64 protein-coding genes (2 of these 64 cut by a window edge) are annotated in these 53,422 nt (G+C 61.3%); 29 read left to right on the forward strand and 35 right to left on the reverse strand.

Annotation, left to right across the window (positions count from 1 at the left end):
* The 7 genes from LJF34_RS05270 to LJF34_RS05300 form a co-directional block, all read left to right on the forward strand.
* Positions 1-947 carry the 3' portion of an ABC transporter permease gene (locus LJF34_RS05270; protein WP_231183736.1) on the forward strand. 40 nt of this gene lie to the left of the window's left edge, so only the last 947 of its 987 coding nucleotides appear in the window; the start codon falls outside the window, past its left edge; the stop codon is at positions 945-947.
* Positions 948-950: 3 nt separating this feature from the next.
* Positions 951-1,907, forward strand: a complete 957-nt coding sequence (locus LJF34_RS05275; RefSeq protein WP_231183737.1) for an ABC transporter permease — start codon at positions 951-953, stop codon at positions 1,905-1,907.
* 3 nt (positions 1,908-1,910) lie between these two features.
* On the forward strand, positions 1,911-3,059 hold the full coding sequence (locus LJF34_RS05280) for an ABC transporter ATP-binding protein (RefSeq protein ID WP_231183738.1): 1,149 nt from the start codon (positions 1,911-1,913) through the stop codon (positions 3,057-3,059).
* On the forward strand, positions 3,032-4,399 hold the full coding sequence (locus tag LJF34_RS05285; protein WP_231183739.1) for an ABC transporter ATP-binding protein: 1,368 nt from the start codon (positions 3,032-3,034) through the stop codon (positions 4,397-4,399). Before LJF34_RS05280 ends, LJF34_RS05285 begins: the two co-directional genes overlap by 28 nt.
* A 79-nt stretch (positions 4,400-4,478) precedes the next feature.
* Entirely contained in the window at positions 4,479-4,970 is a 492-nt protein-coding gene (locus LJF34_RS05290; protein ID WP_231183740.1) for an LEA type 2 family protein, read from the forward strand.
* Entirely contained in the window at positions 4,970-5,455 is a 486-nt protein-coding gene (locus LJF34_RS05295; RefSeq protein ID WP_231183741.1) for a hypothetical protein, read from the forward strand. The genes LJF34_RS05290 and LJF34_RS05295 overlap by 1 nt, the downstream gene beginning before the upstream one ends.
* Before the next feature lie 40 nt (positions 5,456-5,495).
* Complete coding sequence (locus tag LJF34_RS05300; protein WP_231183742.1) at positions 5,496-5,753, forward strand: hypothetical protein; 258 nt, start codon at positions 5,496-5,498, stop codon at positions 5,751-5,753.
* On the opposite strand, the gene LJF34_RS05305 is transcribed toward LJF34_RS05300, so the two are convergent.
* The 6 genes from LJF34_RS05305 to LJF34_RS05330 all read right to left on the reverse strand — a co-directional run bounded on the left by LJF34_RS05305 (position 5,750) and on the right by LJF34_RS05330 (position 8,495).
* Positions 5,750-5,962 (reverse strand): hypothetical protein, encoded by a 213-nt coding sequence (locus LJF34_RS05305; RefSeq protein ID WP_231183743.1) that lies wholly within the window; start codon positions 5,960-5,962, stop codon positions 5,750-5,752. The genes LJF34_RS05300 and LJF34_RS05305 overlap by 4 nt on opposite strands.
* A 7-nt stretch (positions 5,963-5,969) precedes the next feature.
* On the reverse strand, positions 5,970-6,497 hold the full coding sequence (locus LJF34_RS05310) for a hypothetical protein (RefSeq protein WP_231183745.1): 528 nt from the start codon (positions 6,495-6,497) through the stop codon (positions 5,970-5,972).
* A gap of 3 nt (positions 6,498-6,500) precedes the next feature.
* Positions 6,501-6,752: a hypothetical protein gene (locus LJF34_RS05315; protein WP_231183747.1), complete on the reverse strand. Its 252-nt coding sequence runs from the start codon at positions 6,750-6,752 to the stop codon at positions 6,501-6,503.
* Positions 6,753-6,796: 44 nt separating this feature from the next.
* On the reverse strand, positions 6,797-7,138 hold the full coding sequence (locus LJF34_RS05320) for a hypothetical protein (RefSeq protein WP_231183749.1): 342 nt from the start codon (positions 7,136-7,138) through the stop codon (positions 6,797-6,799).
* 1 nt (position 7,139) lies between these two features.
* Positions 7,140-7,706, reverse strand: a complete 567-nt coding sequence (gene hpt, locus LJF34_RS05325) for a hypoxanthine/guanine phosphoribosyltransferase (RefSeq protein WP_231183750.1) — start codon at positions 7,704-7,706, stop codon at positions 7,140-7,142.
* A gap of 384 nt (positions 7,707-8,090) precedes the next feature.
* The gene (locus tag LJF34_RS05330) at positions 8,091-8,495 is read right to left on the reverse strand and encodes a type IV pilin N-terminal domain-containing protein (protein WP_231183751.1); all 405 of its coding nucleotides are present in this window, start codon (positions 8,493-8,495) and stop codon (positions 8,091-8,093) included.
* A 503-nt stretch (positions 8,496-8,998) separates the two neighbouring features.
* On the opposite strand from LJF34_RS05330, the gene mbhE reads away from it, so the two are divergent.
* The 7 genes from mbhE to mnhG are packed head-to-tail and all read left to right on the forward strand — an operon-like array spanning position 8,999 to position 14,961.
* A complete protein-coding gene (gene mbhE / locus LJF34_RS05335; protein WP_255665911.1) occupies positions 8,999-11,374 on the forward strand; it encodes a hydrogen gas-evolving membrane-bound hydrogenase subunit E in 2,376 nt (791 codons plus the stop codon).
* Entirely contained in the window at positions 11,371-11,832 is a 462-nt protein-coding gene (locus LJF34_RS05340) for an MnhB domain-containing protein (RefSeq protein WP_231183753.1), read from the forward strand. Before mbhE ends, LJF34_RS05340 begins: the two co-directional genes overlap by 4 nt.
* On the forward strand, positions 11,829-12,185 hold the full coding sequence (locus LJF34_RS05345; RefSeq protein ID WP_231183754.1) for an NADH-quinone oxidoreductase subunit K: 357 nt from the start codon (positions 11,829-11,831) through the stop codon (positions 12,183-12,185). The genes LJF34_RS05340 and LJF34_RS05345 overlap by 4 nt, the downstream gene beginning before the upstream one ends.
* Positions 12,182-13,777, forward strand: coding sequence for a proton-conducting transporter membrane subunit (locus LJF34_RS05350; protein ID WP_231183755.1), 1,596 nt, complete (start codon positions 12,182-12,184; stop codon positions 13,775-13,777). The genes LJF34_RS05345 and LJF34_RS05350 overlap by 4 nt, the downstream gene beginning before the upstream one ends.
* Positions 13,774-14,364: a Na+/H+ antiporter subunit E gene (locus tag LJF34_RS05355; RefSeq protein WP_231183756.1), complete on the forward strand. Its 591-nt coding sequence runs from the start codon at positions 13,774-13,776 to the stop codon at positions 14,362-14,364. Before LJF34_RS05350 ends, LJF34_RS05355 begins: the two co-directional genes overlap by 4 nt.
* Before the next feature lie 7 nt (positions 14,365-14,371).
* The gene (locus LJF34_RS05360; RefSeq protein WP_231185040.1) at positions 14,372-14,641 is read left to right on the forward strand and encodes a monovalent cation/H+ antiporter complex subunit F; all 270 of its coding nucleotides are present in this window, start codon (positions 14,372-14,374) and stop codon (positions 14,639-14,641) included.
* On the forward strand, positions 14,638-14,961 hold the full coding sequence (gene mnhG / locus LJF34_RS05365; protein ID WP_231183757.1) for a monovalent cation/H(+) antiporter subunit G: 324 nt from the start codon (positions 14,638-14,640) through the stop codon (positions 14,959-14,961). The genes LJF34_RS05360 and mnhG overlap by 4 nt, the downstream gene beginning before the upstream one ends.
* Before the next feature lie 274 nt (positions 14,962-15,235).
* Here the strand turns inward: mnhG and LJF34_RS05370 are convergent, their stop codons facing one another.
* Genes LJF34_RS05370 through LJF34_RS05380 form a run of 3 tightly spaced genes read right to left on the reverse strand, consistent with a single transcriptional unit; the run spans position 15,236 to position 18,651 of the window.
* Complete coding sequence (locus LJF34_RS05370) at positions 15,236-15,514, reverse strand: hypothetical protein (protein ID WP_231183758.1); 279 nt, start codon at positions 15,512-15,514, stop codon at positions 15,236-15,238.
* A 14-nt stretch (positions 15,515-15,528) separates the two neighbouring features.
* Positions 15,529-16,695, reverse strand: a complete 1,167-nt coding sequence (gene coaBC / locus LJF34_RS05375) for a bifunctional phosphopantothenoylcysteine decarboxylase/phosphopantothenate--cysteine ligase CoaBC (RefSeq protein ID WP_231183759.1) — start codon at positions 16,693-16,695, stop codon at positions 15,529-15,531.
* A gap of 33 nt (positions 16,696-16,728) precedes the next feature.
* Complete coding sequence (locus LJF34_RS05380; RefSeq protein WP_231183760.1) at positions 16,729-18,651, reverse strand: ABC transporter ATP-binding protein; 1,923 nt, start codon at positions 18,649-18,651, stop codon at positions 16,729-16,731.
* A 94-nt stretch (positions 18,652-18,745) separates the two neighbouring features.
* On the opposite strand from LJF34_RS05380, the gene sugE reads away from it, so the two are divergent.
* A complete protein-coding gene (sugE, locus tag LJF34_RS05385) occupies positions 18,746-19,069 on the forward strand; it encodes a quaternary ammonium compound efflux SMR transporter SugE (protein ID WP_231183761.1) in 324 nt (107 codons plus the stop codon).
* 464 nt (positions 19,070-19,533) lie between these two features.
* On the opposite strand, the gene LJF34_RS05390 is transcribed toward sugE, so the two are convergent.
* The gene (locus LJF34_RS05390) at positions 19,534-20,292 is read right to left on the reverse strand and encodes an NAD(P)/FAD-dependent oxidoreductase (RefSeq protein WP_231183762.1); all 759 of its coding nucleotides are present in this window, start codon (positions 20,290-20,292) and stop codon (positions 19,534-19,536) included.
* 102 nt (positions 20,293-20,394) lie between these two features.
* On the opposite strand from LJF34_RS05390, the gene LJF34_RS05395 reads away from it, so the two are divergent.
* Positions 20,395-20,925 carry an SRPBCC family protein gene (locus tag LJF34_RS05395; protein WP_231183763.1) on the forward strand — a complete coding sequence of 177 codons (531 nt, stop codon included), beginning with the start codon at positions 20,395-20,397 and terminating at the stop codon, positions 20,923-20,925.
* Between the two features lie 37 nt (positions 20,926-20,962).
* Here the strand turns inward: LJF34_RS05395 and LJF34_RS05400 are convergent, their stop codons facing one another.
* The 4 genes from LJF34_RS05400 to LJF34_RS05415 all read right to left on the reverse strand — a co-directional run bounded on the left by LJF34_RS05400 (position 20,963) and on the right by LJF34_RS05415 (position 25,026).
* Positions 20,963-21,679, reverse strand: coding sequence for a GNAT family N-acetyltransferase (locus LJF34_RS05400; protein WP_231183764.1), 717 nt, complete (start codon positions 21,677-21,679; stop codon positions 20,963-20,965).
* Positions 21,680-21,782: 103 nt separating this feature from the next.
* The gene (locus tag LJF34_RS05405) at positions 21,783-23,129 is read right to left on the reverse strand and encodes an alkaline phosphatase family protein (protein ID WP_231183766.1); all 1,347 of its coding nucleotides are present in this window, start codon (positions 23,127-23,129) and stop codon (positions 21,783-21,785) included.
* Between the two features lie 66 nt (positions 23,130-23,195).
* Positions 23,196-24,308, reverse strand: coding sequence for a bifunctional oligoribonuclease/PAP phosphatase NrnA (locus LJF34_RS05410; RefSeq protein WP_231183768.1), 1,113 nt, complete (start codon positions 24,306-24,308; stop codon positions 23,196-23,198).
* 184 nt (positions 24,309-24,492) lie between these two features.
* Positions 24,493-25,026, reverse strand: coding sequence for an inorganic diphosphatase (locus LJF34_RS05415; RefSeq protein ID WP_231183770.1), 534 nt, complete (start codon positions 25,024-25,026; stop codon positions 24,493-24,495).
* A gap of 213 nt (positions 25,027-25,239) precedes the next feature.
* On the opposite strand from LJF34_RS05415, the gene LJF34_RS05420 reads away from it, so the two are divergent.
* The gene (locus tag LJF34_RS05420) at positions 25,240-25,596 is read left to right on the forward strand and encodes a PadR family transcriptional regulator (RefSeq protein WP_231183772.1); all 357 of its coding nucleotides are present in this window, start codon (positions 25,240-25,242) and stop codon (positions 25,594-25,596) included.
* On the opposite strand, the gene LJF34_RS05425 is transcribed toward LJF34_RS05420, so the two are convergent.
* On the reverse strand, positions 25,577-26,134 hold the full coding sequence (locus LJF34_RS05425) for a rnhA operon protein (RefSeq protein ID WP_231183774.1): 558 nt from the start codon (positions 26,132-26,134) through the stop codon (positions 25,577-25,579). The genes LJF34_RS05420 and LJF34_RS05425 overlap by 20 nt on opposite strands.
* Entirely contained in the window at positions 26,127-26,720 is a 594-nt protein-coding gene (rnhA, locus tag LJF34_RS05430) for a ribonuclease HI (RefSeq protein ID WP_231183775.1), read from the reverse strand. The genes LJF34_RS05425 and rnhA overlap by 8 nt, the downstream gene beginning before the upstream one ends.
* A gap of 128 nt (positions 26,721-26,848) precedes the next feature.
* Here rnhA and LJF34_RS05435 point away from each other — a divergent pair, with 128 nt between their 5' ends.
* Both LJF34_RS05435 and nreA read left to right on the forward strand, forming a co-directional pair.
* Positions 26,849-27,814 (forward strand): transcription initiation factor IIB, encoded by a 966-nt coding sequence (locus LJF34_RS05435; RefSeq protein WP_231183776.1) that lies wholly within the window; start codon positions 26,849-26,851, stop codon positions 27,812-27,814.
* A 111-nt stretch (positions 27,815-27,925) separates the two neighbouring features.
* A complete protein-coding gene (nreA, locus tag LJF34_RS05440) occupies positions 27,926-29,185 on the forward strand; it encodes a DNA repair protein NreA (RefSeq protein ID WP_231183777.1) in 1,260 nt (419 codons plus the stop codon).
* 1 nt (position 29,186) lies between these two features.
* On the opposite strand, the gene corA is transcribed toward nreA, so the two are convergent.
* Genes corA through LJF34_RS05475 form a run of 7 tightly spaced genes read right to left on the reverse strand, consistent with a single transcriptional unit; the run spans position 29,187 to position 33,924 of the window.
* The gene (corA, locus tag LJF34_RS05445; RefSeq protein WP_231183778.1) at positions 29,187-30,167 is read right to left on the reverse strand and encodes a magnesium/cobalt transporter CorA; all 981 of its coding nucleotides are present in this window, start codon (positions 30,165-30,167) and stop codon (positions 29,187-29,189) included.
* Positions 30,164-30,334, reverse strand: a complete 171-nt coding sequence (locus LJF34_RS05450) for a hypothetical protein (protein ID WP_231183779.1) — start codon at positions 30,332-30,334, stop codon at positions 30,164-30,166. The genes corA and LJF34_RS05450 overlap by 4 nt, the downstream gene beginning before the upstream one ends.
* Positions 30,335-30,374: 40 nt before the next feature.
* Complete coding sequence (locus LJF34_RS05455; RefSeq protein ID WP_231183780.1) at positions 30,375-31,010, reverse strand: DUF6517 family protein; 636 nt, start codon at positions 31,008-31,010, stop codon at positions 30,375-30,377.
* A 41-nt stretch (positions 31,011-31,051) separates the two neighbouring features.
* Positions 31,052-32,539, reverse strand: coding sequence for a cysteine--tRNA ligase (cysS, locus tag LJF34_RS05460; RefSeq protein WP_231183781.1), 1,488 nt, complete (start codon positions 32,537-32,539; stop codon positions 31,052-31,054).
* Between the two features lie 55 nt (positions 32,540-32,594).
* Complete coding sequence (locus tag LJF34_RS05465) at positions 32,595-33,098, reverse strand: hypothetical protein (protein ID WP_231183782.1); 504 nt, start codon at positions 33,096-33,098, stop codon at positions 32,595-32,597.
* A gap of 39 nt (positions 33,099-33,137) precedes the next feature.
* Positions 33,138-33,689 carry a hypothetical protein gene (locus tag LJF34_RS05470; RefSeq protein WP_231183784.1) on the reverse strand — a complete coding sequence of 184 codons (552 nt, stop codon included), beginning with the start codon at positions 33,687-33,689 and terminating at the stop codon, positions 33,138-33,140.
* 49 nt (positions 33,690-33,738) lie between these two features.
* Positions 33,739-33,924, reverse strand: coding sequence for a methytransferase partner Trm112 (locus tag LJF34_RS05475; RefSeq protein ID WP_231183785.1), 186 nt, complete (start codon positions 33,922-33,924; stop codon positions 33,739-33,741).
* Between the two features lie 101 nt (positions 33,925-34,025).
* Between LJF34_RS05475 and LJF34_RS05480 the strand changes: the two genes are divergently transcribed.
* Positions 34,026-34,442, forward strand: coding sequence for an EamA family transporter (locus tag LJF34_RS05480; RefSeq protein ID WP_231183786.1), 417 nt, complete (start codon positions 34,026-34,028; stop codon positions 34,440-34,442).
* A gap of 54 nt (positions 34,443-34,496) precedes the next feature.
* On the opposite strand, the gene LJF34_RS05485 is transcribed toward LJF34_RS05480, so the two are convergent.
* Positions 34,497-35,900 (reverse strand): adenylosuccinate synthase, encoded by a 1,404-nt coding sequence (locus LJF34_RS05485; protein WP_231183787.1) that lies wholly within the window; start codon positions 35,898-35,900, stop codon positions 34,497-34,499.
* Between the two features lie 233 nt (positions 35,901-36,133).
* On the opposite strand from LJF34_RS05485, the gene LJF34_RS05490 reads away from it, so the two are divergent.
* Complete coding sequence (locus tag LJF34_RS05490) at positions 36,134-36,439, forward strand: hypothetical protein (RefSeq protein WP_231183788.1); 306 nt, start codon at positions 36,134-36,136, stop codon at positions 36,437-36,439.
* Here LJF34_RS05490 and LJF34_RS05495 read toward each other — a convergent pair.
* The 4 genes from LJF34_RS05495 to LJF34_RS05510 all read right to left on the reverse strand — a co-directional run bounded on the left by LJF34_RS05495 (position 36,436) and on the right by LJF34_RS05510 (position 39,571).
* Entirely contained in the window at positions 36,436-38,376 is a 1,941-nt protein-coding gene (locus LJF34_RS05495; protein ID WP_231183789.1) for a hypothetical protein, read from the reverse strand. The genes LJF34_RS05490 and LJF34_RS05495 overlap by 4 nt on opposite strands.
* Positions 38,377-38,539: 163 nt before the next feature.
* Positions 38,540-38,818, reverse strand: coding sequence for a UPF0058 family protein (locus LJF34_RS05500; protein ID WP_231183790.1), 279 nt, complete (start codon positions 38,816-38,818; stop codon positions 38,540-38,542).
* 69 nt (positions 38,819-38,887) lie between these two features.
* On the reverse strand, positions 38,888-39,103 hold the full coding sequence (locus LJF34_RS05505) for a ribbon-helix-helix domain-containing protein (protein WP_231183791.1): 216 nt from the start codon (positions 39,101-39,103) through the stop codon (positions 38,888-38,890).
* Positions 39,104-39,280: 177 nt separating this feature from the next.
* Complete coding sequence (locus LJF34_RS05510) at positions 39,281-39,571, reverse strand: hypothetical protein (RefSeq protein WP_231183792.1); 291 nt, start codon at positions 39,569-39,571, stop codon at positions 39,281-39,283.
* Positions 39,572-39,734: 163 nt separating this feature from the next.
* Here LJF34_RS05510 and LJF34_RS05515 point away from each other — a divergent pair, with 163 nt between their 5' ends.
* From LJF34_RS05515 to menD, 3 genes are read left to right on the forward strand one after another with little or no spacing between them, the layout of a single operon-like run.
* Positions 39,735-40,331, forward strand: a complete 597-nt coding sequence (locus tag LJF34_RS05515) for a sulfite oxidase-like oxidoreductase (RefSeq protein ID WP_231183793.1) — start codon at positions 39,735-39,737, stop codon at positions 40,329-40,331.
* A 33-nt stretch (positions 40,332-40,364) separates the two neighbouring features.
* Entirely contained in the window at positions 40,365-41,693 is a 1,329-nt protein-coding gene (locus LJF34_RS05520) for an isochorismate synthase (RefSeq protein ID WP_231183794.1), read from the forward strand.
* A complete protein-coding gene (gene menD, locus LJF34_RS05525; protein WP_231183795.1) occupies positions 41,690-43,444 on the forward strand; it encodes a 2-succinyl-5-enolpyruvyl-6-hydroxy-3-cyclohexene-1-carboxylic-acid synthase in 1,755 nt (584 codons plus the stop codon). The genes LJF34_RS05520 and menD overlap by 4 nt, the downstream gene beginning before the upstream one ends.
* 4 nt (positions 43,445-43,448) lie before the next feature.
* Here the strand turns inward: menD and LJF34_RS05530 are convergent, their stop codons facing one another.
* The 5 genes from LJF34_RS05530 to LJF34_RS05550 all read right to left on the reverse strand — a co-directional run bounded on the left by LJF34_RS05530 (position 43,449) and on the right by LJF34_RS05550 (position 47,064).
* Positions 43,449-43,688, reverse strand: a complete 240-nt coding sequence (locus LJF34_RS05530; RefSeq protein WP_231183796.1) for a hypothetical protein — start codon at positions 43,686-43,688, stop codon at positions 43,449-43,451.
* 38 nt (positions 43,689-43,726) lie between these two features.
* The gene (locus LJF34_RS05535; RefSeq protein ID WP_231183797.1) at positions 43,727-44,968 is read right to left on the reverse strand and encodes a tripartite tricarboxylate transporter permease; all 1,242 of its coding nucleotides are present in this window, start codon (positions 44,966-44,968) and stop codon (positions 43,727-43,729) included.
* A 91-nt stretch (positions 44,969-45,059) separates the two neighbouring features.
* Positions 45,060-45,386, reverse strand: coding sequence for a 50S ribosomal protein P1 (gene rpl12p / locus LJF34_RS05540; protein WP_231183798.1), 327 nt, complete (start codon positions 45,384-45,386; stop codon positions 45,060-45,062).
* A 6-nt stretch (positions 45,387-45,392) separates the two neighbouring features.
* Positions 45,393-46,424 carry a 50S ribosomal protein L10 gene (locus LJF34_RS05545; RefSeq protein WP_231183799.1) on the reverse strand — a complete coding sequence of 344 codons (1,032 nt, stop codon included), beginning with the start codon at positions 46,422-46,424 and terminating at the stop codon, positions 45,393-45,395.
* A 1-nt stretch (position 46,425) separates the two neighbouring features.
* Entirely contained in the window at positions 46,426-47,064 is a 639-nt protein-coding gene (locus LJF34_RS05550) for a 50S ribosomal protein L1 (protein ID WP_231183800.1), read from the reverse strand.
* Between the two features lie 181 nt (positions 47,065-47,245).
* Here LJF34_RS05550 and LJF34_RS05555 point away from each other — a divergent pair, with 181 nt between their 5' ends.
* Complete coding sequence (locus LJF34_RS05555) at positions 47,246-47,965, forward strand: hypothetical protein (protein WP_231183802.1); 720 nt, start codon at positions 47,246-47,248, stop codon at positions 47,963-47,965.
* A gap of 16 nt (positions 47,966-47,981) precedes the next feature.
* Here the strand turns inward: LJF34_RS05555 and LJF34_RS05560 are convergent, their stop codons facing one another.
* Together LJF34_RS05560 and LJF34_RS05565 are read right to left on the reverse strand one after the other, a co-directional pair.
* Positions 47,982-48,458, reverse strand: coding sequence for a 50S ribosomal protein L11 (locus LJF34_RS05560; protein WP_007978598.1), 477 nt, complete (start codon positions 48,456-48,458; stop codon positions 47,982-47,984).
* A gap of 143 nt (positions 48,459-48,601) precedes the next feature.
* Positions 48,602-48,805 (reverse strand): hypothetical protein, encoded by a 204-nt coding sequence (locus LJF34_RS05565; protein ID WP_231183803.1) that lies wholly within the window; start codon positions 48,803-48,805, stop codon positions 48,602-48,604.
* 113 nt (positions 48,806-48,918) lie between these two features.
* Between LJF34_RS05565 and LJF34_RS05570 the strand changes: the two genes are divergently transcribed.
* The 4 genes from LJF34_RS05570 to LJF34_RS05585 form a co-directional block, all read left to right on the forward strand.
* Positions 48,919-50,028, forward strand: a complete 1,110-nt coding sequence (locus LJF34_RS05570) for a GTP-binding protein (protein ID WP_231183805.1) — start codon at positions 48,919-48,921, stop codon at positions 50,026-50,028.
* Complete coding sequence (locus LJF34_RS05575; RefSeq protein WP_231183807.1) at positions 50,025-50,474, forward strand: TIGR04206 family protein; 450 nt, start codon at positions 50,025-50,027, stop codon at positions 50,472-50,474. The genes LJF34_RS05570 and LJF34_RS05575 overlap by 4 nt, the downstream gene beginning before the upstream one ends.
* A 102-nt stretch (positions 50,475-50,576) precedes the next feature.
* Entirely contained in the window at positions 50,577-51,341 is a 765-nt protein-coding gene (locus tag LJF34_RS05580) for a VOC family protein (RefSeq protein WP_231183809.1), read from the forward strand.
* 480 nt (positions 51,342-51,821) lie between these two features.
* Positions 51,822-53,422: the 5' portion of a BGTF surface domain-containing protein gene (locus LJF34_RS05585; RefSeq protein ID WP_231183810.1), read on the forward strand. 418 nt of this gene lie beyond the right edge of the window; only the first 1,601 of its 2,019 coding nucleotides appear in the window; the start codon lies at positions 51,822-51,824; its stop codon lies off the right edge, out of view.

Here is a 53,422-nt window from a genome sequence, read left to right on the forward strand (position 1 = left end):
TCGTCTCCTATCTGACGTTACTGGTCATAATGACGATTCTGTTCGTGCTCATTCGGAGCATGCCCGGATCGTTCATCTCGCAGATGATAACGCCGGAGATGAAGCCGGCACAGATCGCACGGCTTCGGGAGCAGTGGGGACTCAACGAACCGCTGTGGCGTCAGTACGTGGACTTCATGATAAACTATCAGACCGGAAACTTCGGTCGGTCGCCGACGAAGCAGGTCCCCGTCTGGGACATCATCGTTCGTCGGTTCCCGCGGACTATCATCCTGTTCGGTGCCGGATTCGTCATCGCGTACACGGTCGGCCCGCTCGTCGGCATGTATCTGGGCTGGTGGCGAGGAACGAACAAGGACAAGTTCATCTACACGTCGGGACTCACGATGTACTCCATGCCCGCGTTCTGGATCGCGTGGCTCTTCATCTGGCTGTTCGACTACAAGCTGAAGTTGCTGAAGAGCGCGTACATGGTCGACCAGTTCGGGGTACAAGATTGGACGCCACTAGTGGCGATGGGCAGCATCTTACACCACATCGCACTTCCGCTGTTCAGCATCGCGTTCGTCGGGTGGGTCGGGTCGATGCTCGTCATGCGACCGTCGATGAACAACGTCACCGGGGAAGATTACGTCTTCCTCGCGCGAGCGAAGGGTCTCAGCGAACGGACCGTGATGATGAAACACGCGGCCCGGAACGCGCTGATTCCGGTCGCGACGCAGGCCATCGTCGGCCTCGCGTTCCTCGTGGACGGGAGCGTCATTATCGAGCGAGTGTTCAGTTGGCCCGGTATCGGGGATATGCTGGTCAGTGCGGTCTTCGATCAGGACTATCCGATCACGCAAGCGGCGTTCTTCCTGCTCGCCGTCATGATAATCACGATGCGTCTCCTCACGGACGTCGTCTACACCTTCCTCGACCCGCGGATCAAGTTTGGGGGTGAGTAACCAATGTCAACACAATCGGAAAGCACATCCACGACGAACACGCTCAAGGAACGATGGGAACCGCGAATCGAACGCTTCAAACGGGGATGGAGCCGGTACACCCACCACAAGATGGGTGTCATTGGGCTCTTCATCCTCGTCGTTTACGTCCTCTGGGCGCTGTTTCCGTCGGTGTTCGCGCCGCACAACCCTTCCTGGCGTCTCTTCGTCGGAAACGACCCGTACGCCCGCTTGACGCTCCAGCAGAGCCAACAGTTCCCTCACCCACCCGCGTTCGGCGACCCGGCCTTCATTCCGTTCGGGACGAACGGCAAGGGCCAAGGGGTATTCACCCTCCTGGTGTACGCTGCGAAAGACGCACTCTACATCGGGTTTGCGGCCGGAATCCTCTCCAGCCTCGTTGGGGTTCCGCTCGGCCTCATCAGTGGATTTTACGGGAACACGTGGATCGACGAGACGATCCAACGCATCGTGGACGTGATGTACGGGATGCCGTTCCTTCCGTTCCTCATCGTTCTCGTCTCGATCCGGGGTGTCAGCCAGACGAACATCATCCTCGGTATCGCGATCACGTCGTGGCTCAACAACTGTATCCTCATCCGGGGGGAGACGTTGTCGCTCAAGGAACGGGCGTACGTCGAGTCGGCACGGGTCGCGGGTGCGAGCGACACGCGAATCGTGTTCCGGCACATCCTGCCGAACGTCATTCCGCTCGCGTTCGTGTTCCTCGCACAGGACGCGGCGGGCGCGATCATCGCACAGGCATCGCTCGCGTACCTCGGTCTGGGCGACTTCACGAACAACTCGTGGGGAATCATGATTCAGAACATCAAATCCGAAAGTTACGTCTTCGAAGCACCGTGGTGGCTCATCCCGCCGGGACTGGCGATCACGTCCATCGCGGCGGCGTTCTACTTCATCGGCTTCTCGGTTGAGGACCTCGCAAACCCACAGGAGTAAACCATGTCACTACTAGAAGTAAACGATCTCAGTGTTCGTTACGACGCCGGGGACAAGCAAGTTCACGCCGTCGATGGCGTCAGTTTCAACGTCGAACACGGCGAGACGTACGGTCTCGTCGGTGAATCGGGCTGTGGAAAGACCACGTTGGCAAAGTCGCTCATTCACTTACTCGACTCGAACGGGTACGTCGAAAGCGGCAAGATTTGGTTCGATGGAACCCTCCCCGAGTGGGAAGACGAACGCGGGAACGCACGTCGCGAGATAATCGACGACGACCGATATCCGGTTCGTGCGGACGGGATGACGGACCTCGCACAGTTGGACAACCAACAGATTCGGGACATACGGTGGCGAAACATCGCGCTGATTCCGCAGAGTGCGATGAACGCGCTCAATCCGGTGTACAAGGTCGGCGACCAAATCGTCGAAGCCATCTTGCGCCACGAACCGAACACGCCGCCGGAAGAGGCCCACGACCGTGCGCGCGACCTCATCGAACGGGTCGGAATCGACCCCGACCGCGCCGACGACTACGCTCACCAGTACAGCGGCGGGATGAAACAGCGTGCAGTCATCGCGATGGCGATGGCGTGTAACCCGGACATGCTCATCGCGGACGAACCGACGACGGCACTGGACGTCATTATCCAGGACCGCATCCTGGAGGAGTTAGAAGAGCTCCAAGAGGAGTTCAACGTCGCTATTCTCGTCGTCAGTCACGACATCAGCGTCATGGCCGAGATATGTGACCAACTCGCGGTCATGTACGGTGGAAAAATGATGGAGAGCGGTCCGATGCAGGACGTTCTCGTCGATTCCGCGAACCCGTACACGCTCGGCTTGAAGAACTCGTTCCCGACGGTCGAGGAGGTGGACCAAAACCTCATCTCGATACCCGGGACGCCGCCGACGCTACTCGATCCCAGCGATGGATGTCGCTTCGCTCCTCGGTGTCCGTTCGTCGTGGACGAATGCCATTCGGTACACCCACCGATGTACGACACGGAGCAGGCGGAAACGGGAAAACGAACCGAGGCGAGTTCACCGCACGTCCACCGGTCGGCGTGCTATCGCGTCAACGAACTCGAAACGATGCGCACCGAGGCGCGTAAGGAGGAAAAATGGCAACAAACAACGCAGACTCACTAGTAGAGATACGGAACGTCTCGAAGTTGTTCGACCTGTCGCAGAGCGCCATCGACCAACTACTCGGTCGAGAAGCACAGCCAGTCCGGGCCGTCCAGAACGTCGATTTGACCATCAATCGGGGCGATATCATGGGTATCGCCGGCGAATCGGGCTGTGGGAAGACCACGCTCGGAAAGTTGCTGGTCAAGCTGTACGAACCGACGGAGGGGAGAATCATGTTCGACGGACGGGACATGTCCGAGCTGCTGCGCGAGGACCAACGGGAGTTCCGCGAGCGGGTCCAAATGATCTTTCAGGACCCGTTCGAGAGTCTGAACCCTCGAATGACGGTGTTCCAGTCGGTCGTCGAACCACTCAAAATAAACGACATCGGGGACGGCTACCAAGACCGTCGTGAACGGGTCGTTCAGGTGTTGAACGACGTCGGGCTCGCCCCTGCGGAGGCCTACCTGAACGAGTTCCCGAAGGAACTATCCGGTGGCGAGCGCCAACGCGTCGCCATCGCGCGTGCGCTGGTCGTCAACCCCGACTTCATCGTCTGCGACGAACCCGTGTCGATGCTCGACGTGTCGATTCGTGCGGGCGTGTTGAACCTGATGAAGGAGTTACAGGACGAGTACGGGTTGACCTACGTGTTCATCAGCCACGACCTCTCGCTGATTCGCTACATGTGCGACCGTACCGCCATCATGTATCTCGGGAGCATCGTCGAGCAAGGGCCGACGGATGACGTGGTCAATAACCCGAAACATCCCTACACGGAAGCGCTGTTCGACGCGGTACCGGAAATCGAACCCGGCGCGCAACGCCGACGAGCGAACGTGACCGGCGAAGTGCCGAACCCGAGAAACCCACCGTCCGGGTGCCGGTTCCACCCCCGATGTGCCAAGATAATTCCTCCGGAGGATTGGAGCGGGAGCCAGGACGCGTTCCGCCGAGGATGCAATTTCAAACGGCGCGTTCAGACCGACGACATTCCAGTGGAAGAGATCGCAGAGGAGTACGCAGAGCAGCGGAGGGCGGTCGATGCCGTTCTCGAAACGGGTCTCTCGCTGGAGCTGCCCGATGAACACCAAATCGCCGGCGACGGAAGGGGAACGGTCGACATCGATTCGCTCGATCTGCCGAGACAGGCCGAAAACGCCCTTCGGTCGGCCACGCGTGACCTCTTGGAAGGAAACGAGGAGGACGCGATGGAACAACTCGACCGAATGTTCAACTCGATCTGTGAGCGCCAGTCCCCGGAACTCCGTCAGTCCGGCGACCAAGTAACGGCGTGTCACCTCTACGGTTCGTCCGTCGCGAACAGGGAAACGATTGCGCCGGACGCTTCGGACTGAGCACCACGATCGGCTCGCCGCTCTTTTTTGTGAAAAAGGAAACTCTTACGGTAATGACACGCATAGACAATGTCATTGAATGCCAGGTTCGACCGCTCGCTCCGTCCTCCGTCCAGAACGGCCGCTCCTCGTCGCCGCAATCGTCGTTACGGCGCTCGTCACCGCGTGGTTGTTCGTTCCGACCATGCAGGGACACGTTGCGATGATGAACGTCGGTTCCGTCGACGTGACGACTTCGAATTCGGCCGTGACCGACGGCGGTGAGTATCTCACGACGACGCTTTCCATTCGTAATCCGACTGGACGGGATATCGTGTTCTACAGCGGGTTGATACACGTGTACGATGGCGAAACGCAGTTATCGGACGGGACGACGACGCCGTTCGGTGAGACGACGGTTCCCGCGAGGGAGACGGTGACGTTACGGGTCGAAATCGACCTCAACCCTGACCGGGTTTCCCGGACGAAACGTGCGGTACGCTCGGGGTCCGCGTCGTTCTCGGGGAGTCTGCGCGGTAGAATCGGGCGGGAAGGCATACACGTTCCCCTACATGCGGGAGGGTCGAACTGATGGCTGAAACGGAGACGAACAGAAACACGAACTCCGAGATGAAAACGAACGGGTGGACGAGCGACCGCCGTCAGGAAAGCGTCCATCGCCGACGGTTTGCGCTCATCGTAAAAGGAGCGGTGGTCGGCCTCATCGGCGGAATGGCGGCGTTTACGTACAACCTGTCGGAGCTGATGGTGGTTTCGATAGATCCGACGTACGTACTCGTCCCGCTCGCTCTCGCGGGCGTGTTTGCCCATCTCGTGGCGTACGATTTGCACGAGAGCATCCGTGTCGGACTCGTCGGGTTCTTCGTCGGCTGTGTCGCCTTGGTTCTGGCGTGGGTCGCACCGCTCTGGATTCTCCCGTACACGTCCGGTGCCCGTGACATCCTGATTCCGAAACTGACCGGAACGGCCATCGTCGCCGCCATCATCGTCCACGGGGCGGTGTATCTCGGCGCGTATCTCTCCACGCTGCTAGTGAGCGCATACGTGTCGGGCTAAAACCGGGAGGGTTTTGGTTCGCCCACCGGTACCCTCGTTCGTGTCGAAAGACGTACCAACCCGGGAGCGGTCGGTTCGTGAGCGCGGAACCTTCGCAAAGCACGGCGATGACCCGACGCTGGCTAGTTATCTCTCGTCGCTGTTTTTCGTCCTCTCGGTGCCAGCACTCATCGTGCTGACCTACGGTGGATATTGGTACGGGTTCTATTCCTACAGCGCCATCGTTCCGGTGTTTGCGGGGCTGCTCGTCGCTTCGATTACGCTCGTCTTCGCCATCATGCACGTCCTCACGCGTTAGAACGTGCTGTTGCGAAGCGTCATGTAGAACATGACGACCATCGCCGAGACGAGGAGGACGAACTCCAACCGAGTCGCCGACCGCTGGCTCGAAACCACGAACAGGACGAGACTCGCCCCCCCGAGGAGCGCGACGACGAGGAACAACAGCAACGAGAAGTTAGCCTCGTCGCTCACCCAGTAGAATAACCGGTTTCCGAGGTCGTCCATGGTGTTGTTAGAAGCGCAACCCCTCGTAAACGCACTCGACCGGTTCGAGGACGAGTTGGAGCGCGAGCGTATAGGTCGTCAGCGCGAGTTTCGAGTCGGCGGTAAATGCCGACCCCTCGTCGCGCCATTCGGCGACGCTGGCAGCGAACCTGACGTGTGAATCGTGAATCGTCATGAGCCACTTCGTTGGCAGTTCATCGGGAGACCCCTTATGCGTCACCCGAAAGAGATATTTGAACGTAACATCTTCTCGGCCGCTGATGTCCTCTCCAGCCTGTAGTTCGGGTAGCTGTGGGGTTCCGAACAACTGGATGAGACGGTACAGCGGAACGCCGATGTTGTCGGTTTCGGCCGCGTTGGGGTCGTTGCCGAGGTAGGCGACGACGTTCAAGTCCTCCCGTTCCCGAACGTTGTCCTCGACGAGTACGTCGCCATCGTTCCTTCGCTCCTCGATTTCCTCCCGCCGGACGGGTTCGACGAGAACGTCCTGGAGTTCCTCGAAATCGGGGGCGTCAGGGTGATTTCGAACATCCATACGTCAGTACGCGAAGTAGTGGAATCCCTTCCAGCCACCGTAGCCGACCGCGATGACGGCGATGCCGGTCACGATTACGACGAGCGATTCGCCGTGGGTCATCGTATCGTTCATCTGCGGGATTAACTTAAAGTACAGCGACAGCCCGAACAGGAGGAAAATGTAGCCGATAGCCGCTCCAAGCAGGGCAACGATTATCGATAGCAGCCCGATCGGACCGCGAAGCGATTTCGGGACGCTAGTCTTCAACGCCATGCTTTGTGCTAATGGGGCACAAGCATAAACGTTCTGCAACGAGTTCACTCGCTTTTATCCCGTTTTCGTTCGCGAGATTCGAGGTTCTCCATGCTCTCGTCCGATAGCGGGGACATCCGCTGATCGAACTCCTCGCCCGAATCGTCGGGCCTTGCCGCCGCTTCCCGTCCCGCAAAGTACGAGTTGAGGAACATCTCGTGGTGTTCCCGAAGGGTGTATCCGACCCAGATGAGCGCGAGACCCGGCAGTAACCGGAGGACGAACGCAGGTGACGTCACCCCGTACGTGCTCACCACGACCGATCCGTGGATGGCGTCACCGACGAGGAGCGCTCCGATTACGAGCGTGGTCGTCGAGGCCATCGACAGGAACTGGCGGGAGAACATCTTACCCGTCGCCGTGTTCGTCGATGATGACGACTTCCCCGTCCTGTACGTCCACGTTGATGAGCGTCTTCACCCGATAGTCGGTGTCGTCCAACTCGTTCGCGCCCACCTTCTTGATGACGGCACACACGTCCACCACGTCCGCGCCGATGTATTCGAGCGCCTGCGTGACGGCCTTCATCGTCCCGCCCGTGCTCAACACGTCGTCCAACAGCAGCACGCGGTCGCCCTCGTCCACGTTGTTGATGAACATCTCGTTCTCCGAATAGCCCGTCTGCTGGGACAGCGAGACTTCGCCGTCGAGTCCGTACTGACGCTTGCGGATAACCACCAGCGGAATGTCGGTCATCAGCGACACGGCGGTGGAGAGGTGAATCCCCATCGCGGCGGGGGTGACGATTTTGTCGACGTTCTCCAAATCCGTCTTGCGGATGATCTTGATGACGATTTCGCGCAGGAGCGTCGGTTCGAGCATCGGAATCCCGTCGCTGATGGGATGTACGAAGTAGTGATAGCCTTCTTTCTCGATGATCGGGGCGTCCAAGAGCGACTCCTTCAACTGGTCCATGCTGGGGGTATTCAGTCCATCAGTAAAAGATGCCGGTATCGAGTTCGTCGGTGCGGTACCGTGTCTCTCCCCGACTACCGGCGAGTTCGCTCAGGTTGGTTTTCGTCGGCATCTCTCGGAATGTCTGTTCGGAGGATGACTTCCGCTGTCCCCCTTCACTTTCACCGCGGGTAAGGCTCACGACTTTTAGGGTCCTTCGCCTACGAAGAAACGCGGGTGGGAGAGACCCGCGACAAATCGATTGCCAACACCCCTACCCTAACCCAGCAGGGTTCGATTTGTTTCCATCCTTTCGATAAAAAGAGATCAAATACAAAATAGAGTATAAAAGTAAAGCTCAACAGTAAATATATATTTCAAATATATAATGTTTTTATATTAGAATTAGTTAACTTCGTACGTGCTAATGACGTTTGTTTTCCCGTTAATCTCTGCTGTAACTGTAATCTTATTACCCGCAGAGCAGTCACCCACAGGAATAATTTCACCGACTGTGGTGAAATTTGATTTTCCTATTGAGTTACAACTACCGGGTTGAATACTCACATTGGAAGGATTTTCCACATTCCCAAGGGATGTGAGTTGAACGTCAACACTACTACCGTTTACTTGATCAAACGAAACACCTGCTTGTGCATTCTTATTTACATTGTTCCCCAATCCCATCACGAACGTTCCGATGACTGCCGCCAGAATAACCGTGATGGCAACCATCAGGATCACGCCGATGACGGGACTCACTGCTCGCGTTTCGGATAACTTCGAGGCTACTTTTTCTTTGAGTGTCATGTTTTTGGTTTCTCCTTCGACGCGCGGTCGCACCATCCGAACGCTCCGTTGTCGGTAAGCGTCCCGACAGTTGTTCCCAAATACTCGAAACAGGATATCTTCGAACCTGATCCATATTTGCCGTTTCCGGATGGTATGCGCGTTATAAGACGACTTACTACTAATGCCTAATAAAGATATGGCTGTATATGTTCACTCAAAAGTAGATGATATGTTTATTGAAATTAAATGTATGGCTGAAGAGAAACTCCCGAAGCCAACTGCTCATTACCGACGTATATCTGGTGCAACGTTGGCATTTCACCTGCAGAACGTACCGATTGACGTCATAAAAGGTAGATTATCCGCCGAACGGTTCGTAATCTCGGTTAAATCTGACAGTTTGATTCGAAATCAGCCACAAATAGCACACAGTTTTGAGAACTGTTAAGGTACGTCCATCGCCATTCTCGTGTGTGCAATCACCATCGAACCCGACAGCCGTAGTTGTGCTTGCGCTGGTGATGCTTCCCTTCGCGGCGGCGGTGGTGACCCCACTCGTCTACCGCGTCCTCCGCGAGCGGACCGCCTACTACGCGGCGGCGGTCGCGCTCGCGTGTTTCGGGATGGTCGCAAGCCAGCTCGGCACGAGCGGCTCGGTTTCCTACCAGTGGATTCCCTCGCTCGGGGTTTCGCTCCAGTTTTACGTGGACGGACTCTCCTTGCTCATCGGCTTCCTCGCCAGCGGGGTCGGCGTGCTCATCCTCACCTACTCCGGTGGATACATGCACGGCGAACCGGGCAAGGCGAAGTACTACACCGCGCTGTTGGCCTTCATGGGGTCGATGCTGGGCGTGGCGTTCTCGGCTGACCTCATCTCGCTGTTCGTCTTCTGGGAACTGACGAGCCTCTCGTCGTTCATCCTCATCGGCCACTACACGGACCGGCGGTCGTCGCAGTACGCCGCCCGGAAGTCCATGCTCATCACGGTGTCCGGCGGGCTGTTCATGCTCATCGGGTTCCTTCTCATCAACCACGTCGCGGGGACGTTCGCGATGTTCGGGCCGAGCGGAATCCTCTCTCCCGAAAACGCGGCGATGACGAACGAGCAACTCCACGCGGCGGGGCTGTTCGTTCCCGCGCTCGCGCTCATCGCCGTCGGTGCGGCGGCGAAGTCGGCACAGGTCCCGCTTCACATCTGGTTGCCGAACGCGATGGAAGCGCCGACGCCGGTTTCCGCGTTTCTTCACTCCGCAACGATGGTCAAGGCGGGCGTCTACCTCATCGGGCGGTTTCGGCCGCTGTTCCTCCCCGAGGGGGTACACGCCATCCCCGACTGGATGTTGCTGTTCGCGGTGCTCGGGTTGGCGACGATGACGATTACGGCCATCCTCGCCGTCGCGGCGACGGACATCAAGGAGTTGTTGGCCTACTCGACGGCGAGCCACCTCGGACTCATCGTCGCCGGGTTCGGGTTCGCCTCCGAGTACGGTGCCGAGACGGGCGCGTTCCACATCCTGAACCACGCGATGTTCAAGGCCGCGCTGTTCCTCGTCGCCGGTATCATCGCACACGAGGCGGGAACTCGGAAGATAAAGCACCTCGGCGGGTTGTGGCGTGACTTACCAATCACGGCGGCCATCACCGTCGTCGCGGCGCTCGGGATGGCCGGAGTACCGCCGTTCAACGGCTTCTACTCGAAGGAGTTCCTCTTCGAGTCGGCCTACCACGCGGCCGAGATCCATGGCGGACTCGCGTGGCTGTTTCCCGTCGTCGCCGTCTTCGGGAGCATCTTCACGTTCCTCTACTCGATTCGGTTCCTGATGCTCTTCTTCGGCGAGAAGCCGAAAGGGTTGGGTCACGTTCACCGCCCTCCGCTGACGATGTTGGTTCCTCCGGCAATCCTCGGAACCATCGCGGCGCTCATCGGACTCGGCGGCGTGACGGACACGTTCGGCGTCGCACCGTCGGCGCTCAACGGCTTCGTGGGAAGCGTGGTCGAAAGCACCCTTCCGCCCGCGGCAACCGCCGAGGCCGCCGAAGCGATTCACTTCAGCTACCACCTTCCGACGTCGCTCACGCCCGCCGCGACGATGAGCGCGATAACCATCGGCGTGGGACTCGTCGCCTATCAGTACTACGACGACTTACACCAGGGCATCAACCGCCTGCTCACGGTCAACCCGCTCCGCGCGAACTGGTGGTACGACAACGCGGTGTACGGCCTGAACGACGCGAGCGTCGGGGCGATTCCGCACATTCAGACCGGCCTCCTCCGCACCTACGCGACGTGGTCGCTGACGGCGGTGACGCTCCTCGCCCTCGGCGGGTATGCGGCGGCGGGCGTCGCGCTTCCGAGTTTCGGCTTCGCCCCGGGTATGACGCCTTCCCTCGCGCTCGTCCTCGGCGTCGCCGTGGTCGGCGCGTTCGCGGTCAGCATCGCACCGTCACACGTCTCGGGCGTGCTGACGCTCTCGATCCTCGGGTTCATGGTGGCGATATTCTACATTCTGGCCGACGCGCCGGACCTCGCGCTCACCCAACTCGTCGTCGAGACGCTCTCGCTCGTCATCTTCCTCCTCGTCTTGGACCGTCTCCCGACGTTCTACGGCGAGATAAAGCGCAGTCGCGCAATCCGCGACGGCGTTCTCTCCGTCGCCGTCGGCGCAACCGTGTTCGTCACGGTTCTGGTGACGACGGTGGCGAACCCGAACTCCATCGCCTCGAAGTTCCTCGAATACGACTTCACGGTGAAGGAGGCGGGCGGCCACAACATCGTCAACGTCATCCTCGTGGACTTCCGTGGCTTCGATACCATGGGCGAGATCTCAGTCGTCGCGATGGCTGCCCTCTCGGTGTTGACTCTGATCGCCATGCGGGAACGAGGTGAAACCCAATGACGACCATAATCACACGAACGGTCACACGCACCGTCGTCCCGCTCATCTTCCTCACAGCGGTCGCGTTGATGTTGCAGGGACACAACCACCCCGGCGGCGGGTTCATCGCGGGCGTCTTGACGACGACGGCGTTCGCCCTCATCTACATTATCTACGGATTGGACTTCCTCGAAGAGGAGATATTCCACCGGATGGTTCGCGGCCCGGTCGAACACCTCCAGCACGGCATCGTGGAGAACTACCGGACCATGTTCGCGTTCGGGTTGGCCCTCGCCGCCGGAAGCGGTCTGGTGGCGATGGGATTCGGTGACGCCTTCATGAACCAAACGTACGAGGTGTTCCACTTCCCGATTTACACCGACTTCGAGGTGGCGAGCGCGCTCGCCTTCGACACGGGGGTCTACTTCGTCGTCGTTGGCGCGCTCCTGACGATACTCTCGGTGGTGGGTTCCGAATGAGCGAAGCGGCGAACCCCCAGTTGATACTCGCGATAGTCCTCGGGGTGTTGTTCACCCTCGGGACGTTCCTCGTCCTCCGACGGGACGTGATTCGCGTCATCTGGGGTGTCACCATCATCAGTCAGGCCGCGAACGTCTATCTCGTCACGATGGGCAAACTCGGCGGAAGCGTCCCCATCTTCGGCCACGGGAGTCACGGCGGCGGCCACATCACCGACCCCCTCGTGCAGGCGCTCGTCCTGACGGCCATCGTCATCGGGTTCGGGACGACGGCGTTTTCGCTCGTCCTGACGTATCGCGTATACCAAGAACACGGCACTATCGACCTCAACGAATTGGGTGACTCCACATGAATCAACTCGTCATCGAACCGCTCCTCGTTCCGCTCGTGACGGCGATTCTGACGCTCGTCTTCCGGCGGTATTCGACCGTCCAACGCGGCATCAGCCTCCTCGGCAGCGCGGCGTACGTCGTCGTCGTCGCGTTACTTTGGACCGACGTGGACCCGTTGGGCGCGGCGAGAACCATCCCGTATCAGCTCGGCAACTGGCCCGCACCGTTCGGTATCACGCTCGTCGCCGACCCGCTGTCGGTGTTCATGCTCGGACTCGCCGCCGTCGTCTCGTTCGCCGCGATGGTCTTCTCGGTGCAGTACGTGGACGAGTTCGGCCAGCAACTGTCCTACCACCCGCTGTATCACTTCATGCTGGTCGGCGTGAGCGGCGCGTTCCTCACGGGCGACATCTTCAACCTCTTCGTCTGGTTCGAGGTGATGCTCATGTCGAGTTACATCCTCGTGGTGTTCTACAGCGGGCCACAACACACCCGCGCGGCGCTCCAGTACGTCGTCCTCAACCTCATCGGGAGCGCGGTCATGCTCCTCGCCATCGGCGGCATCTACTCGACGACTGGGACGCTCAACATGGCCGATTTGGCACAACGACTCGCCAACCCGGCGGCGAACAGCATCACCCCGCTTCCCGTGTTGGGTCTGTCGGCGCTCCTGTTCACGGTGTTCGCGCTGAAATCCGGGCTGGCACCGTTCCAGTTCTGGGTGCCACCGGCGTACAGCGCCGCACCCGCTCCCGTTTCCGCGATGCTCGCGGGCGTCGTGAAGAAGGTCGGAATTTACGCCATCATCAGGCTGTACTTCACCGTCTTCTCGGCGATGTCGATTCCGGCCGGATTGAGTCTCCCCGGCCTGTCCGGCACCTCATTACTCGACTTCTTCGGCCCGGTCATGTTCCTCATGGCGAGCGCGAGCATCCTGCTCGGCGGCCTCGGCGCGGTGGGGCGCGACGACATCGACGGCTTGCTGTCCTACTCCAGCATCGGACAGGTCGGATTCATCGTCCTACCGCTCGCCATCGGCGCGACTGCGGGAAGCGAGGAGATCCGAATTCTCGCGGTCACGGCGGCGCTCATCTACGCGCTGAACCACGCGCTGGCGAAGGGACTCCTCTTCCTCGCTTCGGGGTCGGTGTTCTCCTCGGTCGGTTCGACGCGCTTTGCCGACCTCGGCGGCCTGACGCGAAAGGAACCGGTCCTGTCGGCAGTGTTCTTCGTCGGTGCGCTCTCGCTCATCGGCATTCCGCCACTCTCGGGCTTCTTCGGGAAATTCCTCGTCTTCCGCACCGCGGGCGACGCGGGTGCCGCGGGTGAACCGGGCGCGTACGTCGCGCTCGGAATCGCGCTGTTCGGCGCGATTCTCACCATCGCGTACTTCTCGCGGGCGTGGAACCGCGGTTTCTGGGGCGAGGTGAATCCGATGGTCGAGAACGGCAGCGCACCGACCGGCGTTCTCGTCCTCGTCGGACTCGCCGCCCTCGTCCTCCTCGTCGGTATCGGATTCGATCCGGTGTATCGAGCGGCGGAGGCCGCGGCCGGGGCTGCACTTCACAGACAGGAGTACGTCCAAGCGGTCCTCGGAGGTGGGGCGGCATGAAGAAGTGGCCCGTCATCGGGTTCGTTCTCGCCATCCTCTGGCTGTTCGTCAGGGGTGTCGCGCTCGAACCGAACAGGATACTCGGCGAGTTCCTCATCGGACTCGCCTTCGGCATGCTCATCGCGTTCATGCTCCGACGGTTCTACACGCCGGAAACGAACGTCACGCGGAGCGTGCAGGCGCTCCCATACGCCGGATTGTACCTCATCGTGTTCATCAAGGACCTCATCATGGCGAACCTCGACGTCGCCCACCGTGTCCTCCTGCCGAGCATGCCCATCGAACCGGGCGTCGTCGTCGTTCCGCTTCGAGTGCGGACGGACGGGGCGATAACGACCATTGCGAACAGCATCACCCTCACGCCAGGGACGATTACCATGGATTACGACGAGGAGACGAACGCGCTCTACGTACACAGCATCGACGCCACGGACGTCGACGACATCGTCGACCCGATTCGAACGTGGGAGGATTACGCCCTCGTCATCTTCGACGAGGAGGGCAAACCCGGCGACCCGGTGCCGGAACTGCCGATGGCCCACGTGAGCGGCGAACCGGCCGAGGGAGGTGTCAAGCGTGGCAACTGACGCCGCGATGTTCTCCCTCGCGGTGCAGGTCGGACTGGTCATCGCGAGCGGGTTGACCCTGCTCGCCGGCTACCGCGTCATCAAGGGACCGACGGTTCCCGACCGGGTGGTCGCGCTCGACACCATCGGCACGAACGTGGTCGCCATCGCGGTCCTGTACGCGCTCCAAACCGGCGAAGGGTTGTTCGTCACGGTGAGCCTCGTTCTCGCCATCATCGGGTTCATCAGCACCATCGCGGTCTCGCAGTACGTCATCGAAGGGGACATCATCGAATGAACATCGTTCAACAAATCGTCATCACGTTGCTCATCGCCGTCGGGAGTTTCTTCCTCGTGGTCGGCACCGTCGGCCTCCTCAGGCTTCCCGACGTGTACAACAGAATGCACGCGACCAGCAAGGCGACGACGCTCGGCACGGCCTCGCTCTTCCTCGCCGGTCTGGTCTACTTCGGCCCGGAGGGGGCCGGACTCACCTCACTGGTGGGAATCATCTTTCTGTTCCTCACCGCGCCGACCGGTGCCCACATGATTTCGCGCTCGGCCCAGAAGATGGGCATCGAGTTCTTCGGCGACGCCGACTGGCCCGGCGACGAGTAAGGAGTTCTTGAGTTTCGGTACGAGTAGCTTCGATCGAATGGCGTGTGCCAGTCGTGGCTATTTTCGCTGTGGGGACGAGTACGGACGGCGATGAGACCGCACCGTGACCGAACGCTCGCGGCGTTGCCGTCTTCTCGCGGGGTTCGCCCGCTCGAACGGTCCGCAAAACGTCGTTTCGCGCTACTCGACTGTCCGCGGAGCGTCGTTCCGCGCTACTCGCATTCGAGGTTTCGCAGAAACCTCGCACGCCACGGCAGTTGATCAGTATCCCGCATCACTGGCTGTCCGGATGGCGCGCGCTGGGAGGGCGGCGAGGACTTCGCGTCCGAGTCGTCCTGTCACAGTTCGCGCGAGGGATGACGAGCGTCAGCGAGGAATCGGCTGGGGAGGGCGTGGTGATCGCAGTGCGGGAGCGGTGCGGGTGCGGTTTCAGTGCCGCTCGGTAGTCGTACTCGTAGAGAAACCGACGATGAATCGGAGCGCGGGCGCGGGCATCCGAAATCCGCTCACCAGTCGTTGCAGTTACACCATCACTGCCAGAAACAACTCGCACGGACGATCCCCGACTTACTCGCCGTCAAAATCGCGAGCGAGTTCCTCCGCGATGTGGAATCCCAACTCGGCCTTGCTCCCGCTGTACTTCCTGGCGCTGTTCCGGCGGACGAACAGGGTTCTCGTTCGGTCTTCGCCCATCACGCTGGCGTCGTTCGCGACGACGAAGGAGAGGTCGGCCCGGTCCAGCGTCTCGCGGGCGGCGGCGATCATCGCGTCGTCGTCGCCGTTCGTCTCGGTCTTGAATCCGACGATGGGAAGGTCGGGATGGTCGTCACGAACCGTATCGATGAGTTTCGGGGTCGGGTCGAAGTCGAGCGTGAGTTCCCGCCCGGAGCGAAGCTTCTCGTCGGCCTCGTCGGCCGTGTAGTCGCTGATGGCCGCGGCTGAGACGAGAGCGTCCGCGGGCAGTCCGGCCACGTGTCGAGTCACGGCGTTGAGCATCTCGGCGCTCGTTTCGACCTGTTCGACGGTCGCGTACGGGACTCCCGGCTTGTCGTGAACCAGTGTAACGTTCGCGCCGTAGACGTAACAGGCGCGGGCGACTGCTCGTCCCGTCTTTCCCGAGGCGCGACTCGTGATAATCCGCACGGGGTCGATTGCCTCGCTCGTCGCGCCGCTGGTGACGACGACGTGCTTTCCGTCGAGGAGGTTTGGCGTCGTGGCGCGGGCCACGTCCAGTGCGATGGCGTCCTCGGTGGCGATTTTTGCCTTGCCTTCCTCTATTCGCGGGTCGACGAACTCGACGCCCCACGATTTGACGCGTTCGATGGCGTCGAGGACGCCCGGATGGTCGTACATCGGTTCGTGCATGGCGGGCGCGATGACGACCGGAACGTCCGCTCCGAGCGCCGTCGTCGCGCACGTCGTCACCGGCGTGTCGTCCACCGCGGCGGCGATCTTCCCGACCGTGTTCGCCGTGGCGGGTGCGACGAGGAACACGTCGGCCCAGCCCTCGCGGCCGCAGAGTTCGACGTGTTCGACCCGTCCGGTGATTTCGGTGACGACCGGATTGTCCGTGGCGAACTCGACGGCCCACGGGTTGATGATACCCGTCGCGCTCGGCGACACCACCGCACGGACGTTCGCGCCCCGCCTGCGCAGTTCGTGTGCCAGTTCGACCACTTTCACCGCCGCGATACTTCCCGTCACCCCCAACGCCACGTTCACTCCGGTCAACATTACCCGGTACTGGGTGGTGTACCCCGAAAAAGGTCACTGGTTCGACTCGTGACCCAGCTGACTCGCGCTGGCACGCCGGGACGCCTCCATCACGAACTCCTCGGAGAGCGCGTCGATTTCCCCGGCCTGCACGCGCCAGAGGTCGGCATAGAGTCCGTCACCGTCGAGGAGTTGCTCGTGAGTACCGCGTTCCACGATTTCGCCGTCTTCGACCGAGAGGATGACGTCCGCGCCCTTCACCGTCGAGAGGCGGTGAGCGATGATGAACGTCGTGCGGTCCTCGGTGAGCCTATCGAGACTGCGCTGGATGAGCATTTCAGTCTCCGTATCCACCGCGCTCGTCGCTTCGTCCAACACGAGGAGTTCCGGGTCCGCGAGAATCGTCCGCGCGATGGAAACCCGCTGGCGCTGCCCGCCCGAGAGTTTGACGCCCCGCTCGCCGACCCGCGTGTCGTAGCCGTCGGGAAGGTTGGTGACGAACTCGTGTGCCTCGGCGGCTTTCGCCGCCGCTTCGATTTCGTCCCGAGTCGCGTCGAACGCCCCGTACGCGATGTTCTCCTCGACGGTGCCGTCGAACAGGAAGGTGTCCTGTCCGACGTAGCCGATGTGTTCCCGAAGGCACTCGACCGTGATGTCGCGTACGTCGTGGCCGTCCACGCGAATCTCGCCGCCTGTCACGTCGTAGAGGCGCGGGAGGAGTTTGCAGATGGTGGACTTCCCTGCCCCCGTCGGACCGACGAGTCCGACCGTCTCGCCGGGTTCAGCGGTGAACGTCACGTCGGAGAGGACCTCCTCGCCGTCCTCGTAGGCGAAGTTCACGTGGTCGTACTCGACGCGGCCCCGAATCGAATCCAGTTCGACGGCGTCCGGCCTGCTCGTGATGGCCGGAGTAATCGACAGCAGTCCGAAAATGCGCTTGGTCGACGCCTTCGCGTCCTCGTATCGGTCCACCACCTCGCTCATCTGGGTGAGCGGTTCGACCATGCGCTGGGTGAGGATGAGGAACGTGACGAGGTCTCCGACGGTGGGTGCCGAACCCGAAATACCGAGCGGCGGGTCGGCGAGGAACCACAACCCCCCCACGACGAACGTGGCGGCGAAGGCGATCGATGTGAGCAACTGCATGCCGGGACGGTAGACGAAGTTCATCCGAAGCGCCTGCCAGTCGCGCTTGAAGTACTCGTAGGAGGACTTCCGGACGCGCTCGTCCTCGAACGACTCGGTTCCGGCGGTTTTGATGACCTCGATTCCCGCGAGGTTGTTCTCCAATCGCGTGTTCAAATCCCCGACGGACGACCGAACGTCCGCGTAAAACGCCTCGATGCGCTTCATGAACCACCACGTGAACAGGGCCGCGACGGGAATGATGGAGAGCGTGACGAGGGCCAACTGTGCATTTATGTCGAAGAGAATCGCGCCGATACCGATGATGAGGACGAGGAGTTGGATGGCGCTCCCCATCATATTGTCGAGGAACAGTTCGAGGCGGTTCGCATCGTTGTTCAGGATGCTCATGAGTTCCCCGGTCTTGTGGTCGTCGAAGAACGTCATATCGAGGCGTTGCATCCACTGATACGTCGACGTCCGAACCTCGTGTTTCACGCGGTGGGAGAACAGGTTCAGGCTGGACGCCCGGGCGAAGTTGAAGACCGCCGCGAGCACCATCGCGACGCCCATGATTTCGGCCGAGAACCAGAACTGTCCCATCTGCGTCGTCGGAATCCACGATTCGGGCACGAACAGGAGACTGTAGGCTCGCGATCCGTGGAACACGGAATCCACCGCGACGCCGAGAACGATGGGAGGGACGAGCGAGAGGAATCTGGTGCCCATGCTCGTCACCAACCCGATGACGAACCAGTGGAGGTGGTCGCCGCCGTACTCCGTAAACAGCCGCAACATTGGCCGCTCCACTGACTCCCCCAACTCCTCCGGGTCCACCTCGTCGGCACTCATTCCCTAAACGCTTCAAAAGGGATTCATAAAGAGCCACGGGTTTCGGCAGACTGGGAACGCAAGACATAGCCGTCGTCCGTCCCGAGAATTCGGTATGTCGTGGAAGGTGCTGATCGTCGCCGGGGTGTTCGAAGTCGCGTGGGCCATCGGACTGGAGTACTCGGACGGGTTCTCGAAATTCTGGCCCTCCGTCGCCACCGTCGTCGCGCTCGCGGTCAGCATGGTCCTGTTGGCGAAATCGCTCCAGACGCTCCCCGTCGGCACCGCCTACGCCGTCTGGACGGGCATCGGTGCGGTCGGCACCGCGACGCTCGGCATCGTCCTCTTTGATGAACCCGCTGACCTCCTCCGTGTCGCCTTCATCGGCGTCATCGTCGTCGGCATCGTCGGCCTGCATCTCTCCTCCGGCGGTCACTGAGAGGGGAACGTTTCGAAGGGAAACGAACCACGGGGCGCGCGCTTTCGGGGCGACGCGGCCACTCTCGGCCGCGTCGTTCCGCTGAACCGTGCGAGGGATGACTGAGCGAACGCGAAGGAATCGGTTGGGGAGGGTGTGGTTCGGTGCGGTAGCGGTGCTCGGTGGGATTGAAAGGGGCCGTTCGGTCGCGCTTGCGTGGTTGCTGTGCGGGCTACTATCCGCGCGACTGTGCGGAGAGCGCGGATATCCTTCACAGCGGCCGCGAGCGGACGGGGGCTTTCGAAAACTGCTTTCCTGTAACTTCGGCTCGTTCAAACACGATATGTCGTAGCGAGCGTGGCGGGGGCTTTCGAAGATGGAATCACCTCTGTGTAGTACTCTCAAAATCAAATTCGTCCCGGGGGAACCCCTCCGAGACTCATTCACAACCCCATTTCCGCCAAAATCCCCGGCTTCTCGTCCTGTTAGTTCATGTTCTCGACGAAACTCGGGTGGGGAACCGGGCGCTCGTCCTCCCACTCTTCCAGATAGTCGCGCAGGCGGTCGTGGGCCTTCCGCGCGCGGCGCTGGCGTTCGTCCTCCGAAATCTCCTCGCAACCCTCCGGAACGTCGCGGTCGCGGTTGGTGAAGTACCCCTCCGGGACGACCCAGTCGTGGTAGAAGTCGGGGTCGGCGTCGTGCACAACCGTGATGCCGACCTGCGACCCGTGGCCCGCCGAGACGATGGCTTGGTGGTACTGCTTTGCGATTCGACCGGCGGCGTAGAGGCCGTCGATGTCGGTTCGACCGTCGTCGTCCACCGGGACGTACTGCTTGCTTCCCGACCCTTCGAGTTCGAGGTCCAACCCGTCGAGGTACGAGGCGTCCGACCACGAGGTGATGACGACCCGTTCCGCGGAAATCGTTTCGCCGTCGTCCTCGCCGCCCTTCGTTTCGACGGTGAACCCGCTGCCGTCCGCGTGGTTCGCGTGGTCCACGTCCGTGACTTTCGCATCGAGACGCTCGCATCCGGCGCGCTCGGCTTGCTCTTGGAGCATCAGGGAGAACAACCGCGAGTCGATTCCCGCGGGGAACCCGGGGAAGTTCTCCAGAATCGCGTTGCGGTACAGGATGGAAACGCCGTCGTTCACGACCAGCGTGTCGAGGTCGGCGCGCGCGGTGAACGTGGCCGCGGAGAGTCCCGCGACGCCACCGCCGATGATGAGTACGTCGTAATCCGTCATGGTCGGTGGTTGTCGGCGAGGTGGTATAAACGACTGGATTGGGTACGTCCGTGCAGGTCCCTCGCCGGAATGTTTACTTTCAGTCGAACGAAATCGAAACGCGTGGACCACCTCGAACTCAGTACCGTCGTCTACGTGCCGCCGGAGGAGGCCTACGAGTTTCTGCTCGACTTTCCGGGGTACGCCAACTACTCGGAACACCTCACGCGAGTCACGCACGAGGGTGACGGCGGGCCGGGAACCGAGTACGACATTCATCTCAAGTGGTGGAAAATCCAGTACACCGTCCGCTCCGAGGTGACGGAACTGGACCCCCCGAACCGCATCGACTGGAAGATAATCAAGGACATCAGCGCCCACGGCAGTTGGCGCGTGGAGGAAGTTCCCGAGGAGTCCCCCAACGGCGAGGAACCCGCCTCGCGGGTGTGGCTCTCCATCCACTTCGACGCCGACTCGGCGAGTTCGGGAATGCTCAACCTCCCGGCGTTCGTCTCGCTCGGATGGGTCGTGAACAAGGTGAAACCGCTCGTCCTCTCTGAAGCCGAGAAAGTCGTCGAGCGTATCGTTACGGACTTGGAGGGCCAACCGCGGGACGTGAACCTCGAAATTCACAGCAAACCGAATTCGGTCTGAGTTTCGTTCTTCGTTCTACCGCCACCGCCCCCGAACGTCACTCCAACCGAACCAACGTTGCAGTCACGAACCGCTCGAAGCCGAGGCTTTCTGCCAACGCGACCGACCACGGCCACTCGTCTGAAGTCCGGTACTGTGGCAGTAGCCCGTCGGAAAGCGCTTGCTCGGTCGCTCGGGAAACGACGGAACGACCGTGCCCTTTCCCTCTGTGATTCGGATGCACGACGACCGCGATATGTGCGAGGAAGTCATCCCACACCGTGTATCCTGCGGCGGCGATGAGTTCGTCGTCATCAAACAGACCCACGATTCTACCGGGGTTGAACTCCGGACCGCCGTTTTCCCACTCTTCGTTGGGAACCTTCGTACGAAATTGCTCGTAAGCGGTTGCGTCGTCTTCCGTCAGCAAGCGAGCATCCGAAGCGACGGGAACGAATGACCCCTCGTCAGCGTAGCCGTAGAATGTCGGGCCGAACACGGCGGTCACGGTTCCGAGGGAGTCGAACCGCCGTCGAAGAGCGTTTTCTTCCGTCACAACCGACGAATCGCAGTCTGTGAATCGTTTACGGACCGCCACGACGTGCGGCTCCGACACACCGACGATGAGCGTCTCTCCGCGTTGAAACATCTGTATTCCGCCTTCGTCGGCCGAACCGACCGTCACCCCGGTTCGGTCGAACGCGTCATCATCGACGCCGAGGCGGTTCGCCCAGTACGAGACGAGCGAGCCGAGAGTGGAAGTGGAGAGAGTCAACGCTCTCCAGTAATTCGACCGCCGAGATAGGTTTTGGGAGACCGTGTAAACACAACTCACTGCTTGGGGTCGCTATCGCCGAAAAGAAATCGAAATCGCCGGTTCAGACCAGACTACGGCCTTCGAGTTCGCTCGACGGGTAGTCGACTTCCATCAGGTCGAGGATGGTCGGGGCGATGTCGAGGAGGTCGGTGTCCTCCGGGACGTTCGCGTTCGGGTCGTCCACGAACAGCGTCGCGTTGTCGAAGCTGTGCATGCCGTTTCGCGGGCCGACGCCGAACACGTCGTCGTGGCCCTTGAATCCGGCCTTCAAATCGAAACCGTGGTTCGGAACGGCGACGAGGTCGGGGGCGATATCCTCGTGATCGCCGTCGAACGCCTCCTCTTTCTCCACGACGCGCCAGCAGACCTTCTCGCCGTCCGGTCCTTCGAGGTTTTCGAGTTCCTCCTTGAGTTCGGCGCGCTTTTCCTCGTACTCGTCCTGCGGGACGCTGCCGCGCGGTTCGCGGCCTTCGAGGTTGATGTAAAATCGACCCGGAATGAGCGAGTAGGCTTCGGTGTCGTCGCTGATGTCGCCCAGTTCCTCGTGGTCGTCGTCCTCGTAGGAGAGCCAGCCCTCCTGTTCGAGCCACGAGTTGAAGTGAACCTCGTGATTGAGGCTGGTAAAGCCGTGATCGCTGGCGACCACCATCGTCACGTCGTCCGGGAGCGAGTCACGGAGCTTTCCGAGGTACTCGTCGAGCTTTTTGTAGAACTCGATGAACTCCTCTTTGTACTCGCCGTCCTCCTCGTAGTGTTTGAACAGGAAGTGGTTCACGCGGTCGGTCGTCATGAAGACGCCGAAGAAGAGGTCCCAGTCGTCCTCGTCGATATAGTGCTGGAAGGACTGGTAGCGGGCTTCGAGCGTGTCGTGTGCGTTCCGGATGAACTCGGATTTGTCCTCCTTGTGTCCCAACTTCGCGTTCGCGTCGATGGGATAGTCGATGGAGTTCAGGTAATCCCGCATCTCGTCGGGGTAGGCACCCTTGTCCACGCCGGGCGAGAGGAATCCCGAAACCATCCGCTGGACGTTGCGCTGTGGCGGGAACGTGACGGGGACGTTCATCACCGTGGCGTCCCGACCCGCGTCGGTCACACGGTCCCAGATGCGCGTCGATTGCACGTCGCGCCCCATCGGAACGTACGTGTCGTACGAGCCGACTTCACGGTCTTGGAAGCCGTACACGCCCGTTTGGCCGGGGTTGGTCCCGGTCGTGAGCGTCGGCCAGCAGGCGGAGGACTCCGGCGGGACGATGCTGTTGATCGCACCGGCGCTCCCCTCGCTCGCGAGGGATGCGATGTTGGGGAACTCCGAGGCGTTTTCCTTCAGGAAACTGTACGGCACGCCGTCGATGCCGAAGAAGGCTACCCGCGGAGCGTCGTCTCCACGAAGCCTATCGAATAGACCCATACGCCGCTCTACCACAGGCGGCTACAAGAACCTTCGTTTCCATGCTACAACCTCTCAAGTTTTCGTCTACGAACTCTCGAACGCGGTGAACAGCGCCTTCCGCGTACTCGTGTCGATGAGCGAGTCCAGCGTGCTCGCATGCTCCGAATCGACCCGCGCGAAGATACCGAGCGAAACCCGCGCCGTCGCGGCATCCGCGTTCCCGCCCGTCGTCTCGCTCGGGTCGAAGGCCCCCGTCAGAATGTCCGCCGCACTGGTTCGCACGTCTTCCGCCCGACAGGAGATGACGATGGTCTCCTCGTGGAGACCGAACACCGCGGCCGTCGAGACGCCTTCGAGCCTGAGAAGGGAGTCCGCGGCCTCCTCCAGTGCGCTTACTGACGGAACGAGGCCGACGTTCGCAACGGCGAAGCTCGCCCGGCGTTCCCGACTCGCGATGGCCTCCCCGAGGACGTCGAACGTGTCGCTGCTGACGCCCGGCGAACGCAACTCCTCGATTCGTCCGAGGTCGGCGTAGGTGTGGAGAAATCCGGCGGCGTCGTAATCGTTCAACCCGTTCGCCCGGCGGAACTCGCGAGTTCCGGCACGAATCCCGTAGAGGAGTGCGGTCGCCACGCGCTGGTCGGGAACGAAGTCGATTTCGCGGACGAGTTCGGTCACGACGGTCGACGTCGCGCCATCGTCGGTGCGTGTGATCGTGAGAATGTTCTCCTCGGCGGCCGGTCGGTGACGAACGACGGCGATCACCGGCGGGTTGTTCGACAGGCGAGGAACTGCACCGCCGCCGCCGATAGCGATTCCACCGTCGCAGTTCGGCAGTCCCTCTCCGTGTTCATCGAGGACGGTCACGTCGATGTCGAAGATGTTACAAAACGCCTTGCTGTCCTCGCCGGTTATCTCGCCTTCCGCGGCGAGCCGCGCCGCGACACCCCAGTCCTTGCAGAGGGATTGGATGCCGACCGCCGCCGCCAACGAGTCGATACTCGGGCTTTCCGGGACGACGAGCGCGACGCGGTTCTGTCCGGCGACGACGTCGCGGAGCGCTTCGGCCGACTCCGGGGTCCGAGAGCGACCCAATGACCGAAACTGGGTCGCGTACAGGACGCCGCCACCGGAGACGAGCAGGAAGAGCGCCGTGACGACGACGGGTACGTTATCTGCGACGAGTCCGGCGAGCATTGCTAACGCATAGCTCCCCCCAATCGTATAAAATTTCGGGTGTATTGGATGGCACCTTTATGTGATTTTCGTCGGCTCAGAGCTGGATATCCCACGAAAAGTGCACGATATGCCGGAATAGTCCGACTTCAAAAAACCGGATCGTGTCCGAAAAACCGAACGAAATATGAAACGTAGTTGAAATTCAGTCGAATTTCTCGTCGTACAGCTCCTGTGAGTGTTCGATGGCGTCGTACGCGGCCTGTTTGTCCTCCCAGCCCAGCGTCTCGACTTCCTTACCGGCTTCGAGGTTCTTGTAGGTGGAGAAGAACTCGTCTATCTCGTCCTTCGTCTGCTGCGTGATATCGCCGACGTCCTCGATGTGGTCGAAACGCGGGTCCTCGATGGGGACGGCGATGACTTTGTCGTCCTGCTCGCCGTCGTCGTCCATCTTCATCATGCCGACGGGGCGGACTTCGATGACGCAGCCGGGGAACGTCGAGTCCTCGACGAGGACGAGGACGTCGAACGGGTCCTCGTCGTCGTAGAACGACCGCGGAATGAATCCGTAGTCGCCGGGGTAGTGGACGTTGCTGTGGAGGACTCGGTCGAGCATGACACCGGGGATGTCCTTGTCGTATTCGTACTTGTTGCGGTCGCCTTTGAGACACTCAACAACTGCGTAGATTTCTTCGGGAGCGTTCGGCCCCGTCTCGAGGTCTTCCCAGAGGTTCGTCATGGGTCGCTTTGGACTCGACGGGAAGACCAAAAAGTCCTTTCGGGATGGGCGTAAACAGCGATTTGTGCTCGTGAAACCACTCATAACTGTGACACCCTTCCGCAGTCGATGGGTGGGTGTAGAGCATTAAAATCGACTGAAAGAACGGAGAAACACCAAGAAACTTGAGAAGGGTTAAATATCTCGGTTACATATTCCGTCGTGTCAAAGCCAATGTCAGAGGCACAAACACTCACCGAAAGCAGTACCGCCCGCGACCTCACTGCGTTCCAGCGCAACATCCTCATCGTCCTCACCGAGGAACCGATGTACGGACTCGCTATCAAGCGAGAACTGGAGAACTACTACGACGAGGAAGTGAACCACGGCCGCCTGTACCCCAACCTCGACACGCTGGTCGAGCGCGGACTGGTCGAAAAGAGCGAACTCGACAAGCGGACCAACCAGTACGGTCTGACCCAAGACGGACTCGAAGCCGTCGAGGACTCGTTCGCGTGGTCCCTCTCGAAGTTCATCACGGACGATGCGCGCGCGGACAAAGTTCGTGCGCTTATCGAGAAGTACGACTAACGCAGTCGAACACGAATTCGATCGACTCCCGTACTGATTTTTTCTGCTCCTCATTCGGCCACGCGTTCCGCGGGAAATACTCCGTCAGGAACTCGTCCACCTCGACGTCCGTCGCCGACTCGACCGGCCGAGCGTAGTGGTTGCCCATGAAGTCCGCGAAGGCCTCCGCGTTCGCGCCGTGGATATCGCCGTGTTCGTCACGGACGCGCGCCGCGACGGCGCGGTTGTGTTCGTCGATTTCGTCCCAGTCGTCGGGGTCGCCCGCGCCGGTGAGCGGGATTTCGACCGCTCGATCCGTATCCTCGATTCGTTCGACGCGGATGGTCCCGTCTTCGACCCACTCGTCGGGGTGAAGGACCAGCACGGTTCGCGTGTCCTCCCCGCGGATTCGCGCCACGAAGCCGTGTTCGTCGAGGAGTCGTTCCCGTTCCTTTCGGTACGCCTCCGCTTCCGCTTTCTCTCCCCCATCCTCCCGGTCACGGGCGAGGTGAGTCAGTCGTTCCGCCTCCGAAATGGTGTCGTCCGGCAGTTCAGCCATCGTCTAACGCCTCGTTTGCCAACTTGTCGGCGCGCTCGTTTACCTCCCGCGGTACGTGTTTCAGGGACCACTTGTCGAACCGGTCCAACAGTTCCCGCGCACGGACCCGCCGCTCGCGGAGTTCGGGATTGTTCGTCTTCCACGCCCCCGTCACCTGCTTGACGATAAGCTGGGAGTCGCCCTTCACGTCCACGGAGTCGAACCCGTAGTCGCTCGCGGTTTCGAGCGCCTCGATGAGCGCCTCGTACTCGGCTTGGTTGTTCGTCGCCCGGCCGATTTTCGTCCCGCCCTCCGCCGCGATCCCGTCGCTGGTGACGATGGTCCACCCGGTCGCCGCCGGACCGGGATTTCCGCGACTGGCACCGTCGAAGTAGAGATAAGCGTGCCCCCCTGCGTCGCGCAATATCGCCTCGATATCCTGCGGGTTCGCCCCTTGAATCACGAGTTTGTCGTCGTATGCGATGGCGATGGCATCGCCGTGTCGAACCCGCCACTTCTCGTACTCGGACTTGCCGTCCGAGACGATGATTCCGGCGTCGGCGAGCGTCCGGCGTGCCTCGTCCACGTCACACTCGATGACTGGCATTGCCCACAGTCGTGCTCCTGCGAGTAAACAGATTCCGGTCTACCGAGGTGGTGTGTGACGGAGTGTCAGATACATATAGGTTTTGCCCAAGGATTTAAATGTTTGGGAGTTACTACTATAAAAGTGCGATGACACGGTCCACTCGTCAGCGGGAGCGCCAACTCGAAGGGGAGCAAACGGCGAACGAACGAGAGGGAGAGCGTGCTTGTCCTGAATGCGGGTCCGAAACGTTGGTCAAGAGTACCGACCGAGCCGAACTGGTCTGTGACGACTGTGGGTTGGTCGTCGAGGAGGAGCGAATAGACCCCGGTCCGGAGTGGCGGGCTTTTAACCATCAGGAACGACAGCAGAAGTCGCGCGTGGGAGCGCCGACGACGCAGACGATGCACGATAAGGGGTTGACGACCACTATCGACTGGAAGGACAAAGACGCCTACGGTCGGTCTATTTCTTCCAAGAAACGCAGTCAGATGCACCGCCTGCGAAAGTGGCAGGAACGCATCCGAACGAAGGACGCGGGCGAGCGGAACCTCCAGTTCGCCCTGTCCGAAATCGACCGCATGGCGTCGGCGCTCGGCGTTCCACGGTCGGTACGCGAAGTCGCATCGGTTATCTATCGACGGGCGCTCAAGGAGGACCTCATCCGGGGTCGCTCCATCGAAGGTGTCGCAACGAGCGCGCTGTACGCCGCCTGTCGAAAGGAAGGTATTCCCCGAAGTCTCGAAGAGATTTCCGAGGTTTCCCGGGTCGAACGAAAGGAGATCGGTCGAACGTATCGGTACATCTCCCAAGAACTCGGTCTGGAGATGAAACCGGTCGACCCGAAGAAGTACGTTCCGCGGTTCTGTTCCGAACTCGAACTCAGCGAAGAGGTGCAGTCGAAAGCGAACAACATCATCGAAACCACCGCTGAAAAGGGATTGCTATCGGGCAAATCCCCAACCGGCTACGCCGCCGCCGCGATTTACGCCGCGTCGCTTCTCTGCAACGAGAAGAAGACACAGCGCGAAGTCGCCGATGTGGCACAGGTGACGGAAGTCACCATCCGAAACCGCTATCAGGAACAGATCGAAGCGATGGGTATCCACAGCTAACCGCGTTTCCTTCCGTTTTCTTCCCTTTCGAGCGACCGCCAGCCCGCACCCCGCGGCGATTTCCGCCCGATTGCCGAACGTTGAAGCACCTCGCACCCCTACGATTCGTGAATGCGGTTGGACGAGTACATCGACGACTTGCGCCCGGACGAGGAGGAGCGCCGCCGCCGTCTGGCCGAGGAGAAGTCCTACGAGATACTGGACTACGTGGACGATTTCGAGGACCGATTCTCCGAGGTTGCACAGGGCGATTCGCTCTTCGGAAGCACGTCCCCCTCGGTGTTCGTCGGGCGGTCGTCCTACCCGAACGTCTCGACCGGTATCCTCTCGCCGGTCGGTGCCGAGGAGAACGCCTCCGAGTTCGCCACGAGCGGCGACTGGTACCGGCGCGGCCTCGACATCGACAACGTCCTCCAGTACCGAACCGGCCTGCTGAACTCGAACCGCTCCACGAAGGTGAACGTGGACGACGTATGGGACGGATTCGTCGGCGTCCAGCGCGAAATCGCCATCGCCGACCGGCCGGTTGACGTGGAAATCGGCCTGACCGAGAAACTCGACTTGGACGTGAACGTGGACGACATCGCCACCCCCACCGGCCCGACGGCCCGCGCGTCCTCGGCGGATTTGACCGAAAACCCGCACGTTCCCCGCGCCGTGAAGAAGACGCTGGAGGACGACGACTGGCAGGCACAAGGCGCGATGAACTACCTCTACCGCCGCGGGTTCGACGTGTACGACATCAACACCATCCTCTCGGCGGGCGCGCTCGGACGGGGGCGGAACCGAAGGCTCGTCCCGACGCGCTGGTCGATAACGGCGGTGGACGACACCATCGGCCAGTACCTCCGCGGGCGCATCCGGAACGCGCCGAGCATCGACGAGACGCAGGTCTGGGTGAACGAGTACATGGGCAACCGCTACTGGGTGATCCTCGCGCCGGGCCAGTGGGAGTTCGAACTCGTGGAGATGAAAGCGCCCGGCAGCATCTGGAACCCCTCGCTCACCGGTGACATCTGGATGGGCAGCGCCCACGAGGGATTCGAGGGGAGAACGAGCTACGTCGACGAAACCGCCGGGGCGTACTACGCCTCCCGACTCGGCGTGCTCGAACATCTCGAAGACATCGGCCGACAGGCCAAGGCCCTCGTCCTCCGCGAGGTGAGCGACGACTACTGGGCACCCGTCGGCGTCTGGCAGGTGCGCGAAAGCGTCAGGAACGCTTTCGATGGCCGATTCGGCGAGTCCGAATCGCTCCACGCCGCGGTCCAGGAAATCGTTCCCCAACTCCCGATCTCGATGAACTCCCTCCGACGGAAGTCCGAGATGGTCTCCGGCGTGCAGGCCAACCTCTCGGATTTCGGACGGTGACTCACAACCACCCCGATTCACGGAAGTAGACGACCAAAATCGCGCTCATGAAGAACATGCCGAGCATCACCGCCGGGTAGCCGTAGGCCCAGTGGAGTTCCGGCATGTTCAACGGGCCGTCTTGGAAGTTCATCCCGTAAACCCCCACGATGAGCGTCAACGGCAGGACGATGGTGGCGACGACGGTCAACTTCTTCATCACCTCGTTGGTCGACACCGAGAGCATGTTGAGGTAGATGTCGCGCGCACCGCCCGCCAACTCGCGGTACGTCTCGGTCAAGTCCACCAATTGAACGAGGTGGTCGTACACGTCGCGGAAGTACTTCTCCGTCTCCGGACGCACCTCCTCGGGGTCGCCGCGGGCGAGGTAGCCGACGGCCTCGCGGGTCGGCCACGCGAGTTTTCTGAACGCGAGGAGTTCCCGGCGGACGCCGTTTATCGACTCCAGCGTCTCGATGCTCGTGTCGCTGATGACGGCCTCCTCGACGATCTCTATCTGGTCCTCTATCTGGTCGAGGACGGCGAAGTAGCCATCCACGATGCCGTCACAGACGCGGTACGCCGTGAAATCCGGCCCGTGTCCGATGATTCGTCGGTCCCCGGCGAGTGCCGCCTCCCAGATACGCCGAACGGCGTCGATTTCGTGCTCCGAGAGGGTGACGAGCCAATCCTCGCCGACGAACATGCCGACGGATTTCACGCGCGTTTCCTCCTCGAAGGTGGTCTCGCCGCGCGAGAGTTCGACGGTCTTCAGAAGGACGAACGTGTAGCCCGTGAACTCCTCCGTCTTCGGGCGGACCCCGTTTCTGATGTCCTCGACGGAGAGGTGGTGGATGTCGAACGATTCGGCGACGCGTTCGAGTTCGAGCGGCGTCGCGTCGCTCGCTCGCACCCAGACGGTTCCGGGTTCGGCACGTGCGGCGTGAAAGTCATCGACCTGTTCGACCTCACCGTCCGAAAACCGGAGCGATTCGACGGTCACTGTACTTCCTCCGGTTCGGACGCGTTGGCAACGGCGGCGAGCGTGATGCCGACCATGATTCCCGTAATCGAGAACGCACGGCCCGGATACGGCGCGAAGAGGCCGATGACGTAGCCGACCACGCCGAGGACGGTGAGGCCGAGTCCCGAAACGAGGGTTCGGTTCATACGCTTCGTACCGACAGGGAGTAGAAAAAACGTTGCCCGGTCAGCCCTGGTGCTGGACACCGGAGAGGAGTCGGGCGACGTTGTCCGATTCATCGAGTTTTTCCGGGTACACCGCGAGGACGACGATGAAATCGCCGTCGTGTTTTATCTTCGTCGCCTGAATCGTCACGTCCACGGTCGCGCCGTGTGAGCGCGCGGTGGCGCTGAACTCGGACACCTTCGTTTTCGTCCCCAACAGCGTCGTTTGTCTCGACCCGACGGTTTCGATGTCCTCGATGTTTCCGTACCCGGCGACGAACTTCTCGACCAGTTCCCGGTTGTCGAACTTGTCCAGCGGGTTGAACGATTTGTCCGCGACTTCGACGTTCGGACTGCTGACGACGACGAACTTGGCGGCCGTCTGTTCGGCCACGCCCGCGATGCCGATGGACTTGTCGTACTGTGCGACCCAGTTCGTCACCCTCACTTCACGGCTCTGCCCCGCCGCCTCGAACGTCCGTTTCGCTTCGATAGAATCGATTTTGGCCTTCTCGTAGCCCGTTTGCGAAAGGGTCGAGTCGCCAACCGTCGCTTTCGAAGCGCTGACTTCGAGGGTGTCGCCGAGAATGAACCCGAGACAACCGCTCGTGAGGACGAGGGTCGTCAGAAATGCGCCTGCGATCAGTTTCCGGTTCATGTCTACCCCCGATACTCAAGCACCTGCTATAAACCCGATGGCTACGGGAGCTTGAACGAAGGGCCGGAGTCGGAATCCTGAACGTCCACGCCGAGTTCCTGTAAGTCGTCGCGGAGCGCGTCAGCGCGTTCGTAGTTTCCGGCGTCCCGCTCGCTCTCCCGAAGTTCGAGGACAAGTTCCACGAGGTCCTCCGCGAGGCGCACGTCGCCGCCGGTTTCCCCTCCGAGCGAGAAGCCCAGCACGTCGCCGCCGAGTTCCTCGAACGTCTCGACAGCGGATTTGAGGCCGCCGTAGTCGTACTCCTCGTGGTCGTCCGCGTGGCGGTTGACCGCCGTCACGAGGTCGAGGAGGGCGGCCAGCGCCCGACGGGTGTTGAAGTCGTCGTTCATCGCGTCGGTGAACTCCTCGCGCGTCTCGTCCACCGCTCCGCGCAGTTCGTCGTCTTCGACCGTCGTCCGGGCGTCGGGACCGTCGAGGGAATCGACGGCCCGGTCGAAGCCGTCCGAAAGGCGGTCCCAGCGCTCTTCGGCCTCGCTCACCGTCTCGTCACTGAACGTCTGTCGGTTGGCGTAGGAGGTCGAGAGGAGGAACATTCGAACGGCGTTCGCGCCGATTTCGGAAATCGCGCCGCGAACGGTCGAGTAGTTGCCGAGGCTCGAACTCATCTTCTCGCCGTCCGTTTCGAGCAGGCGAACGTGAAGCCAGTACCGGGCGAACTGGTGGCCGGTCGCGGCCTCGCTCTGTGCCACCTCGTTTTCGTGATGCGGGAACACGAGGTCCTGCCCGCCGACGTGGATGTCGATGGTTTCGCCGAGGTGTTTCATGCTCATCGCCGAGCATTCGATGTGCCATCCGGGGCGTCCCTCGCCCCACGGTGACTCCCACGTCTCGCCCGACGGATGCGAGACGGAGTACTCCGTGTCGGAGTCGCGGTGTTCCTCGATGGAACGCTCGCTCACGCCGTCGGCCTTCCACAGCGCGAAATCGCCGGGATGGCGCTTCTCTCCGCGTTCGTCGCTCTCTCCCTGTGCTTCCATCTCCTCGACCTTCTGGTTCGAGAGCTTGCCGTAATCCTCGAAGGTCGTCACGTCGAAGTAGACGGAACCGTTGGATTCGTAGGCGTACCCCTTCTCGACCAGCGTCTCGATGAGGTCGATGATGTCGGGGACGTGTTCGCTGACGCGGGGGTACACGTCGGCGCGCTTCAGGTTCAGGTCTCGCATGTCGCGGATGACCTGCGCGATGAAGGTGCGGGCGACGTCGGCCTCGCTCCGCCCGAGGTCGTCCTCACCCACGCGGGCGGCGATCTTCTCGTTCACGTCGGTGAAGTTCTCGACGTGATGAACGTCGTAGCCGAGGTGTTCCAGCCAGCGGTGCATCACGTCGGTGTGAACCCACCCTCGTGCGTGGCCGAGGTGCGCGTAGTCCGAGACGGTCAACCCGCAGTAGTAGAGGAGGACGGAATCCGGGTCGCCGGGTTCGAACGGCTCCCGCTCACCCGTGAGCGTGTTGGTTACGAAGAGTGTCATAGGGCACGGTAGTGTCACCAACCGTTTTAAATCGTCGGAACCGACACCAACCGCCTCAATCTTCGCGTTCCGGCACGGCGTCGAGCGCGTCCTCGACGAATCGAACCGCGTTCGCTCCGTCGCGTCGCTCGACGACGACGACCAGCGACTCCGCTACGGCGGCCGCGATGGGGTCCACGTCTTCGGCGACGAGTCTGGAGAGGACGGCGGAGAACGCCACGCCGTCCACCTCTCCCGTGACTACGACCGCGGTCAGTGACCCGGAACCGGGGGCGAATCCGGAATCGCCGACGACGAGGAGGGCGTCGTCCGTTTCCTCCGTCCGACCCAATCCGCTTTGCATGGTGACGCGTGCGTCCCGCGACTCGGTTCCGTAGCTCCCCAGTTCGTCGGCGAACCGAGACAGTGCGGTCGAAACCGCGTCCGTATCGTCGCCGACCGTGATCTCGTCGGCGAGAAACCGCGCGGCGGCGGTGTAGTTCACCACGTCAGCACGGAGCGCCGCGACGAGGAAGGGCCGTCGCCGAACGGCCTCTCGGGTGGCCTTTGCGAGTGACATTACCGACCACCACGACCAGAGCGGGAAAAAGGAATGCGGTTAGCTGGTGAGGAAGTACCCGGCCGCGCCGAGGCCGACGAGCACCATAATCGTGCCGAACAGCGCGACGACCCAATCGACGAGAATCCCGACGCCGAGGACGAGGACCAAGGCGAGCGCCCCGAGGACGAAAAGCGGGAGATTTCGCGCTAGTTCCGATGATTCGTCGGTCCTCGTGGCGGGCCGCCGCTTCGGCTTCGAGAGGGACTCGTCTATCGGTATCGAGTCCGGTTCGGGATTCTTTTCCGCGATATCGACGTCGACGTACGCCGACTCGGCCCCATAGCCCGTGACGACTTTCAACTTTCCGCTCGCGGGACCGTCGTGAACCCGGACGCGGACTACCTCCGTGGAGTCCGCTTCGATGTAGTGGTTCGTCGCGGACAACGATGCCGCATCCGACAGGTCGTCGTCCAGATTGAGGTGTACGTGAATCGGCGCACCGTGGTTGACGAGCGAGACGACGAACGAATCGTCCGTTTCGAACGACGGTGCTACGTCGATGTCGTGCAGACCGCCACGATTGATGTGTGTTGACAACGATTCTGGCACGGTGCTCTTTCCTGTTAAGTTGGAGTAAATTGTTTAGCTATTAAAAGATTCAGGCCTCTCGCATGTCCGGGGGCAGAAGATTGGGGATGCCGTCCTCGATGGGATACTCCTCGCCGCACTCGGTGCAGGTGAGCGTCCCGAAGATGACCTCCTCCGCTTCCTCCTGCCGTACGTCGAGTTCGAGTTCCTGTTTGTCCAGTGGACAGCAGATGATGTCCATCAGGGATTTCTTCATAGTCGGGTGCACGAAGGGGTGGGCCAAAAGCGTGACGGGTTGGGCGGTTCGGCGGTTTCCGATTCCGAAACGACTCTCATCCCTGCGTGATATGGATACCCATGAACTACGTCGGATGGGCCATCGTCGCCCTCATCGGATATACGGCACTGCCGCCGCTCGTCAGCATCGCAACGCAGGACATCCCGGACACCGTCGCCGCACTGGTGGCTAACGGCATGCTCGTCGTCGCGGCCCTCGCGGTGACCATGTACGAGGGAGAGCAAGTCGTCCCCTATCTCACGAGCGACAAAGCGCCGTACATGTACCTCGCGGGTGTGTTCCTCGCTATCGGAATCCTCGCCTACTATCGCGCACTGGCGACCGGACCGGTCAGCGTCGTGGTTCCGATTTTCGGCCTGTTCATCGCCACGAGTTCGATTCTCGGTATCGCGTTCCTCGACGAACCGCTCACGGCGCGAAAGGCCGCCGGAATCGGGTTCGCACTGGTCGCGATCTATCTCACAGCGGTCGAGTAGCGGTCGGGAAAAGACGAAAATCGGGAGAGGAGAGCCGAAAATATTCGATTTCGGTTATTCGAACGGGTGTTCTATCACGACGGTATCCTCCCTGCTCGGGCCGATACCGACGGCGTAGATTGGTGCGTCGAGTTCGTCGCTGATGTATTCGAGGTAGGTCCGTGCGTTCTCGGGAATCGCCTCGTAGCCCTCGTCGGCGACCTCGCTCCAGTCCACTTCCGGCCACCCGTCGAACGAGCGGAGGTTCGGCTCACAGCGACCCCAGCGTTCGGTCGTGGCGGGTATCGTGAATATCTCCTCGCCGTCGACGTCGTAGCTGTAGCCCACCTTCACCTCATCGAGGCCCGCCAGCACGTCGACGTGATTGACGGCGAGACCGGTGAAGCCGCTCGTGCGGGCGGCGTGGCGGAGCATCGGCATGTCCAGCCATCCGACTCGGCGCGGCCGACCGGTGACGGTTCCGTACTCGCCGCCTTCCTCGCGGATGTACCCGGCGAGGTCCTCGTTTTCGCCCGCTCCCTGTTCGTCGTAGTCGGGTGTGTCACCGACGACGCCGCCGAGTTCGGTCGGGAGCGGACCGCTGCCGACCCGCGTGAGGTACGCCTTCACGATACCGATTATGTCGCCGTCGCCGACGACGCCGGGGCTGAGACCGGTCCCCGTGGCGGCACCGCCCGCGGTCGGGTTCGAGGAGGTAACGTACGGATAGTTCCCGTGGTCGATGTCGATGAGGGTCCCCTGTGCTCCCTCGAAAATTACCTCGTCACCGGCGTCGAGGCGTGAAGCGAGGAACTCCCCGGATTCGACGGTCATGTCCTCCTCCTGCAGGCGCTCGCCGTAGCGCTCGTACTGCTCGTGGAGCGCATCGATATCGAACGCCTCGCCGATTTCGACACCGTCCGACGAGCCTCCAATCGTGTCGCTCATGGAGACGCCGAAGACGTTCTCGGCGAGCGCGCGTTTTTGCGGGACGACGTATTCGAGCTTCTCGCGGAGAAGTTCGGAGTCGAGCAGGTCACCGACGCGGATGCCGCGCCGACCGGCTTTGTCCTCGTATGTCGGACCGATTCCCCGTCCGGTCGTTCCCACTTTGCGGTCGGAGTCGCTCTTCGCGTCCTCCTCGATACCGTCGAGGACGCGGTGATACGGGAGGATGACGTGCGCGCGGCGTGCCAGTCGAACGTCGGGGTCGAGTCCGCGTTCTCGGAGCGTGTCTATCTCGTCGAACAGCGTGTCGGGATTGATGACACAGCCGTTTCCGAGGACGCCGACCTTCCCGCGGACGGCGCCGCTCGGAACGAGAGAGAGCTTGTATTCGTTGCCACCCTCGACGACGGTGTGGCCTGCGTTGTCGCCGCCCTGATAGCGAGCCACAACGTCAGCGGACTCGCCGTAGAGGTCTACGACGCGTCCTTTGCCTTCGTCGCCGAGTTGCGAACCGACGATAGTTATGGTCATACCGGAGGTGGTTTCTCGCGCACCTCGTAAACAGATTACGGTCTTGAGAGCAAGATGATGCACGAACGTGCTCATTTCGGTGGTGTCGAGAGGTGGATTCTAGCAATTTTGACGACATTCTGCGACGCAATTCGGAAGTGTTAACTCGTCTCAATAGAAACTTACGTTCTACGTTTCTGCTTGCGATGCGGACAATAACCTTTAAAAGGTTCAAAGACAAGTTAACACATGCCATGATAGATCGACTGGAGAAGGAAGTCGATATGCTGGAACGCCACTTGCAGGTCCTGAAAATGGTCATTGAGAACGAACCTATCGGCATCGTCAAGATGTCGAACGAGACGGGGTACCCCCATCACAAGGTTCGCTACTCCCTGCGAGTACTCGAAGAAGAAAACCTCATCTCGCCCTCCAATCAGGGTGCGATCACGACCGACCGCACCGAGGAGTTCGTTTCCGAACTCGATGAGAAACTCTCCGAGATCACGAACAAACTCGACACGATGAAGATCGGCGAGAAAGCCGAAGCAGAAAACTAGAGTTCTGGGACCGTCAAGTGGAATTCACCGTTGCGTGATTCGACCAGACACAGATGGTATCCTCGTTTGCGGGATAGCTTGACGAAACTCTCCCTCTTTTCTCGCGTCAACAGTCCACCGCTGGTAGCGTCCTCCGTCGTCTCCAGAGCGGCCGGTTCGAAGAAGCTCTTCGTGACCTGGAAGGCCGCGCTGAGTTCGTCGTTCGCGCTCGACACGGCCGTCGCCGCGTCCACGAGCGACCCCATCATCTCCCCCGTCGCGGGGTCCCGCGAGTCGTTGATGTTCGCCACGACGAGCGGGTTGCCCATCCGGTCCCGAAGGATGACGTCGAACGGTAGTTCCGTCGTCCCGTCCTCCTCGGTTTCCGTGACCAGCGACCCGTGAAGTTCGACCCGGTCGATTCGCTGTATCGCTTCGAACAGGTCCTTCAGGCCGCGTTGATGGCCCGTCTCCAGAATTTCGTACAGGAGGTCGACGACGAGCCACGAGACGAACGTGTACTCCATCGAATCGTGGAGGAACGCCTCGAACTCCCGTCCGTCCACCGCGACACCCGCCGTGTCGAACTGCGTGTGGTGTTCGAGTTGCAGGTTCGACTCGACGGTGTCACGGCTGGCTTCGCCCGCCGCCGCGTCGGCCAGCGTTCCCTTCCCTTTCGACCCGTAGCGGACGAAGAGGTTCGTCTGGGTAAGCGCCTGTTCGGCGGGCAGTTGGCGCTCCGCGGAGACGCCCGGACTCCGCTCCCGAACCGTTTCGAGTTCGTCCTGTAGCTCCTCGACCCGCGCCGTTAGCCGGTCACGTTCCGCCTTCAGTTCGTCACGTTCGGCCTCCGTCTGTGTGAGTTTCGACCGAAGCGCCTCTATCTTCTCCGCTCGTGCGGTGAGTTCGGCCTCGATCTCCTTCGCTCGGTTCGACTGTCCGCGCCGGGGAGTATCCTGTTGTGCCGACTGTCGCCCCGCTGACTGCCGTTGTGACGTCTGTCGTTGCGTTCGTCGCTGTTTGACGCCCGCATCCCGCGACTTCGCAGAACTGCTATTTTCGGGGTCGAGCGACGGAATTCTCGTGGTTTCCCGCCACTGCTGTTCGTCCGAAAGCGGGTCCGACGCCCCCGTTCCGTCGTCACCGTCGGACTCCCCCTCGCTCGGGGTCGCGGCTTCCGACGCTCCGCTGTTCCGTTCTGACGTCGGTTCCGTCGGCGGCGCCGACGTCGGTTGCCGGGCGTCCGCCGCCGCCTCCGACTGCCCCGCAGCCGCCGTTTCGGCCGACGATGGAGCGGTCGGCGTGGACGACTGGTCTTCATCCCCGTCCTGCTCGTCCGAATCGGACGCTTCCGCCGCCGGTATCGAATCCGACTCGGGTGCGGCCGGTTCGGGGGTCGGTTCCGGCTCCTGCGTTTCCGGTTCCGGGAGGTCGATGATGTCCACGTCCGCCGCGACGACTTCGTAGATTCCCACCTCGTCGTTCGCACGCGAAAACGCCTCGTCTCCGGAGATCAGTTGTTCGCTCTGCCCGACGTAGGCGGCGCTCATCGACCGCCCGCCGTGGTAGACCACGTAGTAATCGCCGCTGAGGACGTTCTCGCTGAGCTCGATGTATCCCGTGAAACCGTTCGAAGCGAGCGTTTCGCTGGCCTCCTTCAGCGGCGTGTCGTTCGTGTAATACTTCGCCTGGGTCGTCCCACCTCGTTCCTGCATGCTGAACAACAGCGGAAGCGAGGGGTGTGGGGCCTCGAACTGCGTCCCATCGGACTCCTCGAACGTATCGAGGGAGCCGTCGAAAACGCCGATGACGCGGCCGTTCAACATGAACAGCCACGCGCCACCCGCTTTGACCGCCCCGGAAAACTCCTCGTCGGCGAGCGCGTGGAGCGTCTCCAACCCGCCGGAGAAGGGGCGGGAACTCCACTCGGTTATCTGCTCGACTATGCGCGCATCCATATTACGTCAAAACGGAATCCTCCTCAAATACTTTCGGGTTAGCCGGGTCCACGTATCAAGTGTGTGGGAGAGCTTTCGAGGGACGACGTTTGCACGAGCGCCTCTTCAGGAGGCGATTCGTGCCCGTTCGAGCTTTCGAACGGGCGACAGTGTCGCTCAAAAATCAGATCTTCTGCTCGGCGTCGTCGGCGAGTTCTTCCATTCGCTTTCCGATACGTCCGGCCTCGCTGAACTCGTCTTCGCTCATGACGTCGGCGAGCGAGTTTCCGAGCACGAAGACGGCGTGTTTGTGTTCGCTCTTGGACTTGTGAACGTGGGACGGGTCGACGTCGAGCTGGTCGTACGCGTCGAACGCGCCGGTCGGGACGCCGTCCTGTTCACGGAAGTATTCCATAATCGTCACCATCTGCTCGTGTAGCTCCAAAAGCTCGTCCTTATGCATGCACAGCCATTGGAAGTTTGTCGGTTTAAGAGTTTCTGAGAACTATTCACACGTCGAGGGAAGACGTCGTTAGAAGACGTACTCGTCTTCGTGACCCATCATCCCCTCGTCTTCGAGTCCCGGTTCTCGATCGTTGTCCATCGGTCCGCTGGTCTTGTATGCCTTGAGACCAGTTGCGAGCAAGTCCTCGATGGCCTCCTCACGGTTGACGAATTCTCCCTGGTCAACCATCTGGGCGATTTGCATTTCGAGGTGCTCGGGGACGGTAATCTCTACCTTTGGCATTGGAACAGTTGTGGGCTTCGGGAGGGGTGTTCTTAAGTCTGACGGGGAGATGCCATCGGTATTGCAAACATAAATTCCTCGATTGAAAATATTTATTTCTAATTCAAGAACATTATTTCGATGATTCGGAACATCGGTCGGTTTTAAAACCGAAGAAATGAAGACGTATCCGTCCGCTCACCGGTTGCCGAACATCTGGTCGAGCGAGTTGATGATGCTGCTCGGCTTCATCGACTCCAATCTCTGCTCCATCTTCTTCTGGTTGAAATAGCTGGCGAACGCGAGGATGGTCGGCGGCCACAGACCGATGAAGAGGCCGCGCTCGCGGTTCCCCCTGATGAAGAACTGGTGCCACGACAGGAGCACCGACGCCGCGGATGCGAGTATCGCGATATCGGTCGTCGACTCCTGTGCCGCGTCCATCGCCGGACGCTCTCGGGTGCTGGTTCGTTGCTCTGATTCGGACATGCGTCAGTCGGTTGTGGCACGCCGTCCTTTGTTATTCAGGAGGTACCCAACGATAGGGTCGTGTTAGACGTCGATACGACCGTTACCCCGACGCTAACACGACCTTTCCCCGCGGCTGACCGCGTTCGGTACATCTACGTTTCCGGCCTCCCTGCGTTCGAGTATGAGCGTTACGGACAGGACGAACATCCATCGCGAGTTCGACGGAGAGCGACTCCCGCCCGGACAACGGGAGACGAGCAAGTTCCCCGTCCTCTCGAAGGGGAGTACGCCCGAATGGGACCCCGAATCGTGGGAGTTTTCGGTCACTGGTGCGGTCGAGAACGAACTGACCTTCTCGTGGGAGGCATTCCGTGACCTGCCGAGCGAGACGCAGAAACAGGACTTCCACTGCGTCACCGGGTGGAGCAAGTTCGACTGTGAGTTCACGGGCGTCACCTTCCCAACGCTCGCGGAGCGCGCGGGCCTGCGCGACGACGTGGTTCACGTGATGTTCTCCGCGCTCGACGGCTACACGACGAACCTCCCGCTCGAAGACTGCATGCGCGACGACGTGTTGTTCGTCCGGGAGTACGATGGAGATTCGCTTCCCCGCGAACACGGCGGACCGCTTCGCGTCGTCACGCCCCACAAGTATGCTTATAAAGGATCGAAGTGGGTGAACGGTGTCGAGTTCCTCACCGAGCCCGAACGGGGATACTGGGAAAAGCGCGGGTACTCCAACACCGCAAATCCGTGGAACGAGGAGCGATATAGTTAGGCTGAAGGGTCAGCGTTCCCGAGTTATCATCCAATGCCACCGCATCGTGACGGTCAACTGTCGGCGGGTTCTCCGCTCGTAACGAGGACGTGCAGGGTACCCGACGTTTCGTTTCGCTCGTTTCTCGCCGAGCGGGCGGCACCGCGTCTCTACTGGACGTCGCCCGATGGCCTCGAAATCGCCGCAAGCGGCGCAACCGCACGCCTTTCCGCGGACGGCGGGCGTCGATTCGACGAGATTCGGGAGGACGCCGCGGAACTCTTCGAGTCCGTGACGTGGGACGACGGACCGTGTCAGGCTCGTCCCCGTCTGTTCGGGGGATTTTCGTTCGATGCGGAACACGAACCGACGCCGCCGTGGGACGGGTTTCCCGGGGCGGAGTTCGTTCTGCCACGCGTCCAACTGACGCGGACGGAAACCGGAACGTGGCTCTCCGTCTCCGCCCGTGAGACGACCGAGGAGAGCGTCGAGGATATCCTCGGCGAGACGCGCACGGAGATAAAAACCCTGCCCACGATGCGACCCCGCAGCGACTCGCCGGGTATCGAATCGACCCATCCCGTCACGGCGCGGGACGAGTGGTGTTCACAGATTCGCAACGTGACCGACCGGATTCGGGACGGCGAGTTGAAGAAAGTCGTCATCGCAACCGCGTTGAAGGTCAAACTCGACGAGTCCGTCGTCGTCCCTGACATCCTCGAACGCCTACGGACGTCCTATCCCGAATGCTATCGTTTTCTCGTCCAACCCTCCTCGTCGGGCGGGTTTTTCGGTGCACCCCCGGAGCGACTCGTCTCGTTCCGCGGCCAGACGGTCGAGACGGAGGCGCTCGCCGGGTCGGTCGGCAGGGGAGAAACCCCCGAAGAGGACGACGAACTCGCCGCGGAACTCGCCGACAGCGAGAAGGTTCGGGAGGAACACGAACTCGTCGCCCAAACGATTCGCGACGGACTCGAACCGCTCGCCTCCTCGGTCACGGTCGGCGAGCGGCGACTCAAGCGGCTGTCCACCATTCAACACCTACAGACGCCGATTTCGGCCGAGCTCGACGAAACCGAACACGTCCTCACGGTGGTCGAAGCGTTGCATCCGACCCCCGCGGTCGGCGGCCTCCCCCCGGAGGACGCCATGCGAACCATCCGAGAGACGGAACGGTTCGACCGCGGCTGGTACGCCTCGCCGGTCGGATGGTTCGACGCCGACGGCGACGGGGAGTTCGCGGTCGGCATCCGATCGGGCGTGGCGTCCGACGACCGCGTAACCCTCTTCGCCGGGAACGGCATCGTTGCCGACAGCGACCCGGAGGCGGAATGGGACGAGGTACGGTTGAAATTCCTGCCGATTCTGAACGAACTCGAATGACACATCCCAACCGAAACACGCAGTGGGCCGAAACGTTCGTGGACGAATTGGCCGCGAGTGGCGTCGACGCCGTCTGTCTCGCCCCGGGCAGTCGCTCGACACCGTTGACCGTCGCGTTCGCCCGGTGCGACGATATCGAAGTATTCTCCCATCTGGACGAGCGCTCGGCGGCGTTCTTCGCCCTCGGCCGGGCGAAACGCACGGGAAAACCCACACCCCTCGTCTGCACGTCGGGAACCGCGGCCGCGAACTTCCATCCCGCGGTCATCGAGGCGGACAGGGCGCGAGTTCCGATGCTCGTCTGCACGGCCGACCGACCGCCGGAGCTCCGCGACAGCGGCGCGAATCAGACCGTCGATCAGGAGAAACTGTACGGAAGCGCGGTTCGCTGGTACGCCGACGTGGCCGAACCGGAGGCGACCGGGAGAAAACTCCGCTATCTTCGGACGACCGCCGCCCGAGCGCTCGGGTCGGCGACGGGAACCCCGCCGGGGCCGGTTCACCTGAACTTCCCGTTCCGAAAGCCGCTCGAACCCGTCGAAGTCGAGGGCGACGTCCCCGAGTCGTTCGCGGCAGAGAATCCGCTCGCGGCACGGGGGCGCGACGGTCCGTTCGTCTCCGTCTCGAACGGCGTCCCGGAACTGGACTCCGCCGCGTTCTCACGGGTCGTCGATGCCGTGACCGACGCCGAACGCGGACTGCTCGTGGCCGGTCCCGCCGACGCCCCGACGCCCGAGCGTTCCGCGTTGGCGGCGCTGGCCGACGCGACCGGATTTCCAGTCCTCGCGGACCCGCTCTCGGGCCATCGGTTCGGACACGACAGACCCATCGTCGGTGGCTACGATTCGTACCTCGTCCCCGACGTCACCGAGGAGTGGCCCGACCCCGACGTCGTGATTCGATTCGGCGCGTCTTCGACCTCGAAAACCCTGCGTCAGTACCTCGAACGCGTCGAAAGCCGCCAGTTCGTCGTTGACTCGGCCGGCGGTTGGCGCGAAGCGAGTTTCACCGCGACGGACCTTCTCGTGGCCGACCCGACGCGGTTGGCCCGGCGACTCGCCGACGAAATCGGGTCCGAGAAGGCCGAAAACGAAACGTGGGCGGCGCGGTTCGAACGCGCCGAGTCCGAACACTGGTCGCTGGTCGCGGACGCCGAGGAACACTTCGAGGGCAACCTCCTCGCGTCCGTCGCACGGAGGCTTCCGGACCCGGCGACCGTGTTCGTCTCCAACAGCATGCCGGTCCGGGATTTGGACCGCTTCGCCGCTCCCCGGTCCGCCGACGTGACGGTGCTCGGCAACCGCGGGGCGAGCGGTATCGACGGCATCATCAGTTCGGCGTTGGGTGCCGGGAGCGCAACGGACGACCCCCTCGTCCTCGTCACCGGTGACCTCGCGTACTATCACGACATGAACGGCCTGCTCGCCCTCGACCGCTGTGGCGTGGACGCGACAATCGTCGAAATCAACAACGACGGCGGCGGCATCTTCCACATGCTCCCCATCGAATCGTTCGACCCGCCGTTCACCGGGCAGTTCAGAACGCCACACGGTCTCGATTACGAGGCGACGGGCGACCTCTACGGCTTGGATTTCGAGCGCGTGGAAACGCTTTCGGCATTTCGGGATGCGTTTTCGAACTCCCTCGACAGTTCGGGGACGCAAGTCATCGAAGTCCGAACGACCGCCGAAACGAGCCATCGGTTTCGGGAAGGGCTTCAGGACCGCCTCGTCGATGAACTTCGGCCCTGATTTCCTACTCTCGCTCCCGTTGCTGTTCGGTTCCCTCTCTCCCTTCCAGTTCTGTTCGTAGTTCCTCCACCTCGTTTTTGAGTTCGTCCACGTCCTCCTTCGTGGCAGTGCTCCCGTTCATCCGACGGTAGAGCAGGAACATGCCCCCGAAGATTGTCAACGGTATGCCGAACAGCATGAGCGCTGTGATGAAGATGACTACCAGTTCCGCGCCACCCGGAACGGGACCGAACAGGGGAATCATACCGTTCGGTTGACAACGAAACGGCAAAAGTCTCGTGGTCACGCCCCCACCACGAGCGGCCCCATCAACACCCCCATCAGATGCACGCGCCGACAGCCCAATCGCGGCGGGAGCACCCCGAGAACGGCGCTACAAACGAACAACCAGGCGCCGAGGAGGTTCGCGAACAGAAACGACGCCGCGACCAACAAACAGAGGACTCCCACGGAAAGCCGTCGGTAATCCATTCGACCCACCGTTTCGAGATACGTGTCGCCGAGCAGAAGCACGAGAACGAATCCGACGAGTCCGGCGATGGCCGCGCTGACGAGGAGCATCGGAAGGTCGAGCGGCGCGTTCGTCTCCCGGAGCGCGACCATCACGCCGGTCCGCGGAGTGCCGAGCGAGACGAGGGCGAAGAGCGCGAAAATCGTGTTGGCTGTGTTGACGCCGCTGCTCGCGACGATGAAGCCCCGTGCTTCGGTTCGGTTCGGGACGAGCGCGAGCGCGAGAACCGCTGCAATCGCGCTCGAAACACCGGGGAGATACCCGACGATTGCTCCGGCGAACGCACCCGCGAGCGCGGTGATTAGTATCATGGTTCGCGGCATCGTGAGCGCCGACCCCTCCTGTTCCGGGACACCGGTTCCGCCCATCGCGTCCACGAGAACGGGTGCGCCGAACAGCCCCGCGAACAGCGGCGTGAGGACGCTTCCGACGCCGAGCGGTGCGCTCGGCGACAGCGGCAGCGCGAGGATGCCGAGGACTGCACTCGCGGAAAACGCCACGACGCCCCCGACTTTCCCCCGTGTCGTCGGTTCCGTAAGCACCAGAAATCCCGCGGTACCGAGGAGGAGCAGCGGAAGATGGTCCCGAAGCAGCGGATACGCGCCCGTCATGACCGTCGTCACGGGGAACGCGAGCGGCACCGCGATGGCAACCGCGAGCCCGCTTCCTAACGCTGAGAGTCGAATCGCCTCCCGACCCTGTCCCTCGATGACGAGCCGGTGGCCGGGAAGTGCGCTCGCCGCCATCACGGGGTCCGGAACCCCGAGCGCGAGCGCCGGAACCACGTCGAGAAACGAGTGGACGACGCCCGCGGCGATGATGGCCGCGCCGACGAGTTTCGGCGGGCCGGTTATCGACGTCGCCATGGACGCCAGCAACAGCGCGAGGTTGTTGACGTGAATCCCCGGCGTCAACCCGCTTATCGTCCCGATTCCGACGCCACCGAGGACGAACGCCAGCGTCGTCCCCGTCGCCGCCGGGTCCAACAGCAACCGCGTTCCGAACACCTCCATCGAGACGGAGTGGTCCCGGTTTCGTATTTAAACGTTGGCAGCCGCTGGTCGGGGAGTATGCGAAAGAAAATTCCGAGTTGAGAGTCCGTGTTTAGCCGAAGAGTTCGCCGAGGCCCTCGCCACCGGCGTCCTCGTCCTCGTCGTCCTCTTCTTCTTCCTCTGCGGCTTCCTCTTCTTCGACTTCGTCGGCGCCTTCGTCGTCGCCTCCGGCGGGAGCGGCGGACGCTCCACCGGCGGGGACGGCGGCGGCCTGTTCGACGGCCTCCTCGATGTCCACGTCTTCGAGTGCGGCGACGAGCGCCTTGACGCGGGATTCTTCGACATCGACGCCCGCAGCGTCGAGGACGTCCGTGAGGTTTTCTTCGTTGATCTCTTCGCCCGATTCGTTCAGGATGAGTGCAGCGTAAACGTATTCCATTGTTAGTTATCCGAACATAGCGCCGAGGCCTGCTCCTGCGTCTTCGTCGTCGTCATCGTCGTCATCGTCTTCAGGCTCGGCTTCAGTTGCTTCTTCGTCAGTCGATTCTTCTTCCTCGGCCGCGCCGCCAGTCGCCGGTGCTTCGACACCGCGAAGCTCCTCGGGCAGCGCGTCCTCGTCGTCGATTTGTGCGGCAAGTGCGCGCAGTTGCGCGTCCGCCTTGCTCACGAGGTCCGGAACGACGTCCGGGCTCTCGATGGCGGCCTGCAGACCGAGGCTCTTGGCCTCGCCGGTCGCCTTCGAGATGAGCAGCGGTGCGGTCTGCTCGGTCGGATACACCGCGTTGACGGAGAGGTTGCGGGCAAAGGCCGCAGCCGTCTCGATGTCCGCGCGGTACTCGTCCATATCGATGGCGAGTTCGTCCGACTCGAACATGACGCCGTCGGAGTAGACGGCGCGCAGGTCGAGACCGACCTCTTTGGGCTCCATGCCGAGTTCGGAGAGAACGTTCGCGAGTTCCTCCGAAACCTCGTCACCTTCCTCCGCGACGAGGCTGTCCTCGGTCACGTGGATGGAGCCGTCCATGATCCGTGCGGATGCGCCGGCCTGCTGGAGTTCGCCGACGAACGGTCCGGGGTCGACACCCGTGTCGCCCTCGGGGATGAGGATGTCGTTCGGGGAAGTCTCGCCGGCCGAGATGGGTGCCGGGCTCTTCGAGGCTTCCAGTTCCTTGTACAGCCCGAACGGGTTGTCGTTCGTGCCGATGAGGCCGATTTGGCCGGAGACGTACTCTTCGAGGTCCTCGAAGCCATCGCCGACCGAATCGAGCGCGCGCCTCACCAGCGTGTTACGGCTGACGCGGAGTTCCGCGCTTCCGTGAAGGCCGCGACGCATGTTCTGGAGCTGTCGGCTCGGAATGCCGGTGATGTTGACGACGCCGACACTGTTGTAGTTCTCGACGAAGTCCGTCAGCTCATCGACTTCCTCACGCTTCCACTCCGGAATCGTTTCGGTCTTGCGTTCGGCTTCTGCGGACATTCTAGGCTACCTCCACCGACGGACCCATCGTCGTTTTCACGTAGATAGTATCCACGTTGAGCGGTCCTTTCTCCAAGTTGGAGTGCAGACGTCGAACGATAACGTCGATGTTCTCGGAGATGTCCTCCGCGGACATGTCCTCTGCGCCGACGAGCGTGTGGAACGTTCGTCGGTCGCCGCTCCGAAGCTGGACGGTGTTTTTCATCCGGTTGACGGTTTCGACGACATCGTCGTCGGGTTGCAACGGCGTCGGCATCTTACCGCGCGGGCCGAGGACGGTACCGAGGTAGCGACCGATGTCTTGCATCATCGACGCCTCGGCGATGAAGAAGTCCGTGTCGCCCGCGAGGTCTTTTGCCGCGTCGTTGTCGTCGCCAAGGTCCTCCAAGTCGTCGCCCGAGAGAACGTCGTCCGCGACGTCCTCGGCACGAAGGGCGGTTTCACCCTCCGCGAAAACGACGATTTTGGTGTCTTGGCCGGTTCCGGACGGGAGTACGATACTCTCGTCTACACGATTCGACGGATCGTTTAAATCGAGGTCGCGCAGGTTGATTGCGAGGTCCACCGTTTCGCGGAAATTCCGCTGGGGGGAGTCCTCGAGTGCGCGAGAGACTGCTTGCTCTATCTCATTATTTGCCATCGTTCACCTCCGTAGTACGCAGGAATGCTCCTACGGGTCAGTGAAACAGGCCATGCCTGTCTCACCCGAATTTAACGGATGCGGAACTTAAACCCGTCGAACCATTTCGGGTCGGACGGCCGGTAGAGCCGTCACTGGTTTGCGGTTTGGGGTCGCATCACAGTCACGAACGATGACGACGATGACGCTGTTCACGGGCATCGTGGCAGTCGCGCTGGCGTCCGTCCACTTAGCTGCTGGCCGAGTGCGGGCGTTTCGTTCGATTCCACGGAACTACTGGCTCTCGATAGCCGGGGGTGCATCGGTCGCGTACGTCTTCGTCCACATCCTCCCCGACCTCAAAGGGGGAACGATACTCGAATCGGTACCGCTTCTGGCGGGATTCTTCGAACGACACGTCTATCTCGTCGCGCTCGTCGGGTTCTCGTTGTTCTACGGAATGGAACGGCTCGCCGAGGAAACGGGCCGCCACGTGGACGTTCGCCCGGAGGTAAACATGAGCGTCTTCTGGATTCATACGGGTGCGTTCACGGTATACAACATGCTTATCGGCTATCTCCTCGTTCACCGTGAACAACCGGGAACCGTGGGTCTTCTGCTGTATGCCACCGCGATGGGGCTGCACTTCATCGTCAACGATTACGGCCTTCGAAAGCACCATCGAAACACGTACGACCGAATCGGACGCTGGGTACTCGCCGCGGCAGTGGTGGTAGGATGGGGCATCGGCATCAACACGCACGTCGACGAAGCCGTCGTGAACACGCTCTTTGCGTTCCTCGCTGGCGGCGTGATTCTGAACGTCATCAAAGAGGAGTTGCCGGAAGAACGCCGGAGCCGCTTCTGGGCGTTCGCGGCCGGTGCCGGTAGCTACTCGGCGATACTGCTGTTCGTAACGTAGCGGAAGAAAAATTGAGTTACGCGGAGAGAGCGTCGTCGTACTCGCCGTCGTCTACCTTGGCTTTGAACTCGCGTGCGTCGTCGCCCTCGACGGTGACGCCGAGCGAGGCACACGTGCCGACGACTTCCTTCGCCGCGTTCTTCGTGTCGTAGGCGAGGAGGTCGGGTTTCTTCTGTTCCGCGATTTTCTTCACTTGGTCGATGGAGAGGTCGGCGACGAAGTCCTTCTGGGGTTCGCCGCTGCCCGTCTCGAATCCGGCCTCGTCCTTGATGAGCGCCGCCGTCGGCGGGACACCGATTTCGAGGCTGAAACCGCCGTCGTCCTCGACGAAGACGGTGACGGGGACTTCCGTCCCGTCGAACGCCGCCGTCTGCTCGTTGATCTCGTTGACGACTTCCTGTACGTTGACCGCGGTCGGGCCGAGTTCCGGGCCGAGTGGTGGGCCGGGATTGGCCTGTCCGCCGGGGACGAGTACTTCGATCGTATCTACCATACGTAACCGAAACCTCGCCGGAGTTTTAAGGATTTTCTTTTGCCGCGTCGCCGAACGGTGGATTTCGTCGCCGGGAGTGTCAACCGTTCACTCGGCGGTGTCCGCGAAAACGGCGGGAAAGTCGAGCGGAAAATCGGATTCGACTACGGCAGACTCACGCCGTGTCGTCCCAAGAACTGGCTCGCGTTCTTTATCTCGACCGGACTCCCGATGAGCCGGAACCGTTCGTCGTCCATCTGGACGATGGTCAGCATGAACTTGCATTCGAGTTCGCTACGAATCCCGCTAAGAGCGCTTCGGTGGAGGACGATCTGCGTGCTATCGCGGAGATGAACCGGATTCGGCATTTACGTATGTGTGGGTTCGCAGGGCGCAACCTATTAACGTGTCGAAATACGCGACGGAATCTCACTGACCAGAAGGAACAAGTTTTTCGGCGGTCACGGCCGACGTGTTGCTAATGGGACTGGAGGAGGAAATCGAAGCACTCCGCGAGGAAATCTCGGACACGCCGTACAACAAGTCCACCGAGAGCCACATCGGTCGGCTGAAGGCGAAACTCGCGGAGAAAAAGGAGAAGCTACAGAACCAGTCCTCCGCCGGTGGTGGAGAGGGCTACGCCGTCGAGAAGACGGGCGACGCAACTGTCGCGTTCGTCGGCTTCCCGAGCGTCGGCAAATCGACGCTGTTGAACTCGCTCACTGCCGCGGATAGCGAAGTCGGTTCCTACGATTTCACCACGCTCAACGTGAACCCGGGGATGTTACAGTACAACGGCGGGAACATCCAACTCCTCGACGTCCCCGGCCTCATCGAGGGTGCGGCCCACGGCCGCGGGGGTGGACAGGAAGTCCTGTCAGTCGTCCGGGCCGCGGACCTCGTGGTGTTCGTGCTTTCGGTCTTCGAAATCGACCAGTACGAGCGGCTTCGAGAGGAACTGTACGAGAACAAGATTCGACTCGACTCCACGCCGCCCAGCATCTCCATCGCGAAGAAAGGCCGGGGCGGAATCAGGGTGACGTCCAGTGCGGACCAGGACATCTCCGAGAACGTCATCAAGGAAGTCCTCCGCGAGCGCGGGTACGTGAACGCGAACATCACTCTCCGCGAGAAGGTGGACATCGACCGCCTCATCGACGGCATCATGGACAACCGCGTCTACATCCCCTCGATGGTTACGGTGAACAAGGTCGACCTCATCGAACACGACTACGCGGAAACCGTCCGCGAACGACTGCGAGATCACGACATCGACCCCGACGAGGCCGTGTTCATCAGCGCGGAAAAGGAGAAAGGACTCGACGTACTGCGGGAGAAAATCTGGGACGAACTCGGCCTGATGCGGATATACATGGACAAGCCGGGACGCGGCGTCGATTACGAGGAACCGCTCGTCCTTCCGAAGGGAAGCACCATCGAGGACGCCTGTAACTACCTCGGCGGCGAGATGCAACAGCGGTTCCGGTTCGCCCGCGTCAGCGGACCGAGCGCGAAACACGACGAACAGCAGGTCGGCGTGGAACACGAACTCGCGGACGAAGACGTCCTCCGACTCATCCTTCGAAAGTGAGCCCCACCGTTCCGCACGCACCGCTCTCCCCGGAATGGCGTCGGCGACTCGTCCTTCTCGCGCTGCTTTTCGTCCCGTGGACGGTTCTCGTCGCGCCCGGCGGCACGACGCTCGTCTTTCCGTGGGGGCTGTTGAATCCGACGACCTACCACGTCACGACGCTTCCCGACTACCTGTTCGTTCTCACGTCCGGCCTCCCCCGGCAACTCCTCGCGTGGCCGCTGAGCGTGTGTCTGTATCTCCTCGCCGTCCTGAGTTCGTTCGCCGGACGGTTCGAAGACAGACGGGTGACCGGTTGGTTGCTCGTGTTCGCGGGGATAACGTACGTGAGTTTCTCGCTCCGATTCGTCCATCGAACGGGATACGTCGTCCCGCTCGGGCCGGTCTGTCTCTGGTCGTGTGCGTGGTGGTTCCATCGATCCGACCTCGGAAAAATTATGGTGTAGTTCGCATGCGTGCATGCGCGAAACGCGCGAGTAACGATTAATTTCCTCTCGAAGTTCCGCGAGCGGTACCCTTTTCGCTTCGGAGCGGGTGGTTTCGGACGTATGAGCGGGACATTCGATCACGTGATGATGCGTGTAGAGGACTTGGACGAATCGCTCGACTGGTACGAAACGCACCTCGGTTACGAGGAGAAGGGTCGCTGGGAGGCGGACACGTTCACGAACGTCTTTCTCGGCCCGGAGAACGTCCACGACGACGGTGCCGTCCTCGAACTCACGTACAACCACGACGACCGGTCGTACGAGATGGGCGACGCGTGGGGACACATCGCGGTACGCGTCCCCGAAGACGAACTCGAATCGTCGTACCAGCAACTGATGGACGAGGGCGTCGAGGACTACCGCGACCCCGAATCCTGTGGCGGACGCTACGCCTTCGTCAAAGACCCCGACGGACACGAGATAGAGATCGTAAAGCGCGATTACGGCGAGAAGTGGAGCATCGACCACACGATGATGCGCGTCGAGGACGCCGACGAGGCGCTCGGCTTCTGGACGCGGAAGTTCGAGTACGAACACACCGGCCGTTGGGAGTCGGATTCGTTCGCGAACTACTTCATGAAACCCGAGGAGGCCGCCGAGGAAGCGATGGCGGTCGAACTCACGTACAACTACGACGGCCGATCCTACGAGATGGGAGACGCGTGGGGGCACCTCGCGGTGCGTGCTGACGACCTCCACGAGACGTGGGAGTCCCTGATGGAGCGCGAGGCGGACGACTACCGCGACCCCGAATCGTGCGACGACAGGTACGCGTTTACGAAGGACCAAGACGGCCACGAGATCGAGATCGTCGTACGGGAGTAGGCCGCTCGCGGACGAATACTGTATTCTCGCGAACGCCTGTTTTTCGAGACAAAACACACGAGTAGATGAAAATACCGTCCATATTATAATCATCGTTCGATTTCATATCTCTGCGATCCATCCCGCTTTCACTCGACGCGATTCGTCCTGCACACTTAAAGACTGGAATGGTGAATCGTTTCATTAATGAGGTGTTGTTCTCGTTCGGCCACGATCGAAACGCCGTTAGAAGTCCATTATCTTACCTTTCCGTAAAATCTCATTAGGGCCGCTATTGCCCGAATTCAGGCATATGAGTGTCTGGGGGGTGATTTTATACCACAAAGCATTTATAACAAGGGACTAACGTTCTTCCTGTACCCCTACCCATGGTGGCAAATGGAGTACCACTTCCTCCCGAGTCGGTTCGGGTCGGACGGAATGTCTACACGGTCGTGGGAAAGAACGTGTCGCCGTACGAGAAACAAACAAAGAGAAAGCATGACAGGAAATAATAACAAGGTTCGCAGCCTCGCGCTGACCGCGATGCTCGTGCTGTCGGTCTTCGCCGGCACCATGGCGTTCGCAGGCTCGGCCGCCGCAGCGTCGTCAGACACCACCATTTCGTCTGGCACCGTTGTCTATCAAGGCCAAGTCGGAGAAGTGTCTGCGAACAGTAGTAGTACAGCCACCCTCAGCAAGGGTAAAGATGGAAACGACGGGTTCGTAGATAGCTATACTACGGGCAGCAGCAACACGTCCTTCAACATCAGTACGGATGAGCTCTCGCCCGGCTTCTACAACCTCAGTGGAGCGAACACGGACTTCAGCTTCCAAGTCGTCAAGCAGACGTTCTCGGTCGAGGCCGACTCAACCTCCGTCAAGAACGCTGGCGACGACAGCAAGCTCACGTTCTCCATCGAGGACTCGAACCGCGAGGACTTCAACGTCTCCGTCACCTCGGACGAAATCGACGAAGACTGGTCCAAGAGCTACTCGAACCTCTACGAAGAGGGCGACGGCACGCACGAGTTCGTAGTTGACTTCGGTGCCATCAGCGACCTCGAACCGGGGACCTACAACGTCACCGTCAGCGTCGACGACACGACCGCATCCCAGACCTTCGAAATCACGGTCGAAGATGCTGGTGACGTCTCGGCCCAGTTCCAGGACAGCGTCTACAGTGTCCCGCGCGGTGACATCGTCCCGATTACGGTGTCCCTCGAGAACACGAAGAACGCTCACGTCGTCATCGGTGACAAGGAGAAGGACAACTTCGAGATCAATGCAACCGTCACCGACGGTGACGACGACGGTCTCGTCACGCTCTACCTAAACACCTACCGCACGACGAACGCTACCGCCGACAACGTTCTGTACGTTTCGTCCTCGAGCGACGACTCCGCGACGGCTCACTGGAACAGCACCGAGCTCGACTCGCCGCTCGCAGTCACGTCGGGTGACTACGCGTACGAGATGACGGTCAACACGACGTCGTCCAACCCCGACGACGTTTCGTCGCTCTCGGTCAGCGACCGTTCCACGAACGATGTCAATTCGTGGGTCGCACCCGAAAATGCCGACCTAGACGATGTCTCGGAACTGACTGACGCGGTCACCCAGCGCAACAGCGTTGCAAAGGGCGACCAGCTCGTCTTCCAAGTCGACGCCACCGGTATCTACGGCGCTCTCGAGAACGAATCGAACATGGCAGAGAACGTCAGCGACGTTCCCGGCCTCTCGTTCAAAGTGACGGAGAAGAACCCCGAACCGAACAGTGTCGCGGATTCGTTCAACACCACCCAGAGCGGCGTTTCGCTGCTCTCGGACGGTGCAAACGAAACGCTCTACGTAATCGTTGACACGAACGATGTCGACGCTGCGGTCAGCGATGACGACCTCTACGGCGAGTGGACGGCCAAGTTCACGGTCGACGACGACGACTACCGTGTCGCACCCGACAGCAGTCAGTCCGTCTCGACGACTGTCTCGATCGAGGAAGCGACGCTCGAGCTGAACGAGGGCAACGAAATCAGTGCCGCGCCATCGGACAACCAGTCCATCGCAGGCACGACCAACCTCGCGCCCGGCACCAAGGTGAC

Source organism: Haladaptatus sp. DYF46, assembly GCF_021083305.1.
GTDB lineage: Archaea > Halobacteriota > Halobacteria > Halobacteriales > Haladaptataceae > Haladaptatus.

Excerpts from the sequence above, each read along its gene's own strand:
- LJF34_RS05275 (WP_231183737.1), top strand. The coding sequence starts at position 951 with ATGTCAACACAATCGGAAAGCACATCCACGACGAACACGCTCAAGGAA.
- LJF34_RS05280 (WP_231183738.1), top strand. The coding sequence starts at position 1,911 with ATGTCACTACTAGAAGTAAACGATCTCAGTGTTCGTTACGACGCCGGG.
- LJF34_RS05285 (WP_231183739.1), top strand. The coding sequence starts at position 3,032 with ATGGCAACAAACAACGCAGACTCACTAGTAGAGATACGGAACGTCTCG.
- LJF34_RS05290 (WP_231183740.1), top strand. The coding sequence starts at position 4,479 with ATGCCAGGTTCGACCGCTCGCTCCGTCCTCCGTCCAGAACGGCCGCTC.
- LJF34_RS05295 (WP_231183741.1), top strand. The coding sequence starts at position 4,970 with ATGGCTGAAACGGAGACGAACAGAAACACGAACTCCGAGATGAAAACG.
- LJF34_RS05305 (WP_231183743.1), bottom strand. The coding sequence starts at position 5,962 with ATGGACGACCTCGGAAACCGGTTATTCTACTGGGTGAGCGACGAGGCT.
- LJF34_RS05310 (WP_231183745.1), bottom strand. The coding sequence starts at position 6,497 with ATGGATGTTCGAAATCACCCTGACGCCCCCGATTTCGAGGAACTCCAG.
- LJF34_RS05315 (WP_231183747.1), bottom strand. The coding sequence starts at position 6,752 with ATGGCGTTGAAGACTAGCGTCCCGAAATCGCTTCGCGGTCCGATCGGG.
- LJF34_RS05320 (WP_231183749.1), bottom strand. The coding sequence starts at position 7,138 with ATGTTCTCCCGCCAGTTCCTGTCGATGGCCTCGACGACCACGCTCGTA.
- hpt (WP_231183750.1), bottom strand. The coding sequence starts at position 7,706 with ATGGACCAGTTGAAGGAGTCGCTCTTGGACGCCCCGATCATCGAGAAA.
- LJF34_RS05330 (WP_231183751.1), bottom strand. The coding sequence starts at position 8,495 with ATGACACTCAAAGAAAAAGTAGCCTCGAAGTTATCCGAAACGCGAGCA.
- mbhE (WP_255665911.1), top strand. The coding sequence starts at position 8,999 with ATGCTTCCCTTCGCGGCGGCGGTGGTGACCCCACTCGTCTACCGCGTC.
- LJF34_RS05340 (WP_231183753.1), top strand. The coding sequence starts at position 11,371 with ATGACGACCATAATCACACGAACGGTCACACGCACCGTCGTCCCGCTC.
- LJF34_RS05345 (WP_231183754.1), top strand. The coding sequence starts at position 11,829 with ATGAGCGAAGCGGCGAACCCCCAGTTGATACTCGCGATAGTCCTCGGG.
- LJF34_RS05350 (WP_231183755.1), top strand. The coding sequence starts at position 12,182 with ATGAATCAACTCGTCATCGAACCGCTCCTCGTTCCGCTCGTGACGGCG.
- LJF34_RS05355 (WP_231183756.1), top strand. The coding sequence starts at position 13,774 with ATGAAGAAGTGGCCCGTCATCGGGTTCGTTCTCGCCATCCTCTGGCTG.
- LJF34_RS05360 (WP_231185040.1), top strand. The coding sequence starts at position 14,372 with ATGTTCTCCCTCGCGGTGCAGGTCGGACTGGTCATCGCGAGCGGGTTG.
- mnhG (WP_231183757.1), top strand. The coding sequence starts at position 14,638 with ATGAACATCGTTCAACAAATCGTCATCACGTTGCTCATCGCCGTCGGG.
- coaBC (WP_231183759.1), bottom strand. The coding sequence starts at position 16,695 with ATGTTGACCGGAGTGAACGTGGCGTTGGGGGTGACGGGAAGTATCGCG.
- LJF34_RS05380 (WP_231183760.1), bottom strand. The coding sequence starts at position 18,651 with ATGAGTGCCGACGAGGTGGACCCGGAGGAGTTGGGGGAGTCAGTGGAG.
- sugE (WP_231183761.1), top strand. The coding sequence starts at position 18,746 with ATGTCGTGGAAGGTGCTGATCGTCGCCGGGGTGTTCGAAGTCGCGTGG.
- LJF34_RS05390 (WP_231183762.1), bottom strand. The coding sequence starts at position 20,292 with ATGACGGATTACGACGTACTCATCATCGGCGGTGGCGTCGCGGGACTC.
- LJF34_RS05405 (WP_231183766.1), bottom strand. The coding sequence starts at position 23,129 with ATGGGTCTATTCGATAGGCTTCGTGGAGACGACGCTCCGCGGGTAGCC.
- LJF34_RS05410 (WP_231183768.1), bottom strand. The coding sequence starts at position 24,308 with ATGCTCGCCGGACTCGTCGCAGATAACGTACCCGTCGTCGTCACGGCG.
- LJF34_RS05415 (WP_231183770.1), bottom strand. The coding sequence starts at position 25,026 with ATGACGAACCTCTGGGAAGACCTCGAGACGGGGCCGAACGCTCCCGAA.
- LJF34_RS05420 (WP_231183772.1), top strand. The coding sequence starts at position 25,240 with ATGTCAGAGGCACAAACACTCACCGAAAGCAGTACCGCCCGCGACCTC.
- LJF34_RS05425 (WP_231183774.1), bottom strand. The coding sequence starts at position 26,134 with ATGGCTGAACTGCCGGACGACACCATTTCGGAGGCGGAACGACTGACT.
- rnhA (WP_231183775.1), bottom strand. The coding sequence starts at position 26,720 with ATGCCAGTCATCGAGTGTGACGTGGACGAGGCACGCCGGACGCTCGCC.
- LJF34_RS05435 (WP_231183776.1), top strand. The coding sequence starts at position 26,849 with ATGACACGGTCCACTCGTCAGCGGGAGCGCCAACTCGAAGGGGAGCAA.
- nreA (WP_231183777.1), top strand. The coding sequence starts at position 27,926 with ATGCGGTTGGACGAGTACATCGACGACTTGCGCCCGGACGAGGAGGAG.
- LJF34_RS05450 (WP_231183779.1), bottom strand. The coding sequence starts at position 30,334 with ATGAACCGAACCCTCGTTTCGGGACTCGGCCTCACCGTCCTCGGCGTG.
- LJF34_RS05455 (WP_231183780.1), bottom strand. The coding sequence starts at position 31,010 with ATGAACCGGAAACTGATCGCAGGCGCATTTCTGACGACCCTCGTCCTC.
- cysS (WP_231183781.1), bottom strand. The coding sequence starts at position 32,539 with ATGACACTCTTCGTAACCAACACGCTCACGGGTGAGCGGGAGCCGTTC.
- LJF34_RS05465 (WP_231183782.1), bottom strand. The coding sequence starts at position 33,098 with ATGTCACTCGCAAAGGCCACCCGAGAGGCCGTTCGGCGACGGCCCTTC.
- LJF34_RS05475 (WP_231183785.1), bottom strand. The coding sequence starts at position 33,924 with ATGAAGAAATCCCTGATGGACATCATCTGCTGTCCACTGGACAAACAG.
- LJF34_RS05480 (WP_231183786.1), top strand. The coding sequence starts at position 34,026 with ATGAACTACGTCGGATGGGCCATCGTCGCCCTCATCGGATATACGGCA.
- LJF34_RS05485 (WP_231183787.1), bottom strand. The coding sequence starts at position 35,900 with ATGACCATAACTATCGTCGGTTCGCAACTCGGCGACGAAGGCAAAGGA.
- LJF34_RS05490 (WP_231183788.1), top strand. The coding sequence starts at position 36,134 with ATGATAGATCGACTGGAGAAGGAAGTCGATATGCTGGAACGCCACTTG.
- LJF34_RS05495 (WP_231183789.1), bottom strand. The coding sequence starts at position 38,376 with ATGGATGCGCGCATAGTCGAGCAGATAACCGAGTGGAGTTCCCGCCCC.
- LJF34_RS05500 (WP_231183790.1), bottom strand. The coding sequence starts at position 38,818 with ATGCATAAGGACGAGCTTTTGGAGCTACACGAGCAGATGGTGACGATT.
- LJF34_RS05505 (WP_231183791.1), bottom strand. The coding sequence starts at position 39,103 with ATGCCAAAGGTAGAGATTACCGTCCCCGAGCACCTCGAAATGCAAATC.
- LJF34_RS05510 (WP_231183792.1), bottom strand. The coding sequence starts at position 39,571 with ATGTCCGAATCAGAGCAACGAACCAGCACCCGAGAGCGTCCGGCGATG.
- LJF34_RS05515 (WP_231183793.1), top strand. The coding sequence starts at position 39,735 with ATGAGCGTTACGGACAGGACGAACATCCATCGCGAGTTCGACGGAGAG.
- LJF34_RS05520 (WP_231183794.1), top strand. The coding sequence starts at position 40,365 with ATGCCACCGCATCGTGACGGTCAACTGTCGGCGGGTTCTCCGCTCGTA.
- menD (WP_231183795.1), top strand. The coding sequence starts at position 41,690 with ATGACACATCCCAACCGAAACACGCAGTGGGCCGAAACGTTCGTGGAC.
- LJF34_RS05530 (WP_231183796.1), bottom strand. The coding sequence starts at position 43,688 with ATGATTCCCCTGTTCGGTCCCGTTCCGGGTGGCGCGGAACTGGTAGTC.
- LJF34_RS05535 (WP_231183797.1), bottom strand. The coding sequence starts at position 44,968 with ATGGAGGTGTTCGGAACGCGGTTGCTGTTGGACCCGGCGGCGACGGGG.
- rpl12p (WP_231183798.1), bottom strand. The coding sequence starts at position 45,386 with ATGGAATACGTTTACGCTGCACTCATCCTGAACGAATCGGGCGAAGAG.
- LJF34_RS05545 (WP_231183799.1), bottom strand. The coding sequence starts at position 46,424 with ATGTCCGCAGAAGCCGAACGCAAGACCGAAACGATTCCGGAGTGGAAG.
- LJF34_RS05550 (WP_231183800.1), bottom strand. The coding sequence starts at position 47,064 with ATGGCAAATAATGAGATAGAGCAAGCAGTCTCTCGCGCACTCGAGGAC.
- LJF34_RS05555 (WP_231183802.1), top strand. The coding sequence starts at position 47,246 with ATGACGCTGTTCACGGGCATCGTGGCAGTCGCGCTGGCGTCCGTCCAC.
- LJF34_RS05560 (WP_007978598.1), bottom strand. The coding sequence starts at position 48,458 with ATGGTAGATACGATCGAAGTACTCGTCCCCGGCGGACAGGCCAATCCC.
- LJF34_RS05565 (WP_231183803.1), bottom strand. The coding sequence starts at position 48,805 with ATGCCGAATCCGGTTCATCTCCGCGATAGCACGCAGATCGTCCTCCAC.
- LJF34_RS05570 (WP_231183805.1), top strand. The coding sequence starts at position 48,919 with ATGGGACTGGAGGAGGAAATCGAAGCACTCCGCGAGGAAATCTCGGAC.
- LJF34_RS05580 (WP_231183809.1), top strand. The coding sequence starts at position 50,577 with ATGAGCGGGACATTCGATCACGTGATGATGCGTGTAGAGGACTTGGAC.